The following is a 41,439-nucleotide window of genomic DNA, read 5'->3' on the forward strand; positions in this document are numbered from 1 at the left end:
CCGACTGAGACCGCTCCGACTGAGACCGCTCCGACTGAGACCGCTCCGACTGAGACCGCCCCGACTGAGACCGCTCCGACTGAGACCGCCCCGACTGACGCAGTCCGCCGACGACGGACCGGCCGTGGCGTCCGCGCGGCTTGGCGGTGGTGTCCGCGCGGCTTGGCGGTGGCTCCCGTGCGGCCTGCGGTGGCTCGTCCGCGGCCTGCGGTGGCTTGTCCGCGGCCTGCGGTCGCGTCCGCGCGGCCTGGCGGTGGCTCCCGTGCGGCTTGTTGTCGCGTCCGTGCGGCCTGCGGTGGCTTGTTCGCGGCCTACTTGTTCTTGCCGTTGCCCTGGCCGCCGCCCGCCTGGTCGCTCCCGTTCCCGTTTCCGTTCTCGTTCCCGCTTCCGCTTCCGCTCCCGGGGGTGTTCTTGTCGGAGGCGCCGGTGTCGTTCTTGGCGGACCTGCCCGAACCGGTCGAGCCGCTCGGCGTGGCCGTCGCCCCGCTCAGCTGCCCGGCACAGTAGGCGCCGACCCGGTCCGCGCCCCCGGCGGCCGCGACGAGCCGCTGCCAGGCCGTCGAGCCGAGCGCCTTGCCGTGGTCCTGGACCTGTGCGTAGGCGCGGCAGTGGGCCTCGGTGTCCTGGGCGGTGGCGGGCCGGTCCGCGGGCCGGGCGCCGCCCGCGGACGGTGACGGCTCCGCGCCGCCCGGCCGGCCGGAGCCGGCCGCCGACGGGCGCGCCGTGACCCGGCCGGTGTCCGCATCCTCGGTGGAGGAGCCGACGGAACCGACGGCCGCGACCGCCGCACCGCTCAGGGCGAGACCGGCGAACGCCACGCCGAACGTCAGCTTCAGCGGGCGCCGGGCCCGCCGCTGCCCGGCGGGCCGCCAGTCGTCCCGGCGCCGGGTACGGGCCTGGTGCGCGCCCGCGGCACGGGCGGCCCGGAAGGCGGCCACGGCCCGCTGCTCGGTGCCGGCGGCGAGTTCGTCGGCGCGGATGACGGCGGCGAGGACCGTCTCCAGCACGCCGGCGTCGTCACGCACGTCCGCCGGGCCGGACCAGGCGTCGCCGTTCCGCGCACGCCGACGGTCTCGTACCCCCTCGCCGTCCCGCCGCTCGCTCATGTCCGCTTCCGTTTCTGTTTCTGTTCCTGTTTCCGGCGATCACCGTCACCGACGTCGTTCATGCCGAATCCCCAAGCGTGCGGGAGGCCCCATCCGTCACACCCTCCTCCGCTTCACCGCCGATGCCCAGCTGGCGTGCGAGGCGTCTGAGGCCCCGGTGGGCCGCCGTGCGCACCGCTCCGGGGCGCTTGCCGAGGACCCGCGCGGCGGCGGGACCGTCCAGGCCGACGACGACCCGCAGGAGCACGGCCTCGGCCTGGTCTTGAGGCAGCCCGCGGACCAGTTCCAGGGCGCGCTCGGTCGAGATGGACTCCAGAGCCTGCTCGGGGGTGTTGTGCGGGCTGGGCAGCTCCAGCACGTCCTGGTCGGTCCCGACCGCCTGGGGCCGGACCCGGCGGCGCCGCAGGTGGTCCAGTGCCCGGTGCCGGGCGATGGTCGCGGTCCAGCCGCGGAAACCGGCCCCGTCACCCTTGAAGCGTCCGATGTCCCGGGCTATCTCCAGCCAGGCGTCCGACGCCACGTCCTCCGCGTCGTCGCCGACGATTCCGCGGAGGTAGCCGAGCAGGTTCGGCTGCACGATCCGGTAGGCGACCGCGAAGGCGGCCTCGTCGCCCTCCTGGGCCCGCGTGACCGCGGCGCCCAGATCCCCGTCGTACTCCTGCACGCGCCGGGGTTGCCGTACCTGGCCCAAGATTGCCCTCGTTCGCACCGATCACAGCCGAGTCCACGCCGTCCGTCGTGCTCCGGTCCCATCGACGGCCTCATCGTGACCAGCGTGCGGGCACACAGAAGTGTCACAACGTTCCCGGTTCTCCTGTGACGGGTGATGCTCCGGCCCCTCCGTGCGCTCCTCCTGGCATGAGCGCGTACCTCCGTCTGCGTGCGGTGCCGGCCCCCGCACTGCGCAACAGCCCGGCCTGGCTGGAACGGCTTTTCACGAGCGCCCCCGGGACCGTCCCGCACCGGGCGGGGCGGCACCGCGAGGAGGTGCTGGACACCCGCTGCCCGGACCAGGAGCGCATCTACGCCGGAGCGCCACCGCACGGTCCGGACGTGGTGCTCGGCGGGCGCCCGGTGTTCCGGACCGGCCGGCACGCACCGCCGCTGCTGGTGCTGACGGCCGCCCGGACCCGCGGGGTGGCCGGATTCCTGACGGCCGCCGACTTCGACGCCCTGTGGGACACCGCCAGGGGCACTCTGCTGCCCCGCTACGGAGGGGAGGGCGCGGAGCCCGAGGCGCGGCGGGCCTTCGCCGAGGCGCACCAGGAACTGAGGGCGTTCTACGTCCGCACGGCCGAGCACGGGGACGCGGTGGTGAAGTGGCCGTCCGAGCCGTGAGGGGCGCCGGCCCGGACCGACGGTTGATGCCGTGACCCGGCCGCACTACGTTGGCGGCCGGCGAGGGCGATCGATCGAGGCGGGGACCGCATGGCAGGGCTGAGTGACCTCGTGGAGCTGTTCGGTCCGCCGCCGGCTCGCACAGCGCTTCCGGAGGACTGGGCCGAGGTCGAGGAGTACGTCGGCTCGGCGCTGCCGGGTGACTTCAAGGCGTTCCTGGACGCCTACGGGCCGGGCGTGATCTGCGGCGAGCTGGTCGTCTTCCACCCGCGCGGCGCCGGCGCCCTGCTGACGAGGATGCGGCAGATCCACGCGAGGTTCGGCGCGTCATGGCGAAGCGCCCCGGACGCGTACCCGTTCCGTTTCCACCCCGCCCCCGGCGGCCTCGTCTCCTGGGGGTACGACCACTCGGGCGACGAGCACTTCTTCTGGCCGTGCGCCCCGGAGCCGGACCACTGGAAGGTCGTCACCAACGTCAACGGAGCCGACCCCGAGATCTTCGACGGTACCTTCACCGACTTCGTCCTCTCCTTCACCACGCGCCTGCGCGACGCGGACCCCCGCGACGGCCTCGATCCGGACGCCCTGGAGTTCCTCGAACCGGAGGACCTGGACGAACTGGCGGCCCTCGGCGAATCCGCCCCGGTCACCCCGAGCTTCGAACCGTCCCCTTGACGGCGGCTGTCTCCCCGGACCCGGCGAGTGAGACGGGCGCGGCGGTGGTTGCCGGTGCAGCGGTGGTTGCCGGTACAGCGTTGGTTGCCGGTACGGCTGCTGGTTGCCGGTACGGCCTCGTGCTGGGCCGTACGGGGCTGTTTGGCCGACGAAGCGGGATTCCCTGCTGGGCGTCGCGCGGGTCAGAGGCCCTGGGCCTGTGATCATGGAGCGTTCATTGAAGTGATCGACGACGAGCTCCGGGTCGCGGGGGCCGATGTGCCGCCGCCGTGGGGCGCTCGCGGGAACGCGCTGTAGGTGATGTGGTGAGCTGGTTGACCTCGCTGCCGGCGGTGGCGCTGATTGTGGGCGGGCTCTTGGCCGCCCTTCTGGTCGCGGCTGTGGCGCGGGTCGGCGTCCGGGCGCTCGTACCGGTCGGAGAACAGGACCGGGTGCCGCAGATCGCCACGCCTCTGATGCCGACACTCGGCGCCGCCTTCGCGATCTTCGCGGCACTCTCACTGGCCAGCGAGGCCGGCTACCTGCGCGCAGCCGAGGGACTGGTGAGCGACGAGGCGGCCGCGGCTTCCCGCCTGGCATGGGCGGCGACAAGTCCGCGGGTCCACTCGGAGCCGATCCATGCCGCGCTGCTGGACTACTTGCGGACCACGCGGGCCAGGGAATGGGAGGGTACAGCCGCGTCGTCCGGTGACTACCCGGCCACCGCTCGCGCGATCGCACGGCTGGAGCGGACTGTGCGCGCCGAGGCGGCCCGGCCCGAGGTGGGAACCGCGACGGACACGGAGCTGGTGGTTTCCCTGGACGGCGTCACCAGTAGTCGTCGCGCCCGCGTCGCGGCTGCCGGGCACGAGGTTCCCACGCTCTACGTCGTCACGCTCATGGCCAGCGGACTGGCGTTGATCGTGAACTCCGGCGCCCTGGTCTTCCGCAGCAGCCTGCGAACGTCACTGCTCATCGTGGGTGTCGCGAGTGTGGTCGGGCTGAGCCTGGCGTTGCTCTTCGCACTCAGCGCGCCTTGGCGCGGACCGTTCATCGTCAGCGGCCATCCGCTCGACGCCATCATCGGGGACCTGAAGTCCGGCTTCTTCGGCGGTAGACCGTAGACGGCGGACGACGAACGCCAGAGGGCCGGACCGCTTTCGCGGTCCGGCCCCCTGGGCTGGCGGAGGATACGGCGGCTGAGGGTGCGTACCGTCATGGTTCCCCGAGGTGGCCACGTAGTCGACGGTGATGGGTGCGTCGGCGTCGATGGCGTGGGCGAGCCGGCGGACGTCGCGGTACGGCAGGTGCTTCGCCCACCCTGCGACGAGGAGACATGGCACCGGTCCGCAAGGGATCACGACGGATCGATGTCGACGGCACGCCCTACCGAGGTAAGTGCGGCATGATCGCAGTCATGTCTTGAGGGGGACTGATGAGTGCCTGCGTAGCTTTGGCCGTCTTCTTCGGCCTGCTGGGTCTGATCCCGGCGGGGAAGGCGCGAGGCGTCCGTCACCTCGTAGCACATGGCGAGCGCGCACCCGGTGTGTGCGACTACGTCACCTGGGACGACGGCAACGCGAGCGCCTGGTGTTCGTTCGTCACTCCGGACGGCAAGAACAGACAGGTTGTGGTTCAGGGGTATGGATCTCCACGATTCGAGGCTGGCGACGTGGTGGAGATCGTCTACTGGAAGGACAGACCGCGTACCGCGGTGGTGGTACAGAACGAGGAGAACTACCGGCGCATCCACATCGTCGCTGCAATCGTCTGCTCCGTACTGGCCGGCGTTTTCGCGCTGGCCGCGGTCCTGGCCTCAGCGCTCTAGAAGCTTCGGCAGCGTGACTGGTGCCATCACAACAGCTGACGCTGCCTGGGTCGACGGCAGACGGGATGGGAGCTCCCCGCGCACGCCACACCCGGCCGGCACTCGCGAACGGCGCCCTTTCCATCTCGGAGCCTGAGGACCCCGTCGGAGGCATGGCCTTGACCGTGGCCGCGCTCGCCAGTTCTCGACCCAGGGGCCGGCCCGCGCCTCGCGCGGGCACTTGATCTATCTCCGCCGGGAGGTAGCCAAGCGCGCGGGCTTGTCGCAGCGCCGCCTGCGTGACCATGCCCGTGTCTCGTTCGCCAAGGTCGCCGAGTACCAGAAGCGCGGCGCCGTCCACTTTCACGCCGTCATCCGCCTCGACGGCCCACAAGGCGGCGACACCCCGCCCCCGGCCTGGGCCACCGCTGAACTCCTCAGCGATGCCATTGAGGCTGCCGCGACCAAGGTCCGCGTCGACGGCCCGACCCTCGACGGCCGCACCCACACCCTCACCTTCCGCCGCCAACTCGACGTCCGCACCATCCGCTCCGCCGACTTCGACAACGGCCAGGAACTCACCGAACGCGCCGTCGCCGCCTACATCGCCAAATACTGGCTTGAGCGCCGCCGAGACCTGGCTTGCCGCATCCCTCGAACCCGCCCCCGCAACGGAAGGAGAACCAACCCATGGCTGAGCCCCGACTCGCCACCGTGCCCGAGACCTCCGACCACTTCGCCTCGCCGGTCGGCGGACCGCTGAGCCCCAACACCGACTTCCATGTCTGGAAGAGGCTTCTTCGGGACGCTGGCGTACGAGACGGCCGTCTCCATGACGCTCGCCACACCGCCGCGACGGTCCTGCTGATCCTCGGCGTCCCGGACGTCGTGATCGACTCCATCATGGGTTGGGAGCCCGGCGGAGCGGCCCGGATGCGCGCGCGGTACATGCACGTGACGGGGACCATGCTCCGCAAAGTCGCGCAGCAAGTCGGCGACGCTCTTTGGGAGCTCCCGAAAACGAACTGAGACGGAAAGTGAGACGGAGAACGTCGAAGGGCCCCACTGCGGACAGTGGGGCCCTTCGACATCGTGCCCGGTGAGGCACTGGCGGAGGATACGAGATTCGAACTCGTGAGGGGTTGCCCCCAACACGCTTTCCAAGCGTGCGCCCTAGGCCTCTAGGCGAATCCTCCGCTGGGAACATTACATGACCGAGAGGAGTGCTCGCGAACTCGTTCTCACCTGCTGACGTCGGGTACTCTGTGCAGAGCCCCTCACGCGGCGCTATCTGACTGAACTCCCCCAGGGCCGGAAGGCAGCAAGGGTAGGTCGGCTCTGGCGGGTGCGTGGGGGGCGCTTGCGTTCGCGGGCAGGAGTCCGCGGCGGGCCGGGTTGTCAGTGGCCGCCTATAACCTCGTATGTGTGTCGTCTCTCGCGCTGTACCGCCGCTATCGCCCGGAGTCGTTCGCCGAGGTCATCGGGCAGGAGCATGTCACCGACCCGTTGCAGCAGGCGCTGCGGAACAACCGGGTCAATCACGCGTACCTGTTCAGCGGGCCGCGTGGGTGCGGGAAGACCACCAGCGCGCGCATCCTCGCGCGGTGCCTGAACTGCGAGCAGGGGCCGACGCCGACGCCCTGCGGCGAATGCCAGTCCTGCCGCGACCTGGCCAGGAACGGCCCGGGATCCATCGACGTCATCGAGATCGACGCGGCCTCTCACGGTGGTGTGGACGACGCCCGTGACCTGCGCGAGAAGGCCTTCTTCGGGCCCGCGGGCAGCCGCTACAAGATCTACATCATCGACGAGGCCCACATGGTCACGTCGGCCGGCTTCAACGCCCTGCTCAAGGTCGTCGAGGAGCCGCCGGAGCATCTGAAGTTCATCTTCGCCACCACGGAGCCCGAGAAGGTCATCGGGACCATCCGGTCGCGGACCCATCACTATCCCTTCCGGCTGGTGCCGCCCGGGACCCTGCGGGACTACCTCGGTGAGGTGTGCGGCAAGGAGCAGATCCCGGTCGAGGAGGGCGTGCTGCCGCTCGTCGTGCGGGCCGGTGCCGGGTCCGTGCGTGACTCCATGTCCGTCATGGACCAGCTGCTCGCCGGGGCGGGCGAGGCCGGTGTGACGTATGCCATGGCCACCTCCCTGCTCGGGTACACCGACGGCTCGCTGCTCGACTCCGTCGTCGAGGCCTTCGCCACCGGGGACGGCGCCGCCGCCTTCGAGGTCGTGGACCGCGTCATCGAGGGCGGCAACGACCCCCGGCGCTTCGTCGCCGACCTCCTGGAGCGACTGCGGGACCTGGTGATCCTCGCCGCCGTCCCGGACGCCGCGGAGAAGGGGCTCTTCGACGCCCCCGCCGACGTCCTCGAACGCATGCAGGCCCAGGCCGGCATCTTCGGTGCCGCCGAGCTCAGCCGCGCCGCCGACCTCGTCAACGAGGGGCTGACCGAGATGCGCGGTGCCACCTCCCCGCGCCTCCAGCTGGAGCTCATCTGCGCCCGTGTTCTGCTGCCCGCCGCTTACGGGGACGAGCGGTCCGTCATGGCCCGCCTCGACCGGCTGGAGCGGGGCGTCAACTTCTCGGGCGGGGGCGGCGCGCCCGCCATGGGGTACGTTCCCGGACCTGACGCGCACGCGCAGGCTCCGGGCGGCGCTCCGGCCGGGCCACCGATTCCGCCGGGGGGCGGCATGGCGGCGGCGCGGGCGGCCGCGCGAGGGGGAGCGGCACCCGCTGCCACTCCCTCCGCACCCCAGCCTCCGGCGCAGCAGCCTCCGGCACCCCAGCCTCCGAGCCAGCAGCCTCCCGTCCAGCAGGCTCCAAGCCAGCAGGCCCCGGCCCCCGCGCCAGTTCACCCCGTCCAGCAGCCCCCGGCTCAGGCCCCGGCCGCACCGTCCGCTGCCGGCGCGCCCACTCCCGCATCCGCTCCGCCTGCCGCGCCCGGTGCCTGGCCCACGGCGGCCTCCGCGGGCGGCGGCGCCCGCCGGCCCGGCGGCTGGCCCACGGGTCCGGGCGCGGGCGCGGGCAGCACCCCGCCCGCCCAGCAGCCCCCCGCCTCCGCCTCCGCCTCCACGCCGTCTCCGGCCCAGGCCCAGGCCCAGGCCCAGGCCCAGGCCTCGGCCCCGGCAGCACCCGCGCCTGGCGCCGCCCCCGCCGGCGGGCTCGACCCCCGTGTCCTGTGGCCGAACATCCTGGAGGCCGTCAAGAACCGCCGCCGTTTCACCTGGATCCTGCTGAGCCAGAACGCCCAGGTCACCGGCTTCGACGGCACCAACCTCCAGCTCGGCTTCGTCAACGCCGGCGCCCGGGACAATTTCGCGAGCAGCGGCAGTGAGGACGTGCTGCGGCAGGCGCTGTCCGAGCAGTTCGGCGTGCAATGGCGGATCGAGGCGGTCGTCGACCCGACGGGTGGTGGCGGCGCTGGTGGCCCGGTCGGCTCCGCCTCGGCGGGCCCCGGCTACGGCGGGGGTCAGTCCGGCGGCTACGGCGGTTCGTCCGCGGCATCCGGCTACGGCGGCGGCTACGGCGGCCCCGCCGCGTCCGCTCCCGCCCGCCCGGCGGCTCCCCAGTCCGGACCGGCCCAGTCAGCCCCGGCGTCCCAGGCGCCGATGTCCGCTCCGGCGCCCGCCGCGCCCCCGTCCAGCGCCCCCGAGCCACCGCCCCCGGTCTCCCCCGAGGACGACATCCCGGAGGAGGACGACCCCGACCTCGACGAGTCGGCCCTCTCCGGCCCCGAACTGATCATGCGGGAGCTGGGCGCGACGGTGGTGGAGGAGATCCGCAACGAGTAGCGCCCCGGTCGCGCGGAGGGGCGGTCAGGGCCAGGGCCTGTCTGAACAATTCCCGTCTGCCCCGCGACGCCATGGACGCACTCTCGCCCCACCGGGCCCTGACCCAAGTACGTCAAGTACGAGGGTCAGGGCCCGGCGGACCGAGAGCACGCACCTGACGCCGCGGTGCCCGCCCTCCGGGCGGACGACGGGAAGTGTTCAGACAGGCCCTGGTCCCCCCGGGCGGTCGCGGTGGGTGTTCTGCCCTTGGAGGATCCTCCAGTCGGCCCGCCCGGTTACGCTGGCCCCGTGAAGGTCCTCGTCATCGGTAACGGCGCCCGCGAACATGCCCTGTGCCGCTCCCTGTCCCTCGATTCCGACGTCACCGCGCTGCACTGCGCCCCCGGCAACGCCGGTATCGCCGAGGTGGCCGAGCTGCACCAGGTCGACGCCCTGGACGGGCCGGCCGTGGCCGCGCTCGCCACGGAACTCGGCGCCGACCTGGTGGTCGTCGGCCCGGAGGCCCCGCTCGTCGCCGGGGTCGCCGACACTGTGCGTGCCGTGGGCATCCCGGTCTTCGGCCCCTCCGGCGAGGCCGCGCGGATCGAGGGGTCCAAGGCGTTCGCCAAGGACGTGATGGCGGGGGCCGGTGTCCCCACCGCCCGTTCGTACGTCTGCACGAACGCCGCGGAGGTCGCCGAGGCTCTCGACGCCTTCGGGGCACCGTACGTCGTCAAGGACGACGGGCTCGCGGCCGGCAAGGGTGTCGTCGTCACCGACGACCTCGACGTGGCCAAGGCGCACGCCGCCGGGTGCGAGCGGGTCGTCATCGAGGAGTTCCTCGACGGTCCCGAGGTCTCCCTCTTCGCGATCACGGACGGCGTGACGGTCCTCCCGCTCCAGCCCGCGCAGGACTTCAAGCGCGCCCTGGACGGCGACGAGGGCCCGAACACCGGCGGCATGGGGGCGTACTCCCCGCTGCCCTGGGCCGACCCCAAGCTCGTCGACGAGGTCCTGGAGACCGTTCTCCAGCCGACCGTGGACGAGATGCGGCGGCGCGGCACCCCGTTCTCCGGACTGCTCTACGCCGGCCTCGCGATCACCTCCCGCGGGGTCCGGGTCATCGAGTTCAACGCCCGCTTCGGCGACCCGGAGACCCAGGTGGTCCTCGCCCGGCTGAAGACCCCGCTGGCCGGCGTCCTGCTGGCCGCCGCCGAGGGCACCCTCGACGACCTGCCCCCGCTGCGCTGGCGCGAGGACGCCGCGGTCACCGTGGTCATCGCCTCCCACAACTACCCCGGCAGCCCGCGCACCGGTGACCCCGTCACCGGCCTCGGCACGGTGGCCGCCGAGGACGCCCCGCACGCCTACGTCCTGCACGCGGGGACCAGGCGCGACGGCGAGGAGGTCGTCAGCGCCGGCGGCCGCGTCCTCTCCGTCACCGCGACCGGCCATGATCTGACCGAGGCCCGTGAGCGCGCCTACACCGCCGTGGCCCGGATCGGTCTCGACGGTTCCCAGCACCGTACGGACATCGCGGCGAAGGCGGCGGCCGAGGCCTGAGCCCCGGCGGCGGCGCTTTCCGCACTCTCCTGTCCCTGATCAGGCCCCGGACCCGAAATCCGGGGCCTGATCTTTGCTGTCTGTCGATCACCTCTGACCAAAGCCATTCCATCGAGTGACCGATGCCCCATCCGGCTGACGGGGGCCGGGGCCCCAACTAGGGTGCGGCGCAAGCGTTCCGGCACTTGGCCCACCGGCATTGCGATGTCAGTGACGGGTGCCACAGTGGGGGAGTGAGCAACAGCCAGGACAGCGCCAGGACAGCAGGGAGGGGGTGAGGTCCGGTCGTGACCGGAATCGGTGTGGAGGCGGGAGCACAGGCGGCCCGTACGCGCGCGCTCGCCGTGCTGCGCGTCCGCGGCCGTGCCCTGGCCGTGGCGCTGCTGCCCGCGGCGGCCACGGTGATCCTGCTGACCGGCGGGTCCACCGGCCACCTCGTGGGCCGGGGCTGGGACACCGCCCGCTGGGCCGTCGGCGTGCTCGCCCTGGTCGTGCTGCTGGCCGCCGCCGGTATCGCCCTGGTCGTGGCCCGTGCCCGCCCGGCCGTGACCCCCACGGTCCCGATCCCGGAGGCGTCCGCCCCGGACCTGTACCGGATGGTCCGCGACCTCGCCGACCGTCTCGACGTCCCGGCGCCGTCCGCCATAGCGCTCACCCCGGACTGCGACAGCTGGCTGGAGGACCGCACCCACCCGGCCCACGGCCCGCCCGCTCCCCGCGGCGGCGACGAACTGACCGACGCGGGGTCGCACCGCCGTACGCCCGCCGCGCCCGTCCTCGTCATCGGCTCCCCGTTCCTGTGGTGGATGCGCGTCGGTGAGCTCCGCGCGGTCCTCGCCCCGGTCGTCGCCGGCACGGGACCCTCGGCGCATCCCGACATAGCGGCCGCCCGCCGTTTCGTCCGTGGCCTGGACGCCGCGGTGGCCGTCGCCGCCCTGCCCGGCCGCTGTCCGGCGACCCGACTGGTGTGCGGGGGGCTCGGCTGGGTGGCCCGGCTGCTGCTGCGCGGCTGCCGGGAGCACGCGGCCCTCATGGAGCGCGGGGTCGCCGCCGCCGCGGCCGAGCGCGCCCAGGCCGTGGACTACGGACTGCGGATCGTCGCGCAGGAGCAGGTCGGCCTGGCGTACGCGGGCTGGGACCGGCTGCTCACCCGGGTCGCGCTGCCCGCGTGGCGGATGGGCCGCTGGCCCTCCCGGCTGGACGCGGGCGTGGTCGCGGCGCTCACCGAACTGTCCCGGCGCGACCGGCTGGCGGAGGGGTTCGCCTCCCGGCTGGGCGAGCGGCCCGCCTGCGACCTGCTGGAGGAGCCGGGTCTGGTGGACGAGGCGACCTCGCTGCTCGCCGCCCGCCTCTTCCACGGCGGCCCCGCCGAGCCCGGCCCGGCCTGGGCGCCGGTGGACTGGCAGGAGTACCCGGACGAGGTCGTGGACCGCACCTGGCGGACCGAGGCGGCCCGGCTGCACCGCGTCCTGGACTCCCTCGGCGTCCGCGCCACCCTCGACCCGGCCGCCCCCGACCCCGGCGGCCCCACCCTGGCCCGAGTCCTGGACCACCTGACCGCCCCCACCAGCAGCAACCCCCCCACCACGACGGCGACACCCACACCCACAGCCAACGCCACCGGCGAAGCCGACCGCCCCCCGGCCGACGCCGAGCACTTCCCGGCCGACGCCGCACCCGCCCCGGCCGACGCCGAGCACTTCCCGGCCGACGCCGCACCCGCCCCGGCCGACGCCGAGCACTTCCCCGCCGACGGCGGACACGCCCCCGCCGCCGACGCCGCACACGCCCCCGTCGACGCCGAGCAGGCCCCGGCCCACAACCACGCGCACCTTTCGTCCCACGGCGAGCGCAACCCGTCCTACGACGACGAACCCACCGGTACCGAACGCAGTGCCGCCCTCGCGGCCGGTCTCACCGCGGCCCTCGCCCGCGAGGAACGCGAGCAGGCCGCCACCGGTGCCACAGCCGCCACCGCCACGGCCCCCACCACGGCCACCACCGCCACGACTGCCACCGCCCTCGCCGCCGGCGCCTGCCCCGGCTCGGCCGTCCCCGCGGCCCCCGGTCAGGGCGCCGCCGGCAGCCCCCTCTGGGACGACGGCGCGCTGCCGCTCTTCCCGCTCCAGCCCCCGCGCACCGCCCGGGAACTCCTGGCCGACCACGTCAAGGCGATGGTGTGCTGCGCGGCCATGGACACCGCCGGGGCCATCCCCGGCCTGGACTGGCTCGACGGCCCGTCCCTGCTGGTCGACGGCGAACGGGCCGCCGACCTGACGCCCAGAGTCCTCAGCCTGATCGAGGAGGGAGACCCGGCCCCGCTACGCGCCTGGCTGGTCAAGTCCGGGATACGGCCCGAGAAGCCGGTACGACTCGTCTGACCTGCGCGTTTCGAGGCCTTAGTGGAGTGAAGTGTTCCACTTCAGGCAAATTCGCAACGAACCGTGACAGGACGCGTGCGTTATGTGATGTGCTGGGACCGTTCGGTGAACTGGCAAGCGCATCCGACATAAGACAAACGCAACCGGCATGAGCGACACGAGGACAGGCGCCACGGTCACCGCCCGAACAGCAAGCGCACGTCGACTCGTATCAGCACACCTCACGGGGGCACGAGGGAGGGGAGCCACCATGGCATCGGACCACATCCGCCGCTGGGAGTCGGGAGCACTCGCGCACGCCGTCACGGATCCCTTCGGCCTGGGGCCCGTCCCCTGGCTGCGCGGCAGCGAGACCTATTTCGACGACACCGGACACGTCGTCCCGTGGTACGTGGACCCGAGCAGGCCACAGCCCACCGGCGAGAACCCGCGGGTGCCCGCACCCCGCAGCGCCGTCGGCGGCCCCCGCTCGGCGGACGACGTGCACCGCCAGATCAAGGGATTCACCTCGACCGGCGCGGTCGCCCCCGGCGAGGCCGTCGACTTCCACATCACGGTCGACCCGCCGCAGGAGTTCAGCGTCGACATCTACCGCATCGGTCACTACGGCGGCGACGGCGCATCGAAGATCACCACCAGTCCCCGGCTGTCCGGCATCGTCCAGCCGCCGCCGCTGGCAGCCGACCGCACCGTCTCCTGCCACCACTGGTGGCTGTCCTGGCGGTTGCAGGTCCCGTCGTACTGGAGCATCGGCGCCTACGTCGCCGTCCTCACCACGGCCGACGGCTACCGGTCCCACGTCCCGTTCACGATCCGCGACAACCACCCGGCCGACCTGCTGCTCCTGCTGCCCGACATCACGTGGCAGGCGTACAACCTCTACCCGGAGGACGGCCGCACCGGCGCCAGCCTCTACCACGCCTGGGACGAGCGGGGCCGGCTGCTCGGCGAGGCCGACGCGGCGACCACCGTCTCCTTCGACCGGCCGTACGCGGGCGCGGGTCTGCCCCTGCACGTCGGGCACGCCTACGACTTCATCCGCTGGGCCGAGCGCTACGGCTACGACATCGCCTACGCCGACGCCCGCGACCTGCACGCCGGCCGCGTCGACCCGGCCCGCTACCGGGGCCTGGTCTTCCCCGGCCACGACGAGTACTGGTCGCCGCGGATGCGCCGGACCGTCGAGCTGGCCCGCGACAGCGGCACCAGCCTGGTCTTCCTCTCCGCCAACACCATGTACTGGCAGGTGGAGTTGGGGCCCTCCCCGTCCGGGGTCGCGGACCGCCTGCTGACCTGCCGAAAGCGCCGGGGACCCGGCAGGCCCGTGCTCTGGCGCGAGATCGACCGGCCCGAGCAGCAGACGGTCGGCATCCAGTACGCGGGCCGGGTGCCCGAGCCGTCCCCGCTGATCGTGCGCAACGCCCGCCACTGGCTCTGGGACGCCACCGGCGCGCACGAGGGCGACGAACTCCCGGGCCTGGTGGCCGGCGAGGCCGACCGCTACTTCCCGCGCACCGCGCTCCCCGAGCACGAGGAGCGCATCCTGCTCGCCCACTCCCCCTACACCGACAACGACGGCGCCCGCCGCCACCAGGAGACGTCCCTCTACCGCGCCCCGTCCGGCGCCCTGGTCTTCGCCTCCGGGACCTTCGCCTGGTCCCCGGCCCTGGACCGCCCCGGCCACATCGACTCCCGGGTCCAGCGGGCCACCGCCAACCTCCTGGACCGCATCTGCAAACGGGACTGACGCGTACCCGCGTTCCCACCGCCCCCGTGTCGGCGCACAACCCGGCATACGGGAGAATCGAGGGCACCTGTACAGAACCACGGGGAGGAACCGTGTCCGGATTCGTCGAAAAGCCCGAGCCCGTGGAGGTCCCGGGTCTGGTGCATCTGCACACCGGCAAGGTGCGCGAGCTGTACCAGAACGAGGCGGGCGACCTCGTGATGGTGGCCAGCGACCGCCTGTCCGCGTACGACTGGGTGCTGCCGACCGAGATCCCCGACAAGGGCCGGGTGCTCACCCAGCTCTCCCTGTGGTGGTTCGACCGGCTGGCCGACCTGGTTCCCAGCCACGTGCTCGGCACCGACCTGCCCGCGGGCGCCCCCGCCGACTGGGCGGGCCGCACCCTGATCTGCAAGTCCCTGAAGATGCTCCCGGTCGAGTGCGTGGCCCGCGGCTACCTGACCGGCTCGGGGCTCGCCGAGTACCAGGAGTCCCGTACGGTCTGCGGGCTCGCGCTCCCCGAGGGCCTGGTCGACGGCTCCGAGCTGCCCGCCCCGATCTTCACCCCGGCCACCAAGGCCGAGGTCGGCGAGCACGACGAGAACGTGTCGTACGAGGAGGTCGCCCGTCAGGTCGGCGCCGAGACGGCGGCCCAGCTGCGGCAGGCCACCCTCGCCGTCTACGGCAGGGCGCGGGGCATCGCCCGGGACCGGGGGATCATCCTGGCCGACACCAAGTTCGAGTTCGGCTTCGACAACGACACCCTGGTTCTCGCCGACGAGGTGCTGACCCCGGACTCCTCCCGGTTCTGGCCCGCCGACGAGTGGCAGCCGGGCCGCGCGCAGCCGTCGTTCGACAAGCAGTACGTGCGTGACTGGCTGACGTCGGCCGAGTCGGGCTGGGACCGCAAGAGCGAGCAGCCGCCGCCGGCGCTGCCCGAGCGGGTGGTCGAGGCCACCCGGGCGAAGTACATCGAGGCGTACGAGCGCCTGACCGGCCAGAGCTGGTCCTAGAGCACGAAGAAGACCCCGGTCCGATGGACCGGGGTCTTGTACCGAGCGGACGACGAGGCTCGAACTCGCGACCTCAACCTTGGCAAGGTTGCGCTCTACCAACTGAGCTACGTCCGCATGCGCCGTGGCGCGAGAGCAACTATACCCAACCTCGCTCCCGTGCGAGACGCACCGCCGCGTGACGGTTCTCCGCACCGAGTTTGGTGACGGCGGAGGAGAGGTAGTTGCGCACGGTTCCCGGGGACAGCGCGGCCCGCTCGGCGATCTCGGTGACCGGTGCCCCGTCGGCCGCCAGTTCCAGCACCTCGGCCTCCCGCGAGGTCAGCGGCGAGTCCCCGGCGGAGATGGCGTCCGCGGCCAACTCCGGGTCGACGTAACGGTGTCCGGCGTGCACGGTCCGGATGATCTCGGCGAGCCGCTGGGCGCTGACCGTCTTCGGGACGAACCCTCGCACACCGGCCGCGAGCGCCCGTTTCAGATGTCCGGGCCGCCCGTGGCCGGTGACGATCAGCACCTGGCAGCCGGGCAGTTCGGTCCGCAGCGATGTGGCCACCTTCACACCGTCCGCACCGGGCATCTGGAGATCAAGGACCGCCACGTCGGGCCGGTGGGCCCGCGCCATGGCCAGCGCCTCCGGTCCGCTCGCCGCCTCCGCGACCACGACAAGATCGTCCTCCAGGCCCAGCAGCGCGGCCAGCGCGCCCCGGATCAGATGCTCGTCGTCGGCGAGCAGAAGCCGTACCGCAGCCGTCATGAGGTGACTCCGCTCACACTCGGGTCGGCCGAACGGCCGACCAGCGGCACGGCGGCCACCACCCGGAATCCGTCCGCTCCCACCGGCCCGGCCTCCAACGTCCCGTCCACCACCGCGAGCCGCTCCCGCAGCCCGGCGAGCCCGGACCCGTCCCCGCCGGCGGACCCGGCGGTCCCGGCCCCGTCGTTCTCCACCGTCAGCACCACACACCCCTCCCGTACCCGCAGCCCCACCGTGCACCGTCCCGCGTCGCCGTGCCGCAGCACATTGGTGGTCGCCTCGCGCACCACCCAGCCGAGCGCCGACTGCACCTCCGCGGGCAGCCCCGCAGCGTCCCCCGTGACCTCGCAGGAGATCCCGGCCGCGGCCAGCACCCCCTGCGCCCCGGAGAGTTCGGCGCTCAGGTCGGCGTCCCGGTAGCCCCGTACGACGGCCCGTACCTCCCGTTGCGACTCCTGGGCGATCCGCTGCACCTCGACCATCTGCTCGACGGCCTCGGGGCGTTCGCGCCGGGCCAGTTGCACGGCAAGCTCGCTCTTGAGGGCGATGACGGCCAGGTTCCGGCCGAGTACGTCGTGCAGATCGCGCCCGAACCGCAGCCGTTCCTCGGCGACGGCCAGCCGGGCGCGGGTCTCCCGGGCCTCGTCGAGGGCGTAGACGGCGTCCAGCAGCCAGACGGAGAAGATCGAGGTGGCGGCGAGGAAACCGCCGGACAGGAGCACCACGACCGTCGTGACCAGCGCCGCGGGACCGGGCACGCCCAGCGGGAGGGAGACCACGCCGGCTCCGCACGCGAAGCCCACGAGGGTGGTCACCACCCGGCGCCGGTCACGGACGCCGAGCGCCAGGGTGCCGGCGCCGAAGGCCAGAACCCCGACGAAGACGGTGACCGCCGCGCTGTGCGGGTCCTCGCCGTGGCCGCCGTACCCGCGCAGCGCCAGCGCCGTGACGGCGAACACGTAGGTGGCCGCGCCGAGCAGCCACAGCAGCCGCACCGGCTGTTCCCGCCGGCCCCGCGACCAGTCCAGGGCCCGGGAGGCGGTCAGCGCGCAGAGCGCCGCGTGGACGACGACCAGTGCGATCAGCCAGCCCGCGAGCCGTGGCCCGGCCGCCCCGAGGACCGGCAGCCCGATCGCCGAGACCTCGATCACCGCGAAGAAGTGGAACGACCACCGGGTGTACGTCTCGACCTTGGCGGGGGTGGTCTTGCCCCGCCACCAGCCTCCTGCCCCGCTCATCCCGGTCCCGTCCTCCGTCAGCGCCGAGGTTCCCAGCGGAACCACCGCCGTACAGCAAACACGGCCACGACGGTCCAGGCCAGGGCGGTGAGGACGGTGCCGAACGCCTCGTACGCGGTCAGCTCGCCGGTCCAGCCGGCCCGGACCAGCCGGACGGCGGGGGAGAGCGGGAGGAACTCGCAGACGGCGGCGGCCCGGTGGGGCAGGAGGTCCGTGGGCAGCGCGATGCCCGAGCCGATCATGGACATGAACACCAGGGGCAGCGCGGTGACCTGGGCGCTCTCGGTGGTACGGGTGAACGCCGAGGTCAGCGCGGCCAGCGTGGCGCTGAGCGTCAGGCCGGTGAGCAGTCCCAGCACGGTGAGCCAGGGGGCCCTGGGCGCACCCGCGTCGAGCAGGACCACGCAGCCGAGGGCCAGCACCAGCGCCTGTGCCAGGCCGAGGCAGACGGCGGGCAGGGCGGTGCCGCCCAGGATCTCGACGTCCGTCGGCTCCCCGGTGCGCAGCCGTTTGAGGACGAGTTCCTCCCGGCGGGCCACGTACGCGCTCACCAGGGAGGTGTACACGGCGAACAGGAAGGAGAAGCCGATGGCGGCGGTCAGCATCAGGGTGCCGAGGTTCACTCCCCGGAAATCGGCCTGGTCGATCGCGGGCCGGACGCTGAACGGCAGCGCGAGCGGCACGAGCAGTGCGGTGGCCACGGCGCTCCGGTTCCGGCCGAGCAGGGCGAACTCCGCCCCCGCCAACGCCCGGACCCGCCGCCGGGACCGGCTGGTGAAGAGGCCGCTCCCGACGGCGGGGAGTTTCCCGATGGCCGTACGGCGGTCCTCTCCGGTGATGCCGTTCATGCCGCCGCCTCCCGCTTCCGTGCGATGCCCAAAAACGCCTCTTCCAGGGAGGCCGAGCGCATGTCGAGGGCGTGCAGTTCCACCCGTGACCGCTCGGCCCAGGCCAGCAGGCCGGTGGCGGTGCGCTGCAACTCGCTGGTCCGCAGGCGCACCACGTCCCCGTCCGTCTCGTGTCCGCTCACCCCCAGCGGGCCGAGCGGCGGCAGGTCGCCCAGGAAGTAGCCCGGGGGCAGCCGGAAGGAGATCCGGGCCGGCTGGGCGGCGGTCACCTCGGCCGGGGTGCCGGTCGCCGCGACCCGCCCCGCGTGCAGGATCGCGAGCCGGTCGGCCAGGTCCTCGGCCTCTTCCAGGTAGTGGGTGGTGAGCAGCACGGTCGTGCCCGAGTCGCGCAGCGCGCGCACCAACTCCCAGGTGTCCCGGCGCCCTTCGGCGTCGAGTCCGGTGGTGGGCTCGTCCAGGAACAGCACCTCGGGCCGGCCGAGCAGGGCCAGCGCCAGGTCGAGACGGCGCCGCTCGCCGCCGGAGAGCTGCTTGACGCGTACGTCGGTCCGGGCGCCGAGCCCGACCAGGCCGAGCGCCTCGGCCGGCGGCCGGGCTCCGGTCGTACAGCCGGCCCACATCCTGACCGTCTCGCCGACGGTCAGTTCGGCGGGGAAGCCGCCTTCCTGGAGCATCACGCCGGTGCGCGGCCGTACGGCGGTCCGCTCGCGGTAGGGGTCGTGGCCCAGGACCCGTACCCGGCCCCCGTCCGGTGGTGCGAGGCCTTCCAGGAGTTCGACCGTCGAGGTCTTTCCGGCGCCGTTGGTGCCCAGCAGCGCGTAGATCTCGCCGCGGGCCACGGAGAGGGTGATTCCGCGGACCGCTTCGAACCCGCCCCCGTAGACACGGCGGAGATCTGTGACCTCAATCACGTGTTCGTGTTCGCTGTGTTCCATGGTCCCAGCGTCCCGGCGGCGGGACCGCGGGAGCAGTGCGCGGTGTCATCGCTCGCCATGACAAATGTCAGGGGACGGCCGTGGGATGCGGGCGCGCGAAAAAACCCCAGTCGCATGACTGGGGTTTCTTGCTGAGCATGGAGCGGACGACGAGGCTCGAACTCGCGACCTCAACCTTGGCAAGGTTGCGCTCTACCAACTGAGCTACGTCCGCACTGCTCCCGACCGGCTCCCACCGATCGGTGCGAGCACCAGCCTACCTGATCCACAAGCTGATCAGGACCGGCGGTGCAGAGCGGGTGACAGGAATTGCACACTGCGCCTTCCCCCTGGAAGGGGGATGTTCTGCTACTGAACTACACCCGCATGTACTCCGTGGGCTTCGGCTTTTCGGCCTGGCCCCTCGGCGTGCTCCAGACATTAGCTGATCAGCAGGGGGGTAGCGCAAGTCGGCTGCCCCCAGGGGTCGCTGACGCACCCTGGGGACAGCCGGCCGCCTCGTCACTGGGCGGCGCTGAACGCCTCGTAGACCTTCTTCGGAATACGGCCGCGCGCCGGGACGTCCATCTTGTTCGCCTGTGCCCAGGCGCGGACGGCCGCCGGGTCGGGGGCGACCTCCGTCTGCTTGTACGCCTTGCCCGACTTCGACCGCTTGCGGCCGGCGACCACGTACGGCTCCAGAGCGGTACGCAGTTTCTTGGCGTTGGCTTGATTCAGATCGATCTCGTACGACTTGCCGTCGAGTCCGAAGGCGATCGTTTCCGCCGCTTCCGAGCCGTCGATGTCGTCAAAGAGAGTGACCACGACCTTCTGCGCCACGAATATCGGTCCCTTCGTGTGGCACGTCTATACAGCTCATCACAGCTCAACGGTGATGCGGCGATGACGTGCCGAGTATCGGCTATTGCCAATTCATTTGTACAGTGCCTGGCAATACAAAGTGAAGCCCGACTAAATCCGCCGCGTGTCACACGCGCAATAGATGTTGCGGGCGAACCCGGGGAACTTTCCCAGAACTTTTCGTGTGGATCCCCCGCTGTCACCCGATCGTGACGCGGCTCACGTAGTTTCCTCCAACTCTACCCGCGTAGAAATTTGGTACGGGTAGTCTGAAGGAACCAGCTCAGCACCACACACCGGGAGTGCCAGTGGCACGCGTCGTAGTCGACGTCATGCTCAAGCCGGAGATCCTCGACCCCCAGGGCCAGGCGGTCCAGCGTGCGCTGCCGCGCCTGGGTTTCGAAGGCATCTCCGATGTACGTCAGGGAAAGCGATTCGAACTGGAAGTTGACGGGCCGGTCGACGAGGCCGCGCTCGCCCGCATCCACGATCTTGCGGAATCCTTCCTCGCCAACACCGTGATCGAGGACTTCACCGTCAAGGTGGAGGAAGTCGCGGAGGCGGCGAAGTGACCGCTCGTATTGGCGTCGTCACTTTCCCGGGAAGTCTCGACGACCGGGACACACAGCGTGCGATCCGCCTCGCGGGCGCCGAACCGGTCGCCCTCTGGCACAAGGACAAGGACCTCCACCAGGTCGACGCGGTGGTCCTTCCGGGCGGTTTCTCCTACGGCGACTATCTGCGGGCCGGCGCCATCTCCCGCTTCTCGCCGGTCATGGAGACCGTCATCGAGCAGGCGAAGGCCGGCCTCCCGGTCCTCGGAATCTGCAACGGCTTCCAGGTCCTCACCGAGGCCCACCTGCTCCCCGGCGGGATGCTCGGCAACGACCACCTCCACTTCATCTGCCGGGACCAGAAGCTGCGGGTGGAGAACACCTCCAGCGCCTGGACGACGGACTACTCCGCGGGCCAGGAGATCCACATCCCGCTGAAGAACATGGACGGCCGGTACGTCGCGGACGAGTACACGCTCGACAAGCTGGAAGCCGAGGGCCGCGTGGCGTTCCGGTACGTCGACTTCAACCCGAACGGCTCGCTCCGCGACATCGCCGGCATCACCAACGAGGCCGGCAACGTGGTGGGCCTCATGCCGCACCCGGAGCACGCCGTCGAGCCGTTGATCGGTTCCGGCCGCACCGACGGTCTCCCGTTCTTCACCTCGATCCTCAAGAAGCTGGTGGGCGCATGAGCCGGACGCCTCTGGACACGGTCGAGCACGCGGCCGCGACCCCCGACGTCGAGCTGCCCTGGGCCGAACTCGGTCTGAAGAAGGACGAGTACGAGCGGGTGGTGGAGATCCTCGGCCGCCGCCCGACCGGCGCCGAGCTCGCCATGTACTCGGTCATGTGGTCCGAGCACTGCTCGTACAAGTCCTCCAAGGTCCACCTCCGCCAGTTCGGCGAGAAGGCCCCGCAGTCGGACGCGCTGCTCGTCGGCATCGGCGAGAACGCGGGCGTGGTCGACGTCGGCCAGGGCTACGCGGTCACCTTCAAGGTCGAGTCGCACAACCACCCGTCGTACGTCGAGCCCTACCAGGGCGCCGCGACCGGTGTCGGCGGCATCGTCCGCGACATCATCGCGATGGGCGCGCGGCCGGTCGCGGTCGTGGACCCGCTGCGGTTCGGCGCGGCCGACCACCCCGACACCAAGCGCGTGCTGCCCGGCGTCGTCGCCGGCATCGGCGGCTACGGCAACTGCCTGGGCCTGCCGAACATCGGAGGCGAGGTCGTCTTCGACGCCTGCTACCAGGGCAACCCGCTGGTCAACGCCGGTGCCATCGGCGTCATGCGGCACGAGGACATCCACCTCGCGAAGGCCTCCGGCGCCGGCAACCAGGTCATCCTGTACGGCGCCCGGACCGGCGGCGACGGCATCGGCGGCGCCTCCATCCTGGCCTCCGAGACCTTCGACGACGCCAAGCCGTCGAAGCGCCCCGCCGTCCAGGTCGGCGACCCCTTCCAGGAGAAGCTCCTCATCGAGTGCACCCTGGAGGCGTTCCGGGAGAAGCTGGTCGTCGGTATCCAGGACCTCGGGGCGGCAGGCCTGTCCTGCGCCACCTCCGAACTGGCGTCGAACGGCTCCGGCGGCATGACCGTCACCCTGGACGACGTCCCGCTGCGCGACTCCACGCTCTCGCCCGAGGAGATCCTCATGAGCGAGTCGCAGGAGCGCATGTGCGCGGTGGTCGAGCCCGCGAAGGTCGCCCGCTTCCTGGAGATCTGCGAGAAGTGGGACGTCATCGCCACCGTCATCGGTGAGGTGACCGACGGCGACCGGCTGGAGATCTTCTGGCACGGCGAGAAGATCGTGGACGTCGACCCGCGCACGGTCGCGCACGACGGCCCGGTCTACGAGCGCCCGTACGCCCGCCCGTCCTGGCAGGACGAGCTCCAGGCGGACGACGCGAACAAGCTGCCCAGGCCCGCGACGGCCGAGGAGCTGAAGGACCAGGTCCTGAAGCTGGTCGGCTCCCCGAACCAGGCCTCGAAGAAGTGGATCACCTCGCAGTACGACCACTTCGTGCAGGGCAACACGGTCCTCGCCCAGCCCGAGGACTCCGGCATGATCCGCATCGACGAGGAGACCGGCCTCGGGGTCGCCATCGCGACCGACGGCAACGGCCGGTACGCCAAGCTGGACCCGTACGCGGGCGCCCAGCTGGCGCTCTCGGAGGCCTACCGGAACGTGGCGACCACGGGCGCGAAGCCGCTGGCCGTCTCCGACTGCCTGAACTTCGGCTCGCCCGAGGACCCGGCGGTGATGTGGCAGTTCGCGGAGGCCATCCGCGGTCTCGCCGACGCCTGCCAGCAGCTCGGCACCCCGGTGACCGGCGGCAACGTCTCCCTCTACAACCAGACGGGCGAGGCGGCCATCCACCCGACCCCGGTGGTGGCGGTCCTCGGTGTGATCGACGACGTCGCCCGCCGCACGCCGGTCGCCTTCCAGGAGGAGGGGCAGCTGCTCTACCTCCTCGGCGACACCCGTGAGGAGTTCGGCGGCTCGGCCTGGTCCCAGGTCGTCCACGACCACCTCGGCGGCCTGCCCCCGAAGGTGGACCTGGAGCGCGAGCGGCTGCTCGCCGAGATCCTGATCTCCGCCTCCCGCGACGGCATGATCGACTCCGCGCACGACCTGTCCGACGGCGGTCTGGTCCAGGCGGTCGTGGAGTCGGCGCTGCTCGGCGGCAAGGGCGCGCGCCTGGTCGTACCCGACGGCCTGGACGCGTTCACCTTCCTGTTCTCCGAGTCGGCGGGCCGCGCGGTCGTCGCGGTGCCGCGCTCGGAGGAGGTCCGCTTCAACGACATGTGCGGTGCCCGGGGTCTGCCGGTCGCCCGCATCGGTGTCGTGGACGGCGACTCGGTCGAGATCCAGGGCGAGTTCGAGCTGTCCCTGGCCGAACTGCGCGAGGCCCACGAGGGCACGATCGAGGCCCTGCTGGCGTAACCGCCCACGGAACGACGAAGGCCCCGCCCGGATGTTCTTCCGGGCGGGGCCTTCTCGGCTCACCGGACGTGGTTCTCCAGGATCTCCGTGTCCAGCTCGATGTCCATGGGACCGGGCACGGACACCTTCTCGCCGAACTTCGAGTCATGTTGCACCCCCTTCCAGGCGAAGGCCGGCGTCGCCCGCATCCGGCGGTGCGGGGCTCGGTTTCGCCGTTGACCACCCGCACGGGTGATCGCCTGTCAGACCCAGGGAATACGCTCACCGCCATGCCTCCCGCCAAGAAGCGCGCCCGGACGTACGACCCCGCCAGGACCCGTACGGCGGTCCTCGCCCAGCTCGCCAACGTGCGGGACGCCGTGCGTGTCCTCACCCCCGAGCAGCTCGCCCTGCCCACCCGGCTCGGCGAGTGGACCGTACGGGAACTCGTCGCCCACCTCGGCATGGCGGTCACCGCCGTGCACCGGGCCCTGGCCGAGCCCGAGCCCGCGCGGGCGGACGCGGCCCCGCTGGACTGGCCGTTCCGGACCGCCGCCAACTCGGCCGCCATCGCCGACTTCACCCGGCGGCTCGCCGCCGACCACCCCGACCTCGACGCCTACCTCGCCGACGTCGACGCGAGCTTCCGCGCCCTGCTCGCCGAGCATCCCGGCACCCGGCTGCTCGCCACCAGCGCCGGCGCGATGTCCCTGGACGACTACCTCGTCACCCGTACCGTCGAACTGGTCGTCCACACCGACGACCTCCACGCGGCCGTCCCCACGCTCGACGTCCGCTACGACCGGCAGGCCCTGGCCGCCTGCACCCGGCTGCTCGCCGACGCCCTCGCGGTGAAGGCGCCCGGCGGCTCCACCGAGGTGCGCGTGCCGCCGTACGCCGTGGTGCAGTGCGTGGAGGGGCCGCGGCACACCCGGGGCACCCCGCCGAACGTGGTCGAGACCGACCCGCTGACCTGGATCCGGCTGGCCACCGGCCGGCTGGAGTGGCAGGAGGCCGTGGCGGAGGCCAAGGTCAGCGCGAGCGGGGAGCGGGCGGACCTCGGGCCGTACCTGCCCCTGACGGGCTGACGGAACCGATCACCCTGTGGGTTCCGTCGAACCGGCATGAACGGGTACAAGCAGCGCACGCGGCCCAGGACCCCGACCATGACAGCCGTCGCCCTGCTCGCCACGCTCGCGGTGGCCTGCGGGAGCGGGAAAGATGGTTCCGTGAGCACCCCGCGGCCCGTGACCGGGATCGACTGGACCGTCGACAGCGTGACCGTCGACGGCACCACCCGGCACGCCCCGGCGCACGCCCATGTGAAGTTCGAGGACGGCCGGGCCGCCGGCAGCTACGGCTGCAACCAGTTCAGCGCGACCGCCCAGGTCACCGACGACCTCATCCGGCTCAGCCATGCCCGCACCACCCGGATGGCCTGCGACGACGCACGGATGACCTTCGAGCGGGCACTGGCGCGGACGCTCACCGCCGGACCGCTGACCATGAAGACGGAGGGATCGAAGCTCACCCTCACCACGGCCGGTGGCGACCGGGTCCAGCTGTCCAGGAAGTGAACCTCCGCCGCCCGAATCATGTGCGACACCTCACTCAGAGATACGGTGTGAGGGGGTTGCGCGGACCCCGGTCCGCACGAACGAGCCGCGCCTGGAGAATCGTCCCACCACGCTGACCTGCGAAAATGGAGAAAGCTACGACTGACTCGGCGATCGTAGATCCATTACGGCCGGGTATCCCCAATTCGGACCAGTGGTCGATCTCGCCTACACTCGGTGTCGTGCCACGTGGTGACGGTCTCCTCAATCACGATCTGCTCCCCGGTGAGAAGGGCCCCCAGGACGCTTGCGGCGTCTTCGGTGTCTGGGCTCCCGGTGAAGAGGTCGCCAAGCTCACGTACTTCGGGCTGTACGCCCTCCAGCATCGGGGCCAGGAGTCCGCGGGTATCGCGGTCAGCAACGGCTCCCAGATCCTCGTCTTCAAGGACATGGGACTCGTCTCCCAGGTCTTCGACGAGACCTCCCTGGGTTCCCTCCAGGGTCATATCGCGGTCGGACACGCCCGCTACTCGACCACCGGGGCCTCCGTGTGGGAGAACGCCCAGCCGACGTTCCGCGCCACCGCGCACGGTTCCATCGCGCTCGGCCACAACGGCAACCTGGTCAACACGGCGCAGCTCGCCGAGATGGTCGCCGAACTCCCCAAGGACTCCAACGGCCGCTCCACCCGCGTCGCGGCCACCAACGACACCGACCTGCTCACCGCGCTGCTCGCGGCCCAGGTCGACGAGAACGGCAAGCCGCTGACCATCGAGGAGGCCGCCCACGCGGTCCTCCCGAAGGTGCGTGGCGCCTTCTCCCTCGTCTTCATGGACGAGCACACGCTCTACGCCGCCCGCGACCCGCAGGGCATCCGCCCGCTGGTCCTCGGCCGCCTGGAGCGCGGCTGGGTGGTCGCCTCCGAGTCCGCCGCGCTCGACATCTGCGGCGCCAGCTTCGTGCGCGAGATCGAGCCGGGCGAGTTCGTCGCCATCGACGAGAACGGCCTGCGCACCTCCCGGTTCGCGGACGCGAAGCCCAAGGGCTGTGTCTTCGAGTACGTGTACCTGGCCCGCCCCGACACCGACATCGCCGGCCGGAACGTGTACCTCTCCCGCGTGGAGATGGGCCGGATGCTCGCCAAGGAAGCCCCGGTCGACGCCGACATGGTGATAGCGACCCCGGAGTCCGGCACCCCCGCCGCCATCGGGTACGCGGAGGCCTCCGGCATCCCCTTCGGCAACGGTCTGGTCAAGAACGCGTACGTGGGCCGGACCTTCATCCAGCCCTCGCAGACCATCCGGCAGCTCGGCATCCGTCTGAAGCTGAACCCGCTGAAGGAAGTCATCCGCGGCAAGCGGCTGGTCGTCGTCGACGACTCGATCGTCCGCGGCAACACCCAGCGCGCGCTGGTGCGGATGCTCCGCGAGGCGGGCGCGGCCGAGGTCCACATCCGGATCTCCTCGCCGCCGGTGAAGTGGCCGTGCTTCTTCGGCATCGACTTCGCCACCCGCGCCGAGCTCATCGCCAACGGCATGACCATCGAGGAGATCGGCACCTCGCTCGGCGCCGACTCCCTGGCGTACATCTCCATCGACGGCATGATCGAGGCGACCACCATCGCCAAGCCGAACCTGTGCCGCGCCTGCTTCGACGGCGAGTACCCGATGGCGCTCCCGGACCCCGAGCTGCTCGGCAAGCAGCTCCTGGAGACCGAGCTGGCGGCCGGTCCGGCAGCCACGGCCGCGGCCGACGCGATCCGTCGCCCGTAAGCCTCGTAGAAACCAACCCGAAAGATCCCAGGCAATGTCTGAGAACTCTGTTCCCGGTGCTTCCTACGCGGCTGCCGGTGTCGACATCGAGGCGGGCGACCGCGCCGTAGAGCTGATGAAGGAGTGGGTGAAGAAGACGCAACGCCCCGAGGTCCTCGGCGGCCTCGGCGGCTTCGCCGGCCTCTTCGACGCCTCCGCGCTGAAGAACTACGAGCGTCCGCTGCTCGCCTCCGCGACCGACGGCGTGGGCACGAAGGTGGACATCGCCCGGCAGTTGGGCGTCTACGACACCATCGGCCACGACCTGGTCGCCATGGTCATGGACGACATCGTGGTGTGCGGCGCCGAGCCGCTGTTCATGACCGACTACATCTGCGTCGGCAAGGTCCACCCCGAACGGGTCGCCGCGATCGTCAAGGGCATCGCCGAGGGCTGTGTACTGGCCGGCTGCGCCCTGGTGGGCGGCGAGACCGCCGAGCACCCGGGTCTGCTGGGCGCGGACGACTTCGACGTCGCGGGCGCCGGTACGGGCGTGGTGGAGGCCGACCGGCTGCTCGGCGCGGATCGTATCCGTACGGGTGACGCGGTGATCGCCATGGCGTCCTCCGGGCTTCACTCGAACGGGTACTCCCTGGTCCGGCACGTGCTGCTGAACCAGGCCGGCCTCGCCCTCGACGCGCACATCGAGGAGCTGGGCCGCACCCTCGGCGAGGAGCTGCTGGAGCCGACCAAGATCTACTCGCTGGACTGCCTGGCCCTGATGCGCACCGCCGAGGTGCACGCCTTCAGCCATGTGACCGGCGGCGGACTCGCGGCGAACCTGGCCCGGGTGATCCCGGACCACCTGCACGCGACCGTCGACCGCGCCACCTGGACCCCGGGCCCGATCTTCGACCTGGTGGGACGCACCGGTGACGTCGAGCGGCTGGAACTGGAGAAGACGCTCAACATGGGTGTCGGCATGATCGCGATCGTCCCGCAGGAATCGGTGGACGTGGCGCTGGCCGCGCTGGCCGACCGCGGGGTCGAGGCGTGGGTCGCCGGCGAGATCACCGAGCGGGGCGAGCACACCACGGGCGCCGAACTGGTCGGGGACTACGCATAGGCCCGGCCTCTCCGGCGTCCGAGGAGCGACGTCCGGGGTGCGATGCCCAGAGGGAGCGACGTCCGGGGTGCGATGCCACGAGAGAAGGGCGTCCAGGGAGCGGTGTCCGGGGCGGCGTCCTGCGGGGTCAGCACAAAACCCGGTCCGGCATGGAAACCCCGGACCGGGCAAGTGGAAGCGGCTCAGCAGCCGCTGAAGTCAAGCACCGCGACGATGCTGGGAGTGCGGACCGGACTGATCGTCCTCGTCCTCGTCCTCATCGTCGTCGTTGTAGAGATCCGCGTACTGGGCGTACGGGTCGTCGTCCTCGTCGTCGTCCTCGAACGGCTCGCCGTTCGGCGGCTGACTCGAAGTCGATGCGCCCAGCTCGCTGGCCAGACGTGACAGATCAGTCCCACCGCTGTTGTACTTCAGCTGGCGGGCGACCTTCGTCTGCTTGGCCTTGGCCCGGCCGCGCCCCATGGCTCGACCCCCTCGGTGACGGGGCTCGACGGCCCCAGAGTCTGACACGCGTTCATGATCCGGAACGGGCTCTCCTCGGAGAGACCGGTCCGTAGGGCTTCCACGGTACCTGAGCCCGCGCCCATACGGTACGTCGCCCGCACCACGCGCCTGACTCCGTGACCCGCGAGGCGCCCCGTCCCCGCTGGTCAACGACGATTTTAACCACTTCCTGGCGGGCGACCCGCCGACGAACGTGAGAGTTCTCTCCAACCGTCCGCCGACGGGTACCGAAAACGCGTCCGGAAACCCGGTGTTCGATCAGCGGCCGTCCGCCGTTTTCGCTTCGTGCATCCGCTGTTCGGCGATCCGGTCGGCCGCGGCGGCCGGCGGGATCCCGTCTTCCTTCGCACGTGCGAAGATGGCCAGCGTGGTGTCGAAGATCTTCGCCGCCTTGGCCTTGCACCGGTCGAAGTCGAACCCGTGGAGTTCGTCGGCGACCTGGATGACCCCGCCGGCGTTCACCACGTAGTCCGGCGCGTAGAGGATCCCGCGGTCGGCGAGGTCCTTCTCGACGCCCGGGTGAGCGAGCTGGTTGTTGGCCGCGCCGCACACCACCTCGGCGGTCAGCACCGGCACGGACTCGTCGCTCAGCGCGCCGCCGAGCGCGCAGGGGGCGTAGATGTCGAGGCCCTCGACGCGGATCAGGGCCTCGGTGTCGGCCGCGACCCGCACCTGCGGGTGCCGGTCGGAGATCCGGCCGACGGCCTCCCGGCGGACGTCGGTGACGACCACCCGGGCGCCCTCCTCCAGAAGGTGCTCCACCAGGTGGTGACCCACCTTGCCGACGCCCGCGATGCCGACGGTACGGCCGCGCAGCGACGGGTCGCCCCACAGGTGCTGGGCGCTGGCCCGCATGCCCTGGTAGACGCCGTAGGCGGTGAGCACGGAGGAGTCGCCGGCGCCGCCGTGCTCCGGGGAGCGGCCGGTGGTCCAGCGGCACTCGCGGGCCACCACGTCCATGTCGGCGACGTAGGTGCCGACGTCGCAGGCGGTGACGTACCGGCCGCCGAGCGAGGCCACGAAACGCCCGTAGGCGAGCAGCAGCTCCTCGGACTTGTCCCGGTCCGGATCCCCGATGATCACGGCCTTGCCGCCGCCGTGGTCGAGCCCGGCCATGGCGTTCTTGTACGACATCCCGCGCGCGAGGTTGAGGGCGTCGGCGACGGCCTCCTCCTCGTTCGCGTAGGGGTAGAAGCGGGTGCCGCCGAGGGCGGGGCCCAGTGCGGTGGAGTGGATGGCGATGACGGCCTTCAGACCGCTTCTGCGGTCCTGGCAGAGCACGACCTGCTCGTGACCGCCCTGGTCCGAGTGGAACAGGGTGTGCAGGACGCCGGTGGAAACGTCGGTCACTGTGGTGACTCCCGGTTGGGTCGCGGCGAGTGGAAGCTGGGGCTCCCGTAAGGGTGGCGGGGGCCTGGCACGAGCGTAGAGCTATTGCCCGCCCGCCATCCGCGCAGTGTTCAGGATCACTCTGCCGTGCCGCGTGCGCACGCATGAGCATGGGACGATTTGCTGTGGTTTCCCGGTCGGCGCCGGTCGGCTCCGCCGCGGGTTCCGCTGGTTTCGAGCCCGGTCCGATGGGGAGGGAGCAGGCGTGCCCAAGGTGTCCTCGGTGGTCGTGCCCTACGCGACGTACCTGCGTGTGTACGAGCCGCTGGCCGCCTTCCCGGAGCCGGAGCGCGACCACTGGGCGCGCTACGCCCGCCGCTCGGGCCGGCCCTCGTATCAGGACGAACTGCGCCGCTCGCTGGCCGACTTGCTGCCCACCCCGCCGGTCCCGGTACCGGTGCAGGAGAGCGCCGACGCGTTCGTGGTCGAGGTGGACGGTGTCGTGTGCGTCTGCCCCTGGCGGACCCGGCTGCGCGGTTGGCAGGCCCTCCAGGAGCTGCCCGAGGAGCTGCCCGAGCCGGTCCTGGACGCGATGCTGCCCCCGGTGGTGCGGCGCCAGGCCACCGTGGACTACGAGCGCTGGCGGGCCCGCAACCCGGACTCGCGGCCCTGGATCCGCACGGCGACCTGGCAGGTGCCGCTGAACTGGTTCGTGCTGGTCTCCGACGAGGAGCGGCGGTACGAGAAGGGCACCGGGGAGATCCCGCCGATGCTGCGCTACCGCACGCCGATGGTGCAGGCCCGGCGGCGGGTGGCCCGGGCGCTGCGCACGCTCAAGGACACCGTCGAGGAAGGGCCGCTGATCGACGGGCTGGTGGACGTCGGCCGCTGGCTGGAGGAGTTCCACCCGCGCTCGCTGGTCGAACTGGACTACGGCGGACTGGTGCACGCCCTGCCGGCCGGTGATCTGGAGGACGACCATTCGGCGGCCGACGTGGCGGCGGGCGTCGAGGCGCTGCGCCGGGGCGACGGGGCCGCGGCCGGGGAGGCGTACGGGCGGCTGGTGGAGCGGTGGCGGGCGGTGCGGGACCGCCGGTCGGCGAACTGACTGCCGGTCTGAGCAGCGACGCCCGGTGATCCGTACTGGACGGCGGGCCGTCCGGCGGCGCTTGCGGCCGGGTGACAGCTGGATGACGGCTGGGTGATGAGTGACGTACGTCACGGCCCGGATGCTGTGAAACAACGTACCTTGACGGCACTTCAGTGAACTCACGGGACGTTGGGCCCGATCCGGGCTTTTATTCCAAGGGTGACGGATAGCACTTACGCGGCCCTTGCGCCTCTTGCCACTCCTCGTGCCAAAATAGGACAAGGAGTCCGGGGAAGGCTCCTTCCGTCCAAGTGTGGTGCACTGTGGGCGGATTCTCAGCATTACGTGCTTTGGGGGGTCTGGTGACTCCTGATCGTCCTGTGACTGATCGTCACAGTGGCGTGACTGTCCGCTATGGCATGGTCCATCGGCTTCCGCGGCTGATGACTACCTGGGAGGGCAATTCCATCGGTTTGGCCGACGCGGCTGGACAGATGGTGTAGTTGTAGTGCCGAGGACAAGCCGTTCGTCCTATAACCGACTCGACTCGCGTCCGCCATTTCGGGCAACGCGGGTCAAGGTGCAGAATTTAGAGGAAAGAACCGAGAAGGTTCGGTTCTCCCGAGGAGGCCGCTCATGACCGCTCGCACCCCTGATGCCGAGCCGCTGCTGACCCCGGCTGAGGTCGCCACCATGTTCCGTGTCGACCCCAAGACGGTCACGCGGTGGGCGAAGGCCGGCAAGCTCACGTCGATTCGCACGCTCGGCGGACACCGCCGTTACCGCGAGGCTGAGGTCCGCGCCCTGCTCGCGGGTATCCCGCAGCAGCGCAGCGAGGCCTGACCAACTGAATAGCGGGCAAACCGACCGGTCCCCCAACTGGCCGAGGTGCCCGAAACCCTAGCTCCAAGCGACGCGGGACCTGCCCCAACAGGACCCACGCCCAGGCCGACGAGAACTTCACAGGCAAGCGACACAGGGTGCGTCGTAGATCGCGCTGGACTCCGCCGGGTCCAGCGCGATCTTTTTTGTGCGCGGATGGCGTCTTGTGGCGTCTTCGGCCACCCTGACCGGCGCCTCTGTGAGCAGCCTTGTCGCACTCTGGGGAGGGCTGTCGGATCCGCTGTGCGTGCGCCCAGAGGGTGCCCGGGGTGGGGTCGACAGGGTGGTGCAATTGCACATATTAAATTGACTAGTTGTAGGAGGGGGGTAAGTACCGCCGTTTCGGGAACTCATGCGGTGACTCCCGTCACATACCGCACGGGTTGTTTGTACCGCCCCGGGTGCGCTAATGGAGTCGCGGGCGCCACCACCCCACGGGGGAACGGCTGTTGGGCCCGGCGCCTCTCTCACGCCCCGACGGGCTCCTCGCCCTCCATGACCTCCTCGGGGGCTTCGGGGGCCTCGGGGGCGTGTGGGGTGGAGGCCATGGCCAGCCGCAGCAGCTGATGGCAGACGGGACAGTGGCGGGTCAGGTGCCGGTACGACGAGGCGGCCGCCAGATGAGCCCTCAGCAGGGCCCGCGTCTCGTGCCGCACCGAAGCCGCCATACGCCACCTCCAGAGGGGGCCGAGGAGAGCGAGCCCTCTCTTCTGGGTACCGACCGAATGTGACGCCGTCAATGGCGCACACGAAAGACCCCGGCCCCGACGCCCCGTGCTCCCGCCGGCGCCCCGCCGGGATCAGGCCACACCCGGGAGACCCGCGCCCCTCGCGGAAACCTCACAGCTCACAGACGTGAGACGCCCGCTTCCTCCGCTGCAACCGCACGGATCACACATCGGAGACCCGCTTCCCTCGCGGCGGCACGCGGGCCTCCCGCCGCGGTCCTGACGGGATGTGCCGAGTCCGATCGCGGCTGCGCCGCGGGCGCGGCCTCTGGTCTGGTGGGGTGGCGGGTGGGGTTGGTGCTGGTGATACGTCTGAGGCCCGCTTACGTCTGAGGCCCGCTTCCCTCGCGGGATGCGGGCCTCTTGTTGCGGTCCTGACGGGATTTGCTGCATTTGATTGCGGCTGCGCCGCGGGCGCGGCCTCTGGTCTGGTGGGGTGGTGGGCGGGGTTGGTGCTGGTGATACGCCAGAGGCCCGCTTCCCTTGTGGGATGCGGGCCTCTTGTTGCGGTCCTGACGGGATTTGAACCCGCGGCCTCCACCTTGACAGGGTGGCGAGCACTCCAAACTGCTCCACAGGACCAGGTTTCGCGGCACTTTGTCTGCGCTGTGCTGCGAGAAGGACTGTACAGGAGGGTGAGGGTGCTGGTCGAACTCACTCAGCGTGCTCGGTCTGTTACGGAGCCGCCGTGTCGATCGCCTTCACGATCCGCTTGTCGGAGATCGGGTACGCCGTGCCCAGCGCGTGCGCGAAGTAGCTGACCCGGAGCTCCTCCAGCATCCAGCGGATGTCCAGGACCTGTTGCGGCACCGGACGGCCACGGGGGAGCTGCTCCAGGAGCCAGGCGTACTCGTCCTGCATCTCGTGGACCTTCTCCATCCGGGTGGTGTCCCGCTGGACGTTGGCCGGCATCTGCTGGAGGCGGCGGTCCGCCGCGACCAGGTAGCGCATCAGGTCGGGCAGCCGACGTATGCCGGCCCAGGTCACGAAGCCGGGCTTCACGAGGGCGTCCAGCTGCTTGCGGACGTCCGTCAGGTTGGCCAGCAGCGCGGGGCTCCGGACGCCCTTCAGGCGGCGCTCACAGGCCTGCCAGGCGGCGAGCACCTGCTGCACCTGCGTGACCGTCCGGACCGTCGTGTCGACGATCTCCGCGCGCACCTTGTCGTAGAGCTTCCGGTACGACTCCTCGTCCCACACCGGCCCGCCGAAGTCGGCGATCAGCTTGTCGGCCGCGGCCGTCGCGCAGTCGTCGAACAGGGCCTGGACCGTGCCGTGCGGGTTGGCCGACAGGGCGAGCTTCTGGGCGTTCGTCAGCTTCTCCGAGGCGAACTTCGCCGGGTTCACCGGGATGTTGCGCAGGATCAGCCGGCGCGTGCCCTTCCACATCGCCTCGGTCTGTTCCTCCTCGGTGTCGAAGAGGCGTACGGAGACCGTGTCGCCGTCGTCGACCAGGGCCGGGTAGGCCTTGACCGGCTGGCCCGCCCGACGGGTCTCGAAGACGCGGGTGAGCGCGCCGATCGTCCAGTCGGTGAGGCCCTTGCGTTCCAGGGACTCGCCGCCCTCACGGGACGCGGTGGCGGCGGCCGCCTGGGACAGGGCCTGCCGCGCCTTCGGCTTCAGCCGGAGCTTCAGCGCCTCCAGGTCCTTGTCCTCGGCGAGCTTCCGGCGCCGCTCGTCGACGATCCGGAACGTGATCTTCAGATGGTCCGGGACCTTCGCCCAGTCGAAGTCCTCGGCCTCGAAGGGGACGCCGACCATCCGCTTCAGTTCGCGGGCCATCGTGGTGGTGAGGGGCTCCTGGAGAGGCACGGCCGTGTCCAGGAAGCGCTTCGCGAAGTTCGGCGCCGGCACGTAGTTGCGGCGGATCGGCTTGGGGAGGCTGCGGATCAGCTCCGTGACCACCTCTTCGCGCAGGCCCGGGATCTGCCAGTCGAAGCCCTCGTCCGTGACCTGGTTGAGCACCTGGAGCGGGACGTGGACGGTCACGCCGTCCGCGTCCGCGCCCGGCTCGAACTGGTAGGTCACCCGGAACTTGAGCTGCCCCTGCCGCCAGGAGTCCGGGTAGTCGGCCTTGGTGACCGCCTCCGCCGACTCCCGGATCAGCATCGCCCGCTCGAAGTCCAGGTACTCCGGCTGTTCGTGCCGCTTGTGCTTCCACCAGGAGTCGAAGTGCGCGCCCGAGACGACGTGTTCGGGCACCCGCTGGTCGTAGAAGTCGAAGAGCGTGTCGTCGTCGACGACGATGTCCCGGCGCCGGGCGCGGTGTTCGAGCTCCTCGACCTCGCTCAGCAGCCTGCGGTTGTCGGCGAAGAACTTGTGGTGGGTGCGCCAGTCACCCTCCACCAGGGCGTTGCGGATGAAAAGCTCGCGGCTGACCTCGGGGTCGATCCGGCCGTAGTTCACCTTGCGGTCGGCGACGATCGGCACGCCGTACAGCGTGACCTTCTCGAACGCCATCACGGCCGCCTGGTCCTTTTCCCAGTGCGGTTCGCTGTACGTCCGCTTGAGGAGGTGCCCGGCCAGGGGCTCCACCCACTCCGGCTCGATCTTCGCGTTGACCCGGGCCCAGAGCCTGCTGGTCTCCACCAGCTCGGCCGACATCACGAACCGGGGCGTCTTCTTGAACAGCGCCGAGCCCGGGAAGATCGCGAACTTGGCGTTGCGCGCGCCCAGGTACTCGTTCTTGGCGCCGTCCTTCACGTCCTTCATCCCGATGTGGGAGAGGAGACCGGCCAGGAGGGAGACGTGCACACGGTCGCCGGGGGCGTCCTCCTCGTTGAGGTGGATGCCCATCTGCTTGGCGACCGTGCGCAGCTGCGTGTAGATGTCCTGCCATTCGCGGATGCGCAGGAAGTTCAGGTACTCCTGCTTGCACATCCGCCGGAAGGAGCTGGAGCCGCGCTCCTTCTGCTGCTCCCTGACGTACCGCCACAGGTTGAGGAAGGCGAGGAAGTCGCTGGTCTCGTCCCGGAAGCGGGCGTGCTGCTGGTCGGCCTGGGTCTGCTTGTCGGCCGGGCGTTCACGCGGGTCCTGGATGGAGAGCGCGGCGGCGATGACCATGACCTCGCGGACACAGCCGTTCTTGTCGGCCTCGAGCACCATGCGCGCGAGCCGCGGGTCGACCGGCAGCTGGGCCAGCTTGCGGCCGCTGTCGGTGAGCCGCTTGCGGACGTCCTTCTCGTCGGGGTTCAGCGCGCCCAGCTCCTGGAGCAGCTGCACGCCGTCGCGGATGTTGCGGTGGTCCGGCGGGTCGATGAAGGGGAACTTCTCGATGTCGCCGAGGCCGGCCGCGGTCATCTGGAGGATGACGGAGGCGAGGTTCGTACGCAGGATCTCGGCGTCGGTGAACTCCGGCCGGCCGAGGAAGTCCTCCTCGTCGTACAACCGGATGCAGATGCCGTCGGAGGTACGGCCGCAGCGGCCCTTGCGCTGGTTGGCGCTGGCCTGGCTGATCGGCTCGATGGGCAGCCGCTGCACCTTGGTGCGGTGGCTGTAGCGGCTGATCCGGGCGAAGCCGGGGTCGATGACGTATTTGATGCCGGGGACCGTGAGGGAGGTCTCGGCCACGTTGGTCGCCAGCACGATCCTGCGGCCGGTGTGCGGCTGGAAGACCCGGTGCTGCTCGGCGTGCGAGAGCCGGGCGTAGAGGGGGAGGACCTCGGTGAACCGGTACTTCTTCTTCTCCAGCGCGTCCGCCGTGTCCCGGATCTCCCGCTCGCCGGAGAGGAAGACGAGGATGTCGCCCTTTCCCTCGCCCTGGAGTTCCTCCACGGCGTCGCAGATGGCGGTGATCTGGTCCCGGTCGGCGTCCTCGGAGTCCTCTTCGAGGAGCGGGCGGTAGCGCACCTCCACGGGGTACGTCCGCCCGCTCACCTCGACGATCGGGGCGTCACCGAAGTGCCGGGAGAAGCGCTCGGGGTCGATGGTGGCGGAGGTGATGACCACCTTCAGGTCCGGGCGCTTCGGCAGCAGCTGGGCCAGGTAGCCGAGCAGGAAGTCGATGTTCAGGGACCGCTCGTGCGCCTCGTCGATGATGATCGTGTCGTAGGCGCGCAGCTCGCGGTCGGTCTGGATCTCGGCGAGCAGGATGCCGTCCGTCATCAGCTTGATGAAGGTGGCGTCCGGGTTCACCTGGTCGGTGAAGCGGACCTTCCAGCCGACGGACTCCCCGAGGGGCGTGCGCAGTTCCTCGGCGACGCGCTCGGCGACGGTACGGGCGGCGATCCGACGGGGCTGGGTGTGCCCGATCATGCCGCGCACCCCCCGCCCCAGCTCCAGACAGATCTTCGGGATCTGCGTGGTCTTGCCGGAACCGGTCTCACCGGCCACGATCACGACCTGGTGGTCGCGGATCGCGGCGGCGATCTCGTCCTTCTTCTGGCTGACGGGCAGTTGCTCGGGGTACGACACGGCGGGCACGACGGCGCGCCGGCCGGCCATCCGTTCCTCGGCCCTGGCCACCTCTGCCTCGATCTCGGCGAGGACGGCGGCGCGGGCCTCCGGCTTACGGATCTTGCGCGCGCCTTCCAGCCTGCGCCCGAGCCGGTGCGCGTCGCGCAGCGAAAGCTCGGTCAGGCGGGGGGCGAGAGTGCCGAGGGCGGGAGCGGGATGCGTAGACATACGCGGTCCAGGATCTCACCTCGGGGAAATTCATGGCGAACGCTTTTGCCTCCGGCGGTTCAGCCGGGATCCGCCGGGATCCGCCGGGATCCGCCGGGATCCGCCGGGTTCAGCCGGGTTCAGCCGGGTGAAGGGGCGGGGCGGGTTACTGGCCGCGCTGCGCGGGCGGGGCGGCCGTGTCGGCGGGGGCGGGGGAGGCCGCCGTGGTGGCCGTGGCGGGGGTGACAGGCGTGGTGGCCGTGGTGTCCGTGGTGTCCGTGGTGGCCGTGGTGGGCGTAGCGGGTGCGGCCGGCGTGGGTGCGGCTGCCGCGGCCGCCGCCGAGGACGCGATCGACTTCGCCGTGTTCGATACGGCCTTGATCCCCAGGTAGGCCGTGGTCATGCTGCTCACCGCGGTGAACGCGGCGGTGAGCACGCCGATGATGACCGAGGTGTCGCCGTCGAGCTGCCAGACGCCGAACATCGCGACCGTGGCGATCGCGAGGTTGCTGATGACGACGGCGAGCAGCCCGTAGCGCGCACGGTTCTTCTCCAGCTCGACGTCCTGGCTGACTCTGTCCTGGTCCCCGCTCATCGTCCCCGCCCCTGGTCCGTGTGATCCCTCTGATCCGTTGCGACGACGCCGAAGGTAGCGTCACGCGGTCCGGTGGCCAAGCGGCCGGGCGGTGGGCCGGCCGGGAAGACGCCGTGGTCGCCGTCGGACCGCAAAGGAACGCCATGGTCCGCTCCAGTCCTGCCCAAATCGGAGTCGTGCGGCGGAGCGCTGTCAGGCTGCGCGTATGAGCGAGACCGTCTTTCGGTACACGGGCAGACAACGCCTGGTCATGTGGGGATGGGCGCTGCTGATGGCGGCCTGGGCGGGGGCCGTGACGGTGGATGCCGGCCGGGACCTGGCCGAGCACCGGATCGGTACGGCCGTACCCGTGTGGCTGGTGCTGGGGCTGGCACCGACCGTGCTGTTCGTGGTGCTGGCCGGCATGTCGACGGGGGTCACGCGCATCGACGCCCAGGGCCTGCGCACGCGTGGGATGACGGGGAGGCGGCGGGTGGCCTGGCCGGACATCGAGAGCGTCCACGAGCTCCCGGGCCGGGGGCGCCGGGGCACGATCACGCAGATCGGTGTCACCAGAACCGACGGCACTTCTTTCCTGCTGCCCATCCCCTACACGTCCGGGGTCGTCCTCGAGGACCCCGACTTCCACGACAAGCTCGAGCTGATCCGCCGGGAGTGGCGGCGGGGCCGCAGCACATGAGAACAGCCCCTCCGGGACTCCGGAGGGGCTGTCTGTTGTGGCTGGGGCCGGGGTCGAACCGGCGACCTATCGCTTTTCAGGCGATCGCTCGTACCAACTGAGCTACCCAGCCACGAGGTTTCACGTGAAACCTCAGCGGTCCTGACGGGATTTGAACCCGCGGCCTCCACCTTGACAGGGTGGCGAGCACTCCAAACTGCTCCACAGGACCAAGCTTGTGTGTGCAACAGTGTCGCACACGATCTTGCGTGCCCCCAACGGGATTCGAACCCGTGCTACCGCCTTGAAAGGGCGGCGTCCTAGGCCGCTAGACGATGAGGGCTATCGGCCCGCCTGGGCGCTTCTCAGCGCGTCGGGGACGTGAGAAGCATATGGGATGGCGGGGAGTATCGCCAAAACGGTTTACGGCGACGAGAACGACCGGTGGAACCGCTGATCGGTCAGGTGGTCGGGAGGTGGCGGCTGACCTCGGCCGTCGTCTGGCCCAGACCGCCCAGTTTGATCTCGTCCCAGGCCTGGAGGCGGTGGGTGTCCCGGTCGAAGTAGAGGATCGAGGCCTCCACGGGATCCGGGTACTTGCGCTCGACCGCGCGCAGCCCGCTGCCGCCGGTGGAGCCCTCCACGCGCAGCCGGGTGCCGTGCGGCAGCAGCTCCGTCTGCTCGTGGTGCAGGTGGCCCGCCAGGACCAGGGGAACCTCGCCGTCCGTCATCCGGGCCGCGGTCGGCTCGTGCGCGATCGCCACGTCCACCGGGGTGCCGGCCGCCCGCTGCTCCCGCAGGGCCGTGGCGAGGCGGTCGCCGGCCTGCTCCTCGGCCGCGTCGCCGCCCGGCACGGTGGAGCGGTCGGGGGTGAACTGGGGATCGCCGATACCGGCGAACCGCAGCCCGGCGACCGTCTCGGCCCGGCCGTCGTCCAGGACGTGCACGTTCTTCATCCGGGCCAGGTACCGCTGGGTGACCGCGGAGTCGTGGTTCCCGCGGACCCAGACATAGGGCACGCCGAGGTCCTCGACCGGATCCAGGAAGCCGTTCTCGGCGGCCGTGCCGTGGTCCATGGTGTCGCCGGAGTCGACGATCACGTTCACCTTGTACTGCTGCACCAGCGAGGCGATGATCTTCCAGCTCGCCGGGTTGAGATGGATGTCGGAGACGTGCAGGACCCGCAGGGTGGCCGGATCCGGGGAATAGGCGGGGAGCGTGGACGTGACGTCGTACAGCTTGGTCACGTTCGTCACCAGGCGGGCCAGCTCCTTCTGGTAGGTGTCGAAATCGGTGACGATGCTGCGCGCGTTGCCGACCACGGCCGGGGCGGAGGAGAGCAGACCGGAGAACCTCGGCTCCAGGACCGCGTTCGGGTTCCAGGTGGCGTACGCGGTCGCGCCGGACGTGGCGAGCAGACCGAGGGCGAGGCCGCCGGCGGCCAGGGCGCGGCGGGGCCGGCGATAGACCGCCAGGCCGAGGGCGGTGGCGCCGGCGACGACGGCCACGCAGGAGCGTTCGGCGAGGTCGAGGGTGCCGTGCTCGACGTCGTGGGCGACCTCGTCCTGGAGGCCGGCGAGACGTTCGGGGTGGTCGACGAGGGCCTGGGAGCGGACCGGGTCCAGCTGGTCGACATTGACGTCGAGACGGACCGGCCCGTTGTGGGTGTCCAGGTAGAGGGCGCCCAGCGGGGAGACGTTGATCTTCGTGCCCCCGCTGAGGGACGGGCGCAGGGTCATCGTGGTGTCCATCGGGCCGACCTGCGCGCGGACGTTCCCGACGATCAGGAGGCCCAGCCACGCGCCGAGGAGGACGACGGCCGTCAGGCCGAGGACGCGGCTCCAGGCGGGCGGTTCGTGTGCCTGCGGGTCGAGTTCCAGGACGGGCGGACGGGCTTGGGCTCGGGTTCGGGCGCGGGCCATTGGGGCCGTATGCCCCGGCTCGGGAGCTGATATGCGACGGTTCGCTCCCTGCCTGCCCGCGGGGTGCGGCTCAGCCCCAGCCGAGTTCGTGGAGGCGGTCGTCGTTGATGCCGAAGTGGTGGGCGATCTCGTGGATCACGGTCACGGAGACCTCGTGCACCACGTCCTCGGGGGTCTCGCAGTGGCGCAGCGTCGGGCCCATGTAGATGGAGACCCGGTCCGGGAGCACACCGGCGTACCACTCGCCGCGGTCGGTGAGCGGGGTGCCCTCGTACAGGCCCAGCAGGTCGGGGTCGTCGGCGGGGGGCTCGTCCTCGACGAACACGGCCACGTTGTCCATCACCCGGGTCAGCTCCGGGGGGATCCGGTCCAGGGCCTGGCTGACGAGTTCCTCGAACGATTCGCGTGTCATCTCCAGCACAGGGCCATTGTCAGGGACCGGGCGCATGGGCGGAGGGGTGTGGGGGCGCCGGGTTCGGGAGCGGCGGTGCCGCGGGCGGTGCGGGCCGGGCGGCGGGGCGATGCTTCGGTCGTTTGTCCCCGGCGCGCGGTCAGCGTGTCCTCTTGCGGGCGGCGGGAGTTGGGCAGGTCGACTTCTTACTTCCCCTCGGAGGTGGCCGCCGTGCGCCCCTTGAACGTACCCGTCCGTCTGGCCGTCACGGTGATGGCCGTCGCGGCCGCCGCCGGCTGTGTGAACGTGGGCGACGACGCGGGGAAGGCCAAGCCGTCGCACTCGGCGGGGCACCGGGGCGGTGACGGGGCAGGCGCCGGCCCCGGCGTGTCGGGTGAGGGCGGCGCGGGGTACGGCGGTGCGGTGGCCGACGGTAAGCGGGGGCACGCGGGGAAGCCGAAGCCGGGGGAGTCGGCGTCGGCGTCCGCGCGGTCCGGGGAGGGCGGCGGCAGCGCGGGACCGGACGCGACGGCACAGCCTGGGCAGAGCGCCGCGCCGGGGGTGCCGGCCGGGCCCCCGACGGGCGCCCCGGCGTCCCCCACGGCACCGGCGGACACCCCCACGCCACCACCGGCTTCGCCCCCGCCGCCGCCCCCGGCGACGGACCCGCCGTCGGCCGAGCCGTCCTCGTCGGCACACGAGGAAACGGGCCCCCAACTGGTCCAACGAGAACCAGCCCCAGCAGCAGGCACCCCGGCATAGCCCCACCCTCGGCGATACCGCCCGACCTCACCGTTCGCCGGCTGCTCCTCGTCGATACCGTCCGACTTCGCCGTTGGTCGGTT

Annotated in this window: 33 protein-coding genes, 8 tRNA genes, 1 other RNA gene and 2 pseudogenes; 22 read left to right on the forward strand and 22 right to left on the reverse strand. The window is 71.2% G+C overall.

What is annotated here, in order from left to right:
* Positions 1-311: 311 nt before the first annotated feature.
* Together AAW13_RS15440 and AAW13_RS15445 are read right to left on the reverse strand one after the other, a co-directional pair.
* A complete protein-coding gene (locus tag AAW13_RS15440) occupies positions 312-1,106 on the reverse strand; it encodes a hypothetical protein (protein ID WP_046733952.1) in 795 nt (264 codons plus the stop codon).
* Between the two features lie 58 nt (positions 1,107-1,164).
* The gene (locus tag AAW13_RS15445; protein ID WP_071659564.1) at positions 1,165-1,797 is read right to left on the reverse strand and encodes an RNA polymerase sigma factor; all 633 of its coding nucleotides are present in this window, start codon (positions 1,795-1,797) and stop codon (positions 1,165-1,167) included.
* Positions 1,798-1,964: 167 nt separating this feature from the next.
* On the opposite strand from AAW13_RS15445, the gene AAW13_RS15450 reads away from it, so the two are divergent.
* From AAW13_RS15450 to AAW13_RS15470, 6 genes and pseudogenes are all read left to right on the forward strand, one after another.
* A complete protein-coding gene (locus AAW13_RS15450) occupies positions 1,965-2,444 on the forward strand; it encodes a hypothetical protein (protein WP_046733950.1) in 480 nt (159 codons plus the stop codon).
* A gap of 90 nt (positions 2,445-2,534) precedes the next feature.
* Positions 2,535-3,119, forward strand: a complete 585-nt coding sequence (locus AAW13_RS15455) for an SMI1/KNR4 family protein (protein ID WP_046733949.1) — start codon at positions 2,535-2,537, stop codon at positions 3,117-3,119.
* Positions 3,120-3,424: 305 nt separating this feature from the next.
* On the forward strand, positions 3,425-4,222 hold the full coding sequence (locus tag AAW13_RS15460) for a bestrophin-like domain (protein WP_240528628.1): 798 nt from the start codon (positions 3,425-3,427) through the stop codon (positions 4,220-4,222).
* 311 nt (positions 4,223-4,533) lie between these two features.
* Positions 4,534-4,926, forward strand: coding sequence for a hypothetical protein (locus AAW13_RS45580; protein ID WP_143145010.1), 393 nt, complete (start codon positions 4,534-4,536; stop codon positions 4,924-4,926).
* 223 nt (positions 4,927-5,149) lie between these two features.
* Positions 5,150-5,521, forward strand: a pseudogene (locus AAW13_RS15465) (replication initiator); the annotation flags it as partial.
* 119 nt (positions 5,522-5,640) lie between these two features.
* Positions 5,641-5,934: pseudogene (locus AAW13_RS15470) on the forward strand (tyrosine-type recombinase/integrase); the annotation flags it as partial.
* A 79-nt stretch (positions 5,935-6,013) separates the two neighbouring features.
* Here AAW13_RS15470 and AAW13_RS15475 read toward each other — a convergent pair.
* Positions 6,014-6,101 (reverse strand) — tRNA-Ser (locus AAW13_RS15475).
* Positions 6,102-6,173: 72 nt separating this feature from the next.
* Here AAW13_RS15475 and ffs point away from each other — a divergent pair.
* From ffs to AAW13_RS15505, 6 genes are all read left to right on the forward strand, one after another.
* An RNA gene (ffs, locus tag AAW13_RS15480) (signal recognition particle sRNA small type) lies at positions 6,174-6,272 on the forward strand.
* Positions 6,273-6,330: 58 nt separating this feature from the next.
* Positions 6,331-8,703, forward strand: a complete 2,373-nt coding sequence (locus tag AAW13_RS15485; RefSeq protein WP_071659565.1) for a DNA polymerase III subunit gamma and tau — start codon at positions 6,331-6,333, stop codon at positions 8,701-8,703.
* A gap of 288 nt (positions 8,704-8,991) precedes the next feature.
* Positions 8,992-10,245 carry a phosphoribosylamine--glycine ligase gene (gene purD / locus AAW13_RS15490; protein WP_046733680.1) on the forward strand — a complete coding sequence of 418 codons (1,254 nt, stop codon included), beginning with the start codon at positions 8,992-8,994 and terminating at the stop codon, positions 10,243-10,245.
* 287 nt (positions 10,246-10,532) lie between these two features.
* Complete coding sequence (locus AAW13_RS15495) at positions 10,533-12,626, forward strand: hypothetical protein (protein WP_206306227.1); 2,094 nt, start codon at positions 10,533-10,535, stop codon at positions 12,624-12,626.
* Between the two features lie 250 nt (positions 12,627-12,876).
* Positions 12,877-14,373, forward strand: a complete 1,497-nt coding sequence (locus tag AAW13_RS15500; RefSeq protein WP_046733681.1) for a N,N-dimethylformamidase beta subunit family domain-containing protein — start codon at positions 12,877-12,879, stop codon at positions 14,371-14,373.
* A 92-nt stretch (positions 14,374-14,465) separates the two neighbouring features.
* The gene (locus AAW13_RS15505; protein ID WP_046733682.1) at positions 14,466-15,365 is read left to right on the forward strand and encodes a phosphoribosylaminoimidazolesuccinocarboxamide synthase; all 900 of its coding nucleotides are present in this window, start codon (positions 14,466-14,468) and stop codon (positions 15,363-15,365) included.
* 44 nt (positions 15,366-15,409) lie between these two features.
* Here AAW13_RS15505 and AAW13_RS15510 read toward each other — a convergent pair.
* The 8 genes from AAW13_RS15510 to AAW13_RS15545 all read right to left on the reverse strand — a co-directional run bounded on the left by AAW13_RS15510 (position 15,410) and on the right by AAW13_RS15545 (position 19,959).
* Positions 15,410-15,482 (reverse strand) — tRNA-Gly (locus AAW13_RS15510).
* Positions 15,483-15,504: 22 nt separating this feature from the next.
* The gene (locus tag AAW13_RS15515) at positions 15,505-16,119 is read right to left on the reverse strand and encodes a response regulator transcription factor (RefSeq protein ID WP_046733683.1); all 615 of its coding nucleotides are present in this window, start codon (positions 16,117-16,119) and stop codon (positions 15,505-15,507) included.
* On the reverse strand, positions 16,116-17,357 hold the full coding sequence (locus AAW13_RS15520; protein ID WP_046733702.1) for a sensor histidine kinase: 1,242 nt from the start codon (positions 17,355-17,357) through the stop codon (positions 16,116-16,118). The genes AAW13_RS15515 and AAW13_RS15520 overlap by 4 nt, the downstream gene beginning before the upstream one ends.
* A 17-nt stretch (positions 17,358-17,374) precedes the next feature.
* Positions 17,375-18,205, reverse strand: a complete 831-nt coding sequence (locus AAW13_RS15525; protein WP_079178823.1) for an ABC transporter permease — start codon at positions 18,203-18,205, stop codon at positions 17,375-17,377.
* On the reverse strand, positions 18,202-19,140 hold the full coding sequence (locus AAW13_RS15530; protein WP_046733684.1) for an ABC transporter ATP-binding protein: 939 nt from the start codon (positions 19,138-19,140) through the stop codon (positions 18,202-18,204). The genes AAW13_RS15525 and AAW13_RS15530 overlap by 4 nt, the downstream gene beginning before the upstream one ends.
* A gap of 138 nt (positions 19,141-19,278) precedes the next feature.
* A tRNA-Gly gene (locus tag AAW13_RS15535) sits at positions 19,279-19,354 on the reverse strand.
* An 80-nt stretch (positions 19,355-19,434) separates the two neighbouring features.
* A tRNA-Gly gene (locus AAW13_RS15540) sits at positions 19,435-19,506 on the reverse strand.
* Positions 19,507-19,641: 135 nt separating this feature from the next.
* Positions 19,642-19,959 (reverse strand): histone-like nucleoid-structuring protein Lsr2, encoded by a 318-nt coding sequence (locus AAW13_RS15545; RefSeq protein ID WP_046733685.1) that lies wholly within the window; start codon positions 19,957-19,959, stop codon positions 19,642-19,644.
* Between the two features lie 329 nt (positions 19,960-20,288).
* On the opposite strand from AAW13_RS15545, the gene purS reads away from it, so the two are divergent.
* The 7 genes from purS (at position 20,289) to purM (ending at position 27,896) form a co-directional block, all read left to right on the forward strand.
* Positions 20,289-20,552, forward strand: a complete 264-nt coding sequence (purS, locus tag AAW13_RS15550; protein WP_015659417.1) for a phosphoribosylformylglycinamidine synthase subunit PurS — start codon at positions 20,289-20,291, stop codon at positions 20,550-20,552.
* Positions 20,549-21,229, forward strand: coding sequence for a phosphoribosylformylglycinamidine synthase subunit PurQ (gene purQ / locus AAW13_RS15555; protein WP_046733686.1), 681 nt, complete (start codon positions 20,549-20,551; stop codon positions 21,227-21,229). The genes purS and purQ overlap by 4 nt, the downstream gene beginning before the upstream one ends.
* The gene (purL, locus tag AAW13_RS15560) at positions 21,226-23,484 is read left to right on the forward strand and encodes a phosphoribosylformylglycinamidine synthase subunit PurL (protein WP_046733687.1); all 2,259 of its coding nucleotides are present in this window, start codon (positions 21,226-21,228) and stop codon (positions 23,482-23,484) included. The genes purQ and purL overlap by 4 nt, the downstream gene beginning before the upstream one ends.
* A 269-nt stretch (positions 23,485-23,753) precedes the next feature.
* On the forward strand, positions 23,754-24,551 hold the full coding sequence (locus AAW13_RS15565) for a maleylpyruvate isomerase family mycothiol-dependent enzyme (RefSeq protein WP_046733688.1): 798 nt from the start codon (positions 23,754-23,756) through the stop codon (positions 24,549-24,551).
* A gap of 78 nt (positions 24,552-24,629) precedes the next feature.
* On the forward strand, positions 24,630-25,040 hold the full coding sequence (locus AAW13_RS15570; RefSeq protein WP_240528629.1) for an META domain-containing protein: 411 nt from the start codon (positions 24,630-24,632) through the stop codon (positions 25,038-25,040).
* A 221-nt stretch (positions 25,041-25,261) separates the two neighbouring features.
* On the forward strand, positions 25,262-26,791 hold the full coding sequence (purF, locus tag AAW13_RS15575) for an amidophosphoribosyltransferase (protein WP_046733690.1): 1,530 nt from the start codon (positions 25,262-25,264) through the stop codon (positions 26,789-26,791).
* A gap of 34 nt (positions 26,792-26,825) precedes the next feature.
* On the forward strand, positions 26,826-27,896 hold the full coding sequence (purM, locus tag AAW13_RS15580) for a phosphoribosylformylglycinamidine cyclo-ligase (RefSeq protein ID WP_046733691.1): 1,071 nt from the start codon (positions 26,826-26,828) through the stop codon (positions 27,894-27,896).
* Positions 27,897-28,094: 198 nt separating this feature from the next.
* Here the strand turns inward: purM and AAW13_RS15585 are convergent, their stop codons facing one another.
* The gene (locus AAW13_RS15585; protein WP_046733692.1) at positions 28,095-28,358 is read right to left on the reverse strand and encodes a DUF3073 domain-containing protein; all 264 of its coding nucleotides are present in this window, start codon (positions 28,356-28,358) and stop codon (positions 28,095-28,097) included.
* A 300-nt stretch (positions 28,359-28,658) separates the two neighbouring features.
* Entirely contained in the window at positions 28,659-29,750 is a 1,092-nt protein-coding gene (locus tag AAW13_RS15590; protein WP_046733693.1) for a Leu/Phe/Val dehydrogenase, read from the reverse strand.
* A gap of 244 nt (positions 29,751-29,994) precedes the next feature.
* On the opposite strand from AAW13_RS15590, the gene AAW13_RS15595 reads away from it, so the two are divergent.
* Together AAW13_RS15595 and bldC are read left to right on the forward strand one after the other, a co-directional pair.
* A complete protein-coding gene (locus tag AAW13_RS15595) occupies positions 29,995-30,837 on the forward strand; it encodes a DUF8083 family protein (RefSeq protein WP_046733694.1) in 843 nt (280 codons plus the stop codon).
* A 618-nt stretch (positions 30,838-31,455) separates the two neighbouring features.
* Positions 31,456-31,662, forward strand: coding sequence for a developmental transcriptional regulator BldC (bldC, locus tag AAW13_RS15600; RefSeq protein ID WP_003949541.1), 207 nt, complete (start codon positions 31,456-31,458; stop codon positions 31,660-31,662).
* Positions 31,663-32,168: 506 nt separating this feature from the next.
* Here the strand turns inward: bldC and AAW13_RS15605 are convergent.
* The 4 genes from AAW13_RS15605 to AAW13_RS47770 all read right to left on the reverse strand — a co-directional run bounded on the left by AAW13_RS15605 (position 32,169) and on the right by AAW13_RS47770 (position 37,623).
* Positions 32,169-32,369, reverse strand: a complete 201-nt coding sequence (locus AAW13_RS15605; RefSeq protein WP_046733695.1) for a DUF6274 family protein — start codon at positions 32,367-32,369, stop codon at positions 32,169-32,171.
* 567 nt (positions 32,370-32,936) lie between these two features.
* A tRNA-Asp gene (locus AAW13_RS15610) sits at positions 32,937-33,011 on the reverse strand.
* Positions 33,012-33,104: 93 nt separating this feature from the next.
* Complete coding sequence (gene hrpA / locus AAW13_RS15615) at positions 33,105-37,049, reverse strand: ATP-dependent RNA helicase HrpA (protein ID WP_046733696.1); 3,945 nt, start codon at positions 37,047-37,049, stop codon at positions 33,105-33,107.
* 145 nt (positions 37,050-37,194) lie between these two features.
* Positions 37,195-37,623, reverse strand: a complete 429-nt coding sequence (locus tag AAW13_RS47770; RefSeq protein WP_240528631.1) for a hypothetical protein — start codon at positions 37,621-37,623, stop codon at positions 37,195-37,197.
* A gap of 205 nt (positions 37,624-37,828) precedes the next feature.
* Here AAW13_RS47770 and AAW13_RS15625 point away from each other — a divergent pair, with 205 nt between their 5' ends.
* A complete protein-coding gene (locus AAW13_RS15625; protein ID WP_046733697.1) occupies positions 37,829-38,302 on the forward strand; it encodes a PH domain-containing protein in 474 nt (157 codons plus the stop codon).
* 38 nt (positions 38,303-38,340) lie between these two features.
* On the opposite strand, the gene AAW13_RS15630 is transcribed toward AAW13_RS15625, so the two are convergent.
* The 5 genes from AAW13_RS15630 to AAW13_RS15650 form a co-directional block, all read right to left on the reverse strand.
* Positions 38,341-38,414 (reverse strand) — tRNA-Phe (locus AAW13_RS15630).
* Between the two features lie 24 nt (positions 38,415-38,438).
* Positions 38,439-38,513, reverse strand: a tRNA-Asp gene (locus AAW13_RS15635).
* Positions 38,514-38,551: 38 nt separating this feature from the next.
* Positions 38,552-38,624, reverse strand: a tRNA-Glu gene (locus tag AAW13_RS15640).
* Between the two features lie 118 nt (positions 38,625-38,742).
* Entirely contained in the window at positions 38,743-40,203 is a 1,461-nt protein-coding gene (locus tag AAW13_RS15645) for a metallophosphoesterase family protein (RefSeq protein WP_046733698.1), read from the reverse strand.
* 70 nt (positions 40,204-40,273) lie between these two features.
* Positions 40,274-40,624, reverse strand: a complete 351-nt coding sequence (locus AAW13_RS15650; RefSeq protein ID WP_046733699.1) for a metallopeptidase family protein — start codon at positions 40,622-40,624, stop codon at positions 40,274-40,276.
* Positions 40,625-41,439 lie beyond the last annotated feature (815 nt).

The organism is Streptomyces humi (assembly GCF_001005085.2).
Lineage (GTDB): Bacteria > Actinomycetota > Actinomycetes > Streptomycetales > Streptomycetaceae > Streptomyces > Streptomyces humi.

Coding starts and splice junctions, on each gene's coding strand:
- AAW13_RS15440 (WP_046733952.1), bottom strand. CDS start 1,106: ATGAGCGAGCGGCGGGACGGCGAGGGGGTACGAGACCGTCGGCGTGCG.
- AAW13_RS15450 (WP_046733950.1), top strand. CDS start 1,965: ATGAGCGCGTACCTCCGTCTGCGTGCGGTGCCGGCCCCCGCACTGCGC.
- AAW13_RS15455 (WP_046733949.1), top strand. CDS start 2,535: ATGGCAGGGCTGAGTGACCTCGTGGAGCTGTTCGGTCCGCCGCCGGCT.
- AAW13_RS45580 (WP_143145010.1), top strand. CDS start 4,534: ATGAGTGCCTGCGTAGCTTTGGCCGTCTTCTTCGGCCTGCTGGGTCTG.
- AAW13_RS15500 (WP_046733681.1), top strand. CDS start 12,877: ATGGCATCGGACCACATCCGCCGCTGGGAGTCGGGAGCACTCGCGCAC.
- AAW13_RS15515 (WP_046733683.1), bottom strand. CDS start 16,119: ATGACGGCTGCGGTACGGCTTCTGCTCGCCGACGACGAGCATCTGATC.
- AAW13_RS15520 (WP_046733702.1), bottom strand. CDS start 17,357: ATGAGCGGGGCAGGAGGCTGGTGGCGGGGCAAGACCACCCCCGCCAAG.
- AAW13_RS15525 (WP_079178823.1), bottom strand. CDS start 18,205: ATGAACGGCATCACCGGAGAGGACCGCCGTACGGCCATCGGGAAACTC.
- AAW13_RS15530 (WP_046733684.1), bottom strand. CDS start 19,140: ATGGAACACAGCGAACACGAACACGTGATTGAGGTCACAGATCTCCGC.
- purL (WP_046733687.1), top strand. CDS start 21,226: ATGAGCCGGACGCCTCTGGACACGGTCGAGCACGCGGCCGCGACCCCC.
- AAW13_RS15565 (WP_046733688.1), top strand. CDS start 23,754: ATGCCTCCCGCCAAGAAGCGCGCCCGGACGTACGACCCCGCCAGGACC.
- AAW13_RS15570 (WP_240528629.1), top strand. CDS start 24,630: ATGACAGCCGTCGCCCTGCTCGCCACGCTCGCGGTGGCCTGCGGGAGC.
- purM (WP_046733691.1), top strand. CDS start 26,826: ATGTCTGAGAACTCTGTTCCCGGTGCTTCCTACGCGGCTGCCGGTGTC.
- AAW13_RS15585 (WP_046733692.1), bottom strand. CDS start 28,358: ATGGGGCGCGGCCGGGCCAAGGCCAAGCAGACGAAGGTCGCCCGCCAG.
- bldC (WP_003949541.1), top strand. CDS start 31,456: ATGACCGCTCGCACCCCTGATGCCGAGCCGCTGCTGACCCCGGCTGAG.
- AAW13_RS15605 (WP_046733695.1), bottom strand. CDS start 32,369: ATGGCGGCTTCGGTGCGGCACGAGACGCGGGCCCTGCTGAGGGCTCAT.
- hrpA (WP_046733696.1), bottom strand. CDS start 37,049: ATGTCTACGCATCCCGCTCCCGCCCTCGGCACTCTCGCCCCCCGCCTG.
- AAW13_RS47770 (WP_240528631.1), bottom strand. CDS start 37,623: ATGAGCGGGGACCAGGACAGAGTCAGCCAGGACGTCGAGCTGGAGAAG.
- AAW13_RS15625 (WP_046733697.1), top strand. CDS start 37,829: ATGAGCGAGACCGTCTTTCGGTACACGGGCAGACAACGCCTGGTCATG.
- AAW13_RS15645 (WP_046733698.1), bottom strand. CDS start 40,203: ATGGCCCGCGCCCGAACCCGAGCCCAAGCCCGTCCGCCCGTCCTGGAA.